Source organism: Nocardia lijiangensis NBRC 108240 (assembly GCF_001613045.1).
Lineage (GTDB): Bacteria > Actinomycetota > Actinomycetes > Mycobacteriales > Mycobacteriaceae > Nocardia > Nocardia lijiangensis.
Map to the genome: position 1 here is coordinate 57,672 of NZ_BDBP01000028.1, position 42,036 is coordinate 99,707.

Genomic DNA, 42,036 nt, shown 5'->3' on the forward strand with positions numbered 1-42,036 from the left:
ACGGCCCACACCCGGGGCAGACGTCCCAGCGCCGAGTGCGCTGTCAGCACGGTGAGCGCGCCGGGTGCGAAACCCCACCCGAGGAGGAACCAACCCGCCGCCAGCGCTTTCACCGCAGCGCTGTCGGCCATTCCCAGAAGCGCACTGTGCCAAGCGATCAGCGTGAGGGCGGCGGCAATGACCGCTGGGGCGAGTGTGGTTCGGAAATCCTCGGTGGACGCGCCCGTCATCGCGATCTCAGGCTCTCGCGAGGTCGAGCAGCCGGGCGCCGCGCCGGGAGTTGAGCAGATAGCCGCCGAGCACTCCGCCCGCCAGCGCCGACGCGTAGCCCTTCACGAGGAAGAGCGCGGGATTGTCGACGGATCCCCAATAGTTCAGTCCGACATTGTGATCCAGAGCCCAGCACAGGGTTTGGCACACACTCAATGCCAGCGCGCCGCATGCCGCGGTGAACGCGAACCCCGCCGGGCTTCCCGGGCGCTGCCCGGCGGTGACGAGGTAGGTGAGTCCGCCGACCGCCGCCCCCATCCCGATGCCGCACAGGCCGAGTGTCCAGACCACCCGCCACAACAGCGTGCCGTGATCGGGGAACAGGACCAGGCCGAGGAGCAGGAAGTTGAATTCTCCGAAGAAGCTCAGGGCGATGAACACCTTGATCGTGCGAGTGGCGCGATCATCGCTGCCCGACGTGTAGGGCACTTCGGATAGATATCTGCTCACCGGTGTTCTCCTCCGCGCTGGAGCAAAAAAGTTCATTGAATGGACTTTCTCGAGTCCGTCATCGGCGTCGTGTTGCTGGAGATATGCCCCGCATGTGCGCCGAACACATCATCAGTCGCGGTTCCATCCGCTGTCAACCTCGGTTCTATGGCATAGTGCATATTTTTTGAAATAGTCCGCTCAATGGACTTTTGATAGGGTCTGCGCGTGGTGGAATTCGAAGAATCGGGGCCGGGGGAGCCCCTCGGCGACGCGTCGAGGACGAGTGTGCTGAACCGGTCCGCGGCGATCCTGGAGGCGGTCGCGCTGCACGGCTCTTGGGGAGCTCGGTTGATCGACGTGACACAGGCGACTGGCTTGACCCGACCCACCGTGCACAGGATCTTGCAGGAACTGATCGAGATCGGGTACATCGAGCAGCGTGCGAAGAAGTACCGCCTGGGGCCCGCCCTCTATGCGCTCGGGCTGAGTGCTCCCTCGCCCATCGGCGACTACGGGGGCATCGAGAGATGCGCGCAGCGGCTCGCCGACAGCACCGGCGATACGGTCTACGTCGCCATTCGCCAGCTGGGTGGACTGCACTACCTGCTTCGCGCCGAAGGGTCGTATCCGATTCGCGCACGAGTCGTCGATGTGGGCGAGACGGTGCCGCTGGGTGTCACCTATGCCGGGATCGCACTCCTGGCATGGCACGCTCCCGAGGACGTCGAAGCGCAGCTGCGCGCCAACGAACCGCGCCGCAAGAGACTGGGATTCGACGTGTCGAACTTCGCCGCGCGCCTCTCCTCGGTCCGGCGGCAGATCATCGATGTTCGGCAACACGGATGGTGCTTCGACACCGACACGGTGCTGTCCGGAGTGACGGGGATGGCGGCGCCGGTACCTTCCCGCACGCGCAGGCCCTATATGGCGATTACCATCTCGGCGATCAACGACAGGCTCCCTCCCGAACGGATTCGAGCGCTGCGAGAGCCGCTACTCGGTGCGGCGCGGGAGATCACGAACTACATCGCGTAGGCCGCCCGCCGTTGTTTGTCCGCATACCGAAACTCATCGGTCTCCGAAAGTGTAGGAGTGGACATCGATTCTGTAGTCGGGCCGAACGCGCGTACCATCCTGCGTCTGGATGGAGAGTCCCAGAAAAGCGGCGGTTTCGCGCTTTCTGGATCGCATTGCTCTCCGGTTCTGCAGGGGACGGTCGGTCGATTCGATGAGTTGGGAGTGGATGTCGATGGCACGCAAAGTGGTTGTCACGGTGATCGATGATTACGACGGATCCTCACCCGCGGTGGAGACCGTCTCGTTCGGTGTCGACGGAGTCGGCTACGAGATCGACTTGTCGGAGGAGAACGCGGCGCGCTTGCGGGAGGTGTTCGCCCAGTGGACGTCGTTCGGGAGGCAGGTCGGCAAAACGGGACGTCGGCGGAGCACGCTCATAGCGCCGGCGGGTGCGCGCGGGCCCGAGGCGGGCGTGGTTCGTCAGTGGGCGCGGGCGAACGGCTTCGCGGTCCCCAGCCGCGGACGGGTGCCGTCCGATGTCGTCGCGGCGTACGAGAAGGCCGCCTCGTAATCGTCGAGCTCGGCGCACGGTGCTGATCTCCCGGCGGGGAGATCGGCACCGAGCCTCGGCTGTCTTGACGAACCGCAGGGCTCTGACGTGGGAATTCGCACCCGAGACCGTGCGGGCGGGACGAGTCGACGGTCGGCGAAACCGGCTCGATCGAGTCGCCGAGCTTGACGCGTGTGCTTGGCTGGACCTGTGCGGAAACGGACCTGGCTGACGACCACCGGCACCGGTCTCGCGCTGCTGCTGCTGTGGGGCGAGTGGGAGAACTGGCGTGCCTCCCGCAGGCTCGTGGGGTCCGTGCCCGGTACCACCGAGGCCGTCGTGGTGCTCGGATATCGCAACGCCGGTACCCGCGCCAACGCCATGAACCGATGGCGCGTGCGCGCGGGTCTGCGATCGATCGACCCGGACGCGGTCGAGAGCAGGCTCGTGCTGTGCGGAGGCGCATGCGCGGGACCGCGCACCGAGGCGTCGCTGATGGCCCGCTACGCCATCCAAACCTGCGGGTACCGCGGCGAGCTCGTTCTGGAGGATCTGAGCCGAACCACCTGGGAGAATATCGCTTTCGCGATCCCATACCTGAAAGACGTGGACCGGATCAAGATCGTCTCACTGCCCTCCCACGCCGCAAAGGCCCGCCACTATCTCGCGCAGCAGTGCCCCGATTTGGCCACCCACCTGGTCCGGGGAGCCGACTACCGATTCGGCGACTGGATGCCACTGAAACCAGCCTTCGCCCTCTACGGTCTCCTAAAGGACCGCCACCACCCGTGATGCGCGGAGCGTAATCCACCCGGCCGGACATCCAAACGACCGGTGGTGCTCGCAAGCATGAAGCGCTGCGGCCGCATTCGGCTACCCGCATGCGAAAGTGATTGTCGGGCAGGAGTCTTCAGGGATGTCGTGCTCCGGATGAATTCGCGGTTCGTTAAGGTGCTTCACAAGCTCTGTTATCGATCATGCGAGGTGTGGAATGGACTCGGCGGGGGTCGCTGCCGCTGCTGGTGTGGCGACGGCATTGATCGCCCTCGTTGCCGCATCACTGGTGGTGTGGCAGGTGACCGAGATGCGGAAGACGACGTACGCCAACGCCTTCAAGGCGGTGTACGACATGCTGCAGGCGGAGGAGATACGCCAGGATCGTCGTTTCGTCATGAGGGAACTGCGCATTCGCGACCTCGACACCTGGACCGAGGGCGAAATCCTGCGCGCCGAACGGGTGTGCCACAGCTACGACTGTGTGGGCATCATGTGCCGCAACGGATTCATCCCCACCGACGTCGTCGCCGACTCCTGGGGTGATTCGCTCCGTACGTGCTGGAGCGTCGTGCGGCCACTGGTCGAGAAGTATCGGTCGGATCGGGGCGCGCCCGAGCTGTGGGACGACTTCGCATGGCTCGCCGGACGAGCGACCGAACTGCACGGACGGCGCCAATCACGCTAGGCGCCGCGCTGGCACGCCTCCACCCATAGCAGGTTGCCCACCGACCGGTCTTCGACGCCGGGCGCCCGGCAGGCTCCGCGGTTTCGTGCAGCGGATCGGCGCGCCGGTATAACTTCTGCCATGCGCATCGGCTTGTCGGCTCCTGTAGTCACCGCGGTCCCCGGGATGGCCTCGGCATGGGAAGCCGCGGCGGGACCGGACGAGCTCGGCGAGGTGGTGTCGTGCGCGGACGAACTCGGTTTCGACCACATCACCTGCTCCGAGCACGTGGCCGTACCGGTCGACGCCGCGGCGACGCGCGGCGGCACCTACTGGGATCCGCTGGCGACGTTGTCCTTCCTGGCCGCCCGCTCACGAAGCATCCGCCTGGTCACCTCGGTGATCGTGCTCCCGTATCACCGTCCGCTGGAGATCGCGAAGCGCTACGGCACCCTCGACCGGCTCAGCCGAGGCCGTGTCGTGCTCGGCGTCGGCGTCGGCTCGTTGCGCGAAGAGTTCGAACTGCTCGGAGCGCCGTGGGAGGACCGCGGTGCGGTCACCGACGCGCGGATGCGCGAGTTGCGCGCGGTCTGGGGTCGTCCGGAAGTCGACGGCATGATCGTGTCGCCTTCCGCGACAAGGGATCACGTACCGCTCTGGGTCGGCGGCCGGACGCGGCGGTCGTTGCGCCGGGCGGTCGAACTGGGTGACGGCTGGATGCCGTTCGGCCTGAGCGCCGAGCAGATCGAGACCATGCTCGGCGATGTCGAGTTGCCCGCGGGACTCGACATCGTGCTCGGCACCGGCCGCCCGCTCGACCCGCTGGGCGATCCCCACACCGCCGAGCGCGTCCTGCACCGGCTCCATGACGCCGGAGCCACCGCTGTGACCTGCGCCATCCGGGCGACCTCCGCTGCACACTACTGCGATCAACTGGCCGCGTTGCGCGCGATCACCGAAAGGAATCAGCACCCATGACGCCGCCGGTGAACCAGTCCGAGAGACAACCGGCCCTCCAGATCGCGTACCGGGCAACCGAATCCGCCACGGATCGCGTGCAACGCGTACGCTACCGTCCGAGGTCGCCGAGCCGAGCGACCGGGATGACGACGCTACCGCTGGATTGATCGTCCGTGGTTGCCCTCTTCCCGGGGACCCCATTCGGCGATCGAAGACATAAGGTGTGACGCAGCGCGACGCGGGTACGGCCGTGATGATGGCCGCCCGCGGCGCGGCTGTGCGAGTGGGTGAGTGAGGATGAGGACGAAGTCGCCGGAGACGGTGAAATGCCGGGGGTGCGAGTGCTGGTGGCCGTTGAGTGCACACAATGTGTGCCATTGCGCCCAGTGCCATCAGACATTCACCGGAGAGCAGGCCGCGACCATGCATTTGGTCGTGGACTATCGACACAGACCGCACGTTGTCTGTCGGACGCCGCAGAGTATCGGCCTCGTCGACGCCGGACGTGAGTACCCCTGCTGGGGATTGCCGGATAAGCACTGACCGCCGCCTGCGCAGCTGTCGTTCCCCCGCCGGACCGACTCGGCCTGGATCGCCACCGACGCTCGGTCCATCCGGGGGCCGCGGCAGCATGAGCAAGGGTTCGATCAGCGCGTGACACCGGCACTTTGGACGCCTGACACGCGAATCAGGCTGCCATCGAACAGCTCTCACCACGCGGGTGAGCGATCACCGAAGCGCTGACGGGTCTCTTCGTCCTCGTCCGAGACCGACCCGGCGTTCGGCCGAGGCAGCCACCGGCACGCCGGGCCCCGGAGGATCTGGACTTCCTGCTCGTCCTCGGCTATACCAGTCCAGCACGGCGGATCATGTATCACCCGATCGTCCATCTCGGCTCGAAAGTCGCGGGCATGCCGCGCGGAAGCACCGCCTCCGCCGCGCTGATCGACCGGTGACGCGAGAGCCTGTGCGGTCGACCGCCGCACCGCTGATCACAACTTGCAGGCGCCTGGGTCCACTGAAAGGAAAACCCTTGCTTCTCGACCAATCACCGCCGCCGGAGAGCCACCGGCCGCGTGCCGCGCACTCCGCCGAATAGCCGGTGCGCCCGTGAACACACCGCGCACCGCACTGGTCGTCGGCGCCGGGATCGCCGGGCTCAGCGTCGCCTATCACCTGGCGCGGCGCGGAGTCGACGTCACCGTTGTGGAGGCCGAGCACGTCGGTGCCGGGGCTTCGCACGGCAACGCCGGGTGGGTCGACCCTCTCCAGACCGGACCGCTGCCCGAACCCGGGTTGCTGCGGGATGGGTTGCGGCACCTGCGCTCTGCCGATGCGGCCATGCGTATCGCGGTCCGGGACTACCCACGTCTGCTGCCCTGGCTCGCGTCCTTCGCGCGCCACGCCACCGCTCACCGCTACCGTGACGGCACGCTGGCCCTTGCCGAACTCGGCACACGCTGCTTCCCGCTGCTGGATCAGCTCGCCGCCGACGGCGTCGACTTCACCCGCAACGACACCGGTTTGCTGGCCGTGGCGCGCGACGTCCGCGCCGTCGAGGCCTTTCTCCGTGTCCGTGAACCCTTCCGCGCCGCGGGGTTCACCCTGTCCCGCACCATCCTGGACGCGGCCGCGCTGCGCGCGCTGGAACCCGCGCTGTCCGAGCGAGTGCGCTACGGCATGGAACTCCACGATCACGTGCAGATCGACCCGGGCGCCTTCGTCGCCGCGCTGGCTGCATACCTGCGGACGACAGGGGTGCGCATCGAGGAAGGCCACCTAGTGACGGGATTGACCGCGCCCGGTCCGCGGGCCGGAGTCGAGACCGGCGGCGGGCGTCGCTACGCCGATGTGGTGATCGTCGCGACCGGTGCGAGCACCGCGCTGATCGGCAAGCGATACCCGGTCATCGGCGGGCGCGGCTACAGCTTCGACGTCCCCGTGCGTACCGCGGTGCGGCGGTCGATACTGCTGTTGGACGCTCACATCGCCTGCGCGCCGATCGGCGGCCGCCTGCGCATCGCGGGAGGCATGGACTTCGGGCCCGCGGCGCGGCTCAGCGACCGGCGCCTGGAACCGCTCGCCCGGAACGCGGCGGTCATGCTCGACGACATCGACTGGACCGATCGGCGACACCCGTGGAGCGGGCAACGACCGGTGACACCCGACGGGCTGCCGATCATCGACCGCCTGCCCGGCCACCCCGGCACCTACCTCACCACGGGGCTGTCCATGCTCGGCATGACCTTGGCCGCGCCCGCCGCCGAAGCGCTGACCGGCTACATCCTCGACGGCGCCCGTCCGCCGGTCCTTGCGCCGTTTCGCGCCGACCGATTCCGCCGACGCTTGCCTCGGGTATCCCGATCCCGGCTTGCGGTGGCGTTATGACCGCTCGCGTGTCGATGGTTCCGGTCACGGTGGGTACGAGCGTCACCGGGAGGCCTTGTCTGTCGCGGCGGTGAACACGGTGGCATCGAGCGCGCGTTTGAGGATCTTGCCCGTAGCGCCCTTGGGTAGCTGGTCGACGAAGGCGAAACGGTGCGGAACCTTGTAGGCGGACAGGCGTTGCTTCGCCCAGGTTCGCAGCTCCTGCGGATCGAGCCGCGCTCCGGGCGCGGCGGCGACGACAGCACCCACTTCCTCGCCGTAGTGATCGTCCGGGATGCCGACGACGGCGACTTCGACGATGTCGGGGTGCTGGTAGAGCACCTCTTCGACTTCGCGCGGGTAGACGTTGTATCCACCGCGGATGATGAGGTCCTTCGCGCGGTCGACGATATAGACGTAGCCGTCGGCGTCGATGCGTCCCAGGTCGCCGGTCTTCAGCCATCCGCAGGACAGTTCGGCGGCGGTGGCATCGGGGCGGTTCCAGTAACCCTTCATGATGCTGGGTCCACGGAGGAAGAGCTCACCGACGGTGTCCGCGGGCAGGACATTGCCCTCCGGATCGCGGACCTCGATCGAGGTGCCGGGCAGCGCGACTCCCACCGATCCGACCCGCTGCTCACGATCCACCGCGTTGTAGGTCGCGGCGCCGGTGGATTCGGTGAGACCGTAACCCTCGAGAATGGTGCAGCCGAACCGATCCGAGAACGTGTGGATGACCTCCGCGGGCAGTGATGCTCCGCCGGACGCCGCCAAGCGCAGGACGGCGAAGTCCCGCGGCCCGTAGTCACCGGCGGTGTGCAGCATGGCATTCCACATCGTGGGTACCCCGGCGACCACGGTGAGGCGGTGGTCTCTGATCGTCTCGATCATTGCGCGCGGTTCGAACGGGGACACCATCGAGAACGAGCATCCCGCGTGCAGCGCCGTGATCAGGCATACCGCTTGGCCGTACACGTGGAACAGCGGCAACCCGGTGCCGAACCGTTCCTCCGGTGTGAGCCGCAGCTGGTCGATGAAGATCCGTGCGGTCTCGATGAGATTCGCGACGGTGAGTTCGACGCCCTTCGGCTTGCCCGTGGTCCCCGAGGTGTACAGCAGGACCGCGGTGTCGTCGGCGCTGCGCCGGACCGGTTCGGCGACCGCCCGCGTCGTCTCGGCGTGCGCGCCGGGTTCGAGCACGAGCAGCGGGATGTCGCGCTCGGCCGCAGCCTGTTGTGCCGCGGCCTGCGCCCCGTGCCAGGCGAGGACGAGCCGGGCACCGGAATCATCGAGCACATAGCCGATTTCGGGTGCGGTCGCCATGGTGTTGACCGGAATGGCAACGGCGCCGAGAAGATGGGCGCCGAGATACGCGATGACGAACTCCGGGACAGACGGCGCGACGAGTAGCACGCGATCACCCGCTCCCACACCGGATTCGGCGATCCGTCCGCCGAACGCGGCGCTGCGCTGCGCGAGGTCACGATAGGTGATGCGCTCGTCCCCGATGCGCAGCGCCGTGGCTTCGGGGCGTTCGGAGGCGTGCTGCCAGAAACGGTCGGCGACATTGGTCATGGCACATCCAGACAGGTATGGAAAGCGTGTGACGGGGATCACGTCAGGATGGCACCTTAACTGAATCTGGTGTCAACTTCAATCATGTTGCGGGCGCATCGGCCTTCGTCGCGGGCATTCCCGTGGTGCGCCGAGCACCGTCGGCGCGGTGATACCGTGAATGCGACAACCGTCCCGTCGACCGATAGTGAGTAGCCAGCGTTGGTGTCCGATCCCGTTGTGAGCGAGGCCGAGCCTCGGAAAGGCGTCCCGCGCACGAAGCGCGGCGAACGCACGCGCACCGCGTTGATCGGCGCGGCGCGCGAGGTATTCGAGCGCGACGGGTATCTCGACGCCAAGATCTCCGATATCTCGAAGGCCGCGGGGACGGCGGCGGGATCGTTCTACACCTATTTCGACAGCAAGGAAGAAATCTTCGCCGCGGTGGTCGAGCAGGTGCAGGAAGAGATGCTGCACCCGCACGTTCGCGAGCGCACGGGTGTCACCGACCCGCGCGAGCTCATCGAGGCGGCCAACCGGGAATACCTCCGCTCCTACAAGCGCAACGCGCGCCTGATGGCGGTGTTCGAGGAGGTTTCCCTGATCAACGAGGACTTCCGCAGGCTGCGCATCGAACGCGGCAAGGCCTTCGCGCAGCGCAACGCGAAGATGATCAGCGAGCTGCAGGAATCCGGCCGGGCCAGCGCGGACCTCGATCCCATGATCACCGCGCACGCCTTGTCGGTGATGGTCAGCCGCATGGCCTATCTGGTCTTCGTTCAGAATCAGCGCATCGCGTTCGAGAAGCTCGTCACCACCTTGACGCAGCTGTGGGTCAACGCTTTGCAGCTCGACTCGGACTGATTCGCGCTTTCGGAGCTCTGCTTCCTCGCGGATACCAGGACCGCGTCCCAGCCTCCTTCCCCGTCGCCGGCCACGCGTCCTCGAACTTGAATTTGACGTGGGATTCAAGTTTGTTGGATGCTCGGCCCGGCGTGGTCACCCGGGAATCGCTCCCCGGGGAATCTCGGAAGGAGATATTCGTGAAGGTCGCTGGAAGAACGGCAATTGTCACAGGAGGCGCCGGCGGAATCGGCGGCGCGATCGCGGAGCGCTTGGTGCGCGAGGGTGCGCGGGTCGTGATCGCCGATCTGGACGCCGACGCGGCAGAGTCCCTCGTTCGGTCCATCCCGGCGGATGCCCCCGGCTCGGCGGTGGCCGTCGGGGCCGACGTGTCCGATGCGGCGCAGATCGGCGGGTTGATCGCGCGCGCGGAGGACGAGTTCGGCCCGGTCGATCTGTACTTCGCGAACGCGGGCGTCGGCGGGCCGGTCGGGCTCGGCGACGACGCGGGCTGGGATACCGCGATCGATGTGAATCTCACTGCGCACGTGCGGGCGGCCCGGCTGCTGGTCCCCGGCTGGCTCGAACGGGGCGAGGGGTACTTCGTCAGCACCGCCTCGGCCGCGGGGCTGCTGACTCAGATCGGTTCGGCCGCGTACGCGGTGACCAAGCACGCGGCGGTCGGGTTCGCCGAGTGGCTGTCGGTCACGTACGGCGACAGCGGGGTTCGGGTGAGCTGCCTGTGTCCGATGGGTGTCGAGACGAAGCTGCTGCGCGCGGGCGCCGAGTCGGGAGACGCGCTCGGTGCGGCGGCGACCAGGGCGGTCACCTCCGCAGGCGCGGTGTTGAGCCCGGATGCGGTCGCGACGGTCGTGCTGGACGCCATCGACGAGGAGCGTTTCCTGATCTTGCCGCATCCGGAGGTGCTCGACATGTACCGCGGCAAAGGGGCGGACTACGACAGGTGGCTGGGCGGCATGCGCCGCTACCAGGCCGTGCTGTTGCAGACCGCGGAGTGAATCGGCGACCGGGCGGGTGGTTGTCCCGGTCGTGAAACTTGAGGATGAAATCAGGTTCGATTAGCGTTCGACCTGGGTGCGCGAGGGGGCGAGCGGCGAAAGCGAGGGCAGTGATGGCCAGGACCACCAGAGGTGACGTCGCGGCCGGGGACATCCCCGCGCTTGCCGACACGTCGGTTCTGCGTGAGCTGCCGATCACGGCGCGCGGTGCGCGAACGCGCGCCGCGCTCGTCGCCGCGGCGCGGGCGGTCTTCGAACGCGACGGCTACCTCGACGCGAGGTTGTCCGACATCGCCTCCGAAGCGAAGTGCTCGACCGGGTCCTTCTACACCTATTTCGCCGGCAAGGAGGAGATCCTGCAGGCGGTCCTCGACCTCGCTCGGGACGAGATGCTGCATCCCGGCATGCCTCGGCTCGAGCCGGACGAGGCGTCCCCCGCGGCGGTCGTCGAAGCGAGCAATCGGGCCTACTTCGAGGCGTACCAACGCAACGCGAAGCTGATGGGCATCCTCGATCAGGTGGCCGCCATCGATCCGAAGTTTCGTGAGGTCCGCCGACGGCGCAGTCGCGCCTTCTGGGAGCGCAATGCCCGGTCGATCGTGGAGCTGCAGGAGCGGGGGCTGGCGGATCCCGAGCTCGATCCGCACCAGGCGGCGCGAGCGCTGTCGGGCATGGTGGGCCGGATGGCGTACTACGCGTTCGTCCTGGGGGAGGGGGCGGGCATCGACGAGCTGGTGCAGACCGCCACTCGTTTGTGGGTGAACGCGCTGCGGATCGGGCCCGCGGCCGACTGAGCGCAATCACGCCCGACACCGGCCGAATCTGAATCCGAGTTCGAGATCGTATTGATTTCCATGACGTGACCTGGACTTTCGTTCGGGGGGTGAGGCATGTCACAGGCGGTTTTCGGGGTGGCCGGTATTGACGCGGCGGCACCCTTCCCGCAAGGTGGCGGGAGAAAATAAGCGCTTAGTAAGTTCCCGCGGGGAGGTTGGGCCCCATGCCCGAAGCCGTCGTCGGTCATCCCTGCGGCGTGAACACAGGCAACAACCGAAAGGACCGACACGTGAACAGATTCGAAGGCAAGACCGCCATCGTGACCGGCGCCAGCCGTGGCATCGGCCTCGGCATCGCCCAGCGTCTGGTCGACGAGGGCGCGAAGGTCGTCATCACCGCCCGCAATCAGAAGACTCTCGACGAGGCCGTCGAGACGCTGGGCGGTCCGGACCGAGCGCTGGCCGTCGCCGGGCGATCCGACGATGTCGCCCACCAGGCCGAGACCGTCGAGCGGGCGATCGACACCTTCGGCAGCGCGGATCTCCTCGTCAACAACACCGGCATCAACCCGGTCTTCGGTCCGATGGTGGAGTTGCCGTTGGAGGCCGCCCGCAAGATCGTCGAGGTCAACTGCCTCGCCGCGCTCTCGTGGGTCCAGCAGGCGTACCAGGGATGGATGAAGGCGCACGGCGGCGCGATCGTGAACGTCTCCTCGGTGGCCGGGCTGAAGCCCGCGCCCGGCATCGGTTTCTATGGCTCCAGCAAGGCGATGCTGACCCACATCACCCAGGAACTCGCCGTCGAACTCGGCCCGGACCTGCGGGTCAACGCCGTCGCCCCTGCCGTCGTGAAGACCAAGTTCGCCAGCGCCCTCTACGAGGGCCGCGAGGATGAGGTCGCCGCGGCCTACCCGCTCAAGCGGCTCGGCGTGCCCGAGGACATCGGCAGCGTCGTCGCCTTCCTGCTCTCCGAGGACGCCGCCTGGCTCACCGGGCAGCTGCTCGTCGTCGACGGCGGTATCACCCTCACCGGCGGTGTCTGAGGTGACGGACATGAAGGCGTGGCGGGTCCACGATCTCGGGGAGCCGGGCACGGTGCTGCGGCTCGACACCGTGGCGCGGCCCGAGCCAGGTCCGCGACAGGTCCTCGTGCGCGTCACCGGCGCCGCGGCGAACTTTCCCGACGTGCTGATGTGTCGCGGGCTGTACCAGGTGCGCCCGCCGCTGCCGTTCACGCCGGGCGTCGAAGTGTGCGGCGAGGTCGTTGCCGTGGGCGCCGACGTAGCCGGGATCGCGATCGGCGATCGCGTGATCGGCGGAACCGCATTGCCGCACGGCGGTTTCGCGGAATTCGCCCTGATGGACGCCGCGCAGACGTTTCCCGCACCGCCCGCGCTGGACGACGCCGAAGCGGCCGCGCTGTACATCGGATACCAGACCGGATGGTTCGGATTGCATCGCCGCGCCGGTCTGAAAGCGGGGGAGACCTTGCTCGTGCACGCCGCGGCCGGTGGCGTGGGCAGCGCCGCCATCCAGCTCGGCAAGGCCGCGGGCGCCAGGGTGATCGGGGTCGTCGGCGGTCCCGAGAAGGCGGCCTACGCTGCGAAACTGGGCGCCGACATCGTGATCGACCGGCGCACACAGGATTTCGTCGAGGTCGTCAAGGACGTGACGAACAACCGGGGCGCCGACGTCGTCTACGACCCCGTCGGCGGCGACGTCTATGCGCGGTCGACGAAGTGCATCGCCTTCGAAGGCCGGATCCTGGTCGTGGGATTCGCCGGTGGGGACATCCAAAAGGCCGCACTGAATCATGCGCTGGTCAAGAACTATTCGATCGTCGGCCTGCACTGGGGTCTGTACAACGCGTACGAACCGGCGGCGGTCGCCGAATGCCATCGCACGTTGACCAGGCTCGCCGGGGAGGGCGCGGTCAAGCCCCTGGTCAGCGAACGCCTGTCGCTGGAGGGCATTGCCGAGGGTGTGCAGCGCCTCGCCGACGGCAAGACCGTCGGCCGGGTCGTCTACGCACCATGAGCGGCGCGACCGCTCGCGCGGGCAGCCATCGAACACACACCACAGAGGAGAACACCATGAGCAACGGGACTCCGCGCATCGCCGTCGTCACCGGCGCGGCGCGCGGCATCGGGGCCGCCGTCGCGCGACGGCTCGCCGCGGACGGTATGGCGGTAGCGGTACTCGATCTGGACGAGGCCGCGGCCAAGCCGGTGGTCGAGGACATCGAAGCCGCAGGCGGCCGCGGACTCGCGGTCGGCGCGGATGTGGCCGACGAAGCCGCGGTGACCGCGGCTGTGGAGCGCGTCGTCGCCGAACTCGGTCCGCCGACGGTGCTCGTCAACAACGCGGGCATCCTGCGCGACAACCTGCTGTTCAAGATGACCGCCGACGATTGGGACGCCGTCATGGACGTGCACCTGCGCGGCGCGTTTCTGTGCACCCGCGCGGTGCAGCGCCACATGCTCGACGAGGGGTGGGGGCGCATCGTCAGCCTCTCCAGCACCTCGGCGCTCGGCAACCGCGGCCAGGCCAACTACGCCGCTGCCAAGGCCGGTCTCCAGGGCTTCACCAAGACTCTCGCGCTCGAACTCGGCAAGTTCGGTGTCACCGCCAACGCTGTTGCGCCAGGATTCATCGAGACGGACATGACCGCGGCCACGGCCGAACGCATGGGCGTGTCCTTCGAGGATTTCAAGAAGGTGGTTATCGCACAGATCCCGGTCGCTCGCGCTGGAACGCCCGAGGACATCGCGCACACCGTGTCGTTCCTGGCCAGCGAGGGCGCGGGATTCGTGTCCGGCCAGGTCGTCTACGTGGCCGGCGGACCTCGGGACTAGGACGGAAGGAACAGCGACCGATGAAGATATTCCAGGGCTTGGCCGACATGGAGAAGGCCATCGGAACTCACCTCGGATACAGCGACTGGCACACGGTGACCCAGGATCAGATCGACCGATTCGCCGACGCGACGGGCGATCACCAGTGGATTCACGTGGATCCGGTGAAAGCGGCGACGGGACCGTTCGGCACGACCGTCGCCCACGGGTTCCTCACCCTCGCACTGATTCCGATGCTGACCCAGCAGATCTACCGCGTCGATGGCCTGTCGATGGGCGTCAACTACGGCGCCAACAAGGTCAGGTTCCCCGCCCCGGTTCCCGTGGGGTCGCGGCTGCGCGCGGGCGTCGAGTTGCTCTCGCTCGCGCCGGCGAGCCTGGGATTCCAGGCGGTCAGCCGAGTCACCGTCGACATCGATGGCGCCGCCAAGCCCGCGTGCGTGGCCGAGACCGTTGCGGTGCTGGTGCCTTGATGAACAGTCGAGACGGTAAGGATCTGCCCGGCCTCGACCTGGACCGCCTGGCGGCATGGCTCGCCGATACCAGGCCGGATCTGCTCGCCGGGCCGCTCACCGCCCGCCTGATCGCCGGCGGGAGATCCAATCTGACCTACGAGATCAGCGACGGCAGCTCGGCATGGATCGTGCGGCGGCCCCCGCTCGGTCACGTGCTGGCGACCGCGCACGACATGTCCAGGGAATACCGGGTCATGACCGCGCTGGCCGATACCGACGTCCCCGTTCCCGCCACCTACGCACTGTGCGAGGATCCCGAAATCCTCGGAGCGCCTTTCTATCTGATGGAGCGGGTGATCGGGACTCCCTACCGCACGGCGGCCGAACTCACGGCGGTCGGCGCGGACCGCACGCGAACCATCTCGGCCGGAATGGTCGATGCCCTGGCCGACCTCCACACCGTCGATCCCGCGGAGGTCGGTCTCGCGGATTTCGGACGCCCGAGCGGATTCCTCGCGCGACAGGTGCACCGCTGGAAGAAGCAATTGGACGCTTCCTACTCCCGGGACCTGCCGGGTGCGCACGAGCTGTACGAAAGGCTCGCGGCCCACCAGCCCCCACAGTCTCCGGATGGAATAGTCCACGGCGACTACCGGCTCGACAACGTCCTGGTGGACTCCTCCGATCGGGTGGTCGCCGTCATCGATTGGGAGATGGCCACCGTGGGTGATCCGCTCACCGACGTGGCGCTCCTGCTGCTGTACCAGCGCCTCGGAGAACTCGGTGTCACCGGCGTCGGCGATGTGGCGTTAGCGCCCGGATTCCTCACCGAATCCGAACTGCTCGACCGGTACGCCGAACGCAGCGGCCGCGACCTCGCGCATTTCGGCTTCTACCTGGGGCTCGCCGCGTTCAAACTCGTGGCGATCCTCGAGGGTATCCACTACCGCTACCTGCACGGACAAACCGTGGGATCCGGGTTCGACAGTGTGGGAGCCGGGGTCGAACCGCTCCTGCGCACCGGAATCGCAGCCCTCCAGGAGAACAATCGATGACCGACACGGTTCTCACGATCTACGGCTGAGAGAGGTCTGAATCATGGAATCGACACAGATCCGGCTCGCCGCCCGGCCCGAGGGCGAGCCCAAGGACACCGACTTCGCCGTCGCCACGGTCGAGCTGCCGGAACTCGGCGATGGCCAAGTGCTGCTGCGTGTCCGCTACCTGTCGCTGGATCCGTATATGCGGGGCAGGATGAGCGCGGCCAAGTCCTACGCCGCGCCCGTGGAATTGGGCAGTGTGATGGTCGGCGGCACGGTCTGCGAGGTGGTCGAGTCCCGAGCGGATTCGCTGGCTCCCGGTGACGTGGTGCTGTCGTTCTCGGGCTGGCAGACCCATGCGGTCGCCGACGCCCGCCACGTACGGAAGCTGGATCCGGAGGCCGCGCCGATCTCGACCGCGCTCGGCGTGCTCGGTATGCCCGGGTTCACCGCCTATGGCGGGCTGCTCGAAATCGGCCGCCCGCAGCCCGGTGAGACCGTCGTGGTCGCGGCCGCCACCGGGCCGGTCGGCTCGGCCGTCGGACAGATCGCCCGAATCAAAGGCGCCCGCGCCGTGGGCATCGCGGGCGGGCCGGACAAGTGCCGCGCCCTGCTCGACGAATTCGGCTTCGACGCGGCGGTCGACCACCGCGCGCCCGACTTCGAGGAACGACTGGCCGAGGCGGTTCCGGATGGCATCGACGTCTATTTCGAGAACGTCGGGGGACGGGTAGCCGACGCCGTCACGCCCCTGCTGAATCGCTTCGCGCGGATACCGGTGTGCGGCCTCGTTTCGCTCTACAACGCCACCGGGCTACCCGCGGGCCCCGACCGGCTGCCGGGATTCATGCGGCAGATCCTGACGTTGAGCCTGACGGTGCGCGGTTTCATCCAGGACGAGTTCATCCCCACTCGGCACGCGGACTTCCTGCGTGACATGCCGGGGTGGATCGGCGACGGCTCGGTCCGATACCGGGAGGACGTCGTGGCCGGGCTCGAGAACGCGCCAGAGGCCTTCCGCGCCATGCTGTCCGGGCGCAATTTCGGCAAGGTGCTCGTCCGGGTCGGCGATTGAGTCCGCCGGGCGATCCGATCGCGAACGGTGCCGTGACGTGACCCGTCACGGCACCGTTCGTGTGTGTGCCGAGGCCGCACCGTCGCGGCAAAGTTGAACCCGATGTCGAATTCAAGTACGGTGCGAAGGAAGCCAACAGTCAGGACGAGGAGTTGCCATGTTCGAGTTCTCGGAGCGAGCGCGCCGATACCAGGAGGACTTGCTCGCCTTCATGGACGAGCACGTCTATCCCGCGGAGTCGATCTACCACGCGCAGATGACGGAGTCCGGTGATCCGCATTTCCACCCGCCGATCATCGAGGAACTCAAGACCGAGGCGCGCAAGCGCGGCCTGTGGAATCTGTTCCACCCGCACTCGGAGTGGGGCCCCGGCCTGACCAACCTGGAATACGCACCGCTCGCCGAGATCATGGGCCGCAGTGCGCATTTGGCGCCGGAAGCCACCAACTGCAACGCCCCCGACACCGGGAACATGGAAGTGCTGACGCTGTTCGGCACGCCCGAGCACAAGCAGGACTGGCTGCAGCCCCTGCTGGACGGCGAGATCGCTTCGGCGTTCGCGATGACCGAGCCCGCGGTCGCCAGTTCCGATGCCACCAATATCGAGCTGCGCATGCAGCCCGACGGCGACGAGTACATTCTCAACGGCCGGAAGTGGTGGACCTCCAACGCCTTGCACAAGAACTGCAAGGTCCTCATCGTCATGGGCAAGACGGATCCGGACGCGCCCGTGCATCGTCAGCAGAGCATGATGGTCGTCCCGATCGACACCCCGGGTGTGACGGTCCTGCGCAACCTGGCCGTCTTCGGGTATCAGGACCGGGAAGGGCACGCGGAGGTGGTGTTCGAGAACGTCCGGGTGCCGCGCACCGCGCTGCTCGCCGGTGAGGGCGACGGGTTCATGATCGGCCAGGCCCGCCTCGGGCCGGGGCGGATCCACCACTGCATGCGCGCGATCGGCATGGCCGAGCGGGCGCTGGACCTGATGATCGATCGGGCGCAGGCGCGGACGACGTTCGGCGCGCCGGTGGCCGACCGCGCCAATATCCAGGATTGGATCGCCGAGTCCCGCATCGAGATCGAGATGGCGCGGTTGCTGACGCTCAAAGCCGCCCATCTGATGGACACCGTCGGAAACCGCAACGCGCGCGTCGAGATCGCCGCGATCAAGGTGGCCGCGCCCCAGGTCGCGCTGAAGGTGGTCGACCGGGCCATTCAGGTGCACGGCGGTGGCGGCGTCTCCGACGATTTCCCGCTGGCGAGCATGTACGCGCACCTGCGGACGTTGCGCCTGGCGGACGGGCCGGACGAGGTGCACAAGCGCACGATCGCCCAGATGGAGCTGCGCCGCCGCGACCCCGCGTGGGGCAAGCGACCGTAACCGGACGGAAGTACCGACACAACCCACTCCCAGAGGAGGAACCGATGGCCGAACCCTGCGTGGTGGTGGCGACCATGGTCGCGAAGCCGGGCCAGGAAGAGCTGGTGGAGACGACCCTGCGCGCGGCGGCATCCGCCGTGCACGCCGAGCCGGGCTGTCTGCTGTACGCACTGCACCGAAAGGCCGGAGAACCCGGTCGTTTCGTGATGATCGAGAAATGGGCTTCGAAGGAAGCGCTGCGCGCCCACGGGCAAGGTGCGGCGCTGCGTCAGGTCGGCGCGGCCTTGGGCGAGGCACTCGCCGGTGCGCCCGAGGTGTCGGTCTTCGAGCCGTTGCCCGCGGGCGATCCCGAACTGGGAGCGCTCTGATATCAGGACTCGCTGGTCGGGCGGACCGGCTCGACAGCGTGGGACGCCGTGCCACGGGGCAGCTCGCGGCACGGCGGTACGAACGAGAAGAGATCTCATGACGAAAACACAGCAGGTGCGGCTCGCGCAGCGCCCGTCCGGATTGACCGACGCCGACACCTGGAACGTGACGACCGAGGAACTCCCCGCGCTCTCCGCGGGACAGATTCTGGTCAAGGTCGACTTCATCTCCCTCGATCCCGCGATGCGCGGCTGGCTCAACGACGTTCGCTCGTACGTGCCGCCGGTCGGGATCGGCGAGGTGATGCGGTCGCTGGACATCGCCACGGTCGTCGAATCGACGCACCCGGACTTCGCCGTCGGCGACACCGTCAGCGGAACGTTCGGGGTCACCGAATTCGCGATCAGCGACGGGAACGGCGTCCAGAAGGTCGACTCCAGCGTCGCGCCGGGCCCCACGTGGCTCGGCGCGCTCGGAATGCCCGGCATGACGGCCTATTTCGGTCTGCTCGAGGTCGGGAAGCTCAGCGCGGGGGAGACCGTCGTCGTGTCGGCCGCGGCCGGAGCCGTCGGCAGCGTGGTGGGGCAGATCGCGAAAGCCAAGGGCGCCACCGTGATCGGCATCGCCGGTGGAGCGGAGAAGTGCCGCTGGCTCACTGAGGAACTCGGTTTCGACGCGGCCGTCGACTATCGGAACGAGGACGTGCTGCGGCGGTTGCGCGAAGTGGCCCCCAAGGGGATCGACATCTATTTCGACAATGTGGGCGGCGACATTCTCGACGCCGCGCTCGCCAATCTCCGCCGTGGCGCCCGTGTCGTGCTGTGCGGGGCGATCTCCGCCTACAACGACGAGACGCTGTCGACAGGGCCGTCGCGCTACATGTCGCTGTTGGTGTTTCGCGCGTCCATGACCGGATTCGTGGTCTTCGACTATGCCGACCGCTACGGCGAGGCCATCGCAGAGATCTCGCAATGGCTGGCCGACGGGACGCTGAAGAGCCGTGAGCACGTCGTCGAGGGCGGTATCGGACGGTTCGGCGAAACGCTGAACATGCTGTTCACCGGTGCGAATGTCGGAAAGCTCGTGCTGGCGCTCTGAACTCGACGCTCGGGGCCCGGTGCGACACCGCGCGGGGCCCCGACATGTGTGCGGCCACGGTCGGAGGTCCGGCTCCCGCGCCGCGACGATGGTCGGCAGCGCGAGAGCCGGGCGGTCGGCTCGCCGCCGTGTTCCTTTCCTGTTCTCCGGCAGGTGCTTCCGAGCAGGGATCCGTGGATCGCTGGGCTCACGACCGTCCGAGCGCGGCCCACAGCGATTCGGTGGTGCCCGCCGCGTCGCGGTGCAGGACGCCGGTGAGCCCCGCGCGCTCGGCCGCGACGATGTTCTGCGGCAGGTCGTCCACCATCACGGTCGCTCCGGGCTCGACATCCAGACGGGCGCAGGCGATGTCGTATGCGCGCCGCGCGGGCTTGCGCACTCCGATCTCGCCGGAGATGGTGACGGCGTCGAACATCGAAGCGAGATCGAATCCGGCGTAGCAGTCGTCGCCGAGTGAGTTCGACAGCAGCCCGACGCGGAACCCGGCGTCTCTGACTTCGGCCACCAGCGCGATCATGGCGGAGTCGGCGCGCAGGCTGGACTGGATACGGCGAACGAGGCCGTCCCCGTCTACCTCGACACCGTGCGCGCGCAGGCGCGCGGCGAATCCCTGTTCGAACTCGCTCTCGCCGATCCGGCCCTCCTCGTGCGCGACCAGTAGCGCCCGCGCCTCCGCGTCGTCGCCGAACAGGCGCAGCGGTAAGCGGGGGTCGCAGCCGAGCGACTCGCCGAGCGCTTCGAACGCGCCGAGGACGCTGGAGGTCAGCACACCCCCGAAGTCGAACAGAACGGCGGTCGCCTGGACACGGTGCTCGGTCGGGGCCGGTTGCGGGGTGGTCATGGGGATTCCCTTTCCGCTCGGTGTTGCCGGACGAGGCGTCACGGTGTCGAGTGCGCGCGGCTGCCGAGGCGCAGCCGCGCGCCGGGTGCGAGTGTCCGGCAGGTCGAGTGTCGTTTCTCGCACCGAGCTTAGTTGAATATGAGTTCATGTTCAATGTTGACTGCGGCCCGTGAGCGGGCGTTTTGTTCGGCGGCGTGACCCGGCGAGCGGTACCGGTCCGCTGGCATTGGACGGATGGATGGGAGACTGTGCCGGTGACCGGATCAGAAGACCGCTCGCGCGCGGACGAGACGCGAGCACGGCTGTTGGATGCCGCCGTTGCCGCCTTCGCGGAGCGTGGCTTCCACGGCTCGACGACCCGCGATATCACCTCGATCGCGGGCCTCAGCACCGCGGCCATCTACGTTCATCACCGTTCCAAGGAGGAGTTGCTCTACCAGGTCTCGCGGATCGGTCATCAGGACATCCTGGACAGGGTCCGGGCGGCCATCGCCTCCGCGAACGATCCGGTCGACCAGTTGATCGCGGTGATCCGTGAATTCGCGATCCATCACGCACGCGCGCACACCGTGGCGAGGGTCATCAACTACGAGCTGACCGCGCTCAGCCCGGAACACCAGCGCGAGATCAAGGAGATCCGGCGCGTCATCGACAGCGAGGTGCGGAGCCTGATCGAGCGCGGCGTCGCGGCGGGTGACTTCGACAACCCGAATCCGCGTATGGCGGCGATCGCGCTGCTCTCGCTCGGCATCGACCTCGCACGGTGGTATCGGGAGGACGGACCGTGGGCACCCGAGGAGATCGGCGACTACTACGTCGACCTCGCCCTGCGGATCGTGGGCGCGCGGAGCGCCTGACCTGTCGCGGCGGTGGCCGCCGCTGTCATTCTTGGATTCAGTTCAGGCCGCGGGCGAAGTCGATCAGGGCCGCGTTCACTTCGGCCGCGCGTTCCTGTTGAATCCAGTGCCCCGCACCGTCCAGCACCAGCGAACCGCGCAGGTCGGACAGCACGGCGGTCATCTTGGTGGTCGGGGTGAACCGGATGACCGGGTCCTCCGATCCGGCGATGAACAGGGCGGGCTGGTCGATCTTCGCGCCGGCCGAGTGCGCGGTGAGCTCCCAGTTCCGGTCGAGGTTGCGGTAGTAGTTGAGCCCGCCGGTGAAACCGGTGGCGGTGAAAGTGTCGACGTAATAGCCCAGTTCGGCTTCGCTCGACCAGGCCGGGGCCGCCTGCTCCGAGCCGTCGCTGTCCAGCCAATCGCGGGCGCTGATGACATCGTCCAGCAGCAGGGTGCGACGCACGTTCGACGCCAGGGTCGCGTCGGCCACGCCAGGCTCCTGGAACCAGCACATGTAGAAGTCGTCGCCCAGCCTGGATCTCAGTATGGACATCGGTGGCGCCGAGGCGCGTGGAGTGACCGGAACGCTCAGGCCCGCGACCGCACGCACCCGGCTCGGATGTTGAATGGCCAGCTGCCAGACGACCGACGCACCCCAGTCGTGGCCGACGAAGATCGCGTCATCGATGCCCGACTCGTCGAGGACGCCGACCAGGTCCGCGCAGAGGGTGGTGGTGTCGTAGTCCTCGATGCGGTCCGGACGCGAGCTGCCGCCGTACCCGCGCATATCCGGCGTCAGCGTGCGGAAGCCCGCTTCGGCGAGCGCGAAAACCTGGTGGCGCCAGGAAAATCCCAGCTCGGGAAAGCCGTGGCAGAAGACCACCGCGGGGCCTTCGCCGTGGTCGACGACGCGCAACTCGATCCCGTTGGTCGCGACCTGGCGGCTGCCGAGCCGCAGCCACCGGTCCAGCAGATTGCGTGTTTCCATCCTGGAGCCACCTCGCGTTCGGAAGCTGTGTCGCTCACAGACGATATTCAATTCTGACGTCGAATTCAACTATTTGTCGAGTTCGGAGGGTTGACCGATCGAGCGTTTCGAAATTCTTCTCGGAGAAGGTGATTCGTGCTGCACGACCCACTCGTGCGCGAGGTGTAGCAGCAACCTGCCGGTGTCGACGCGAACGTGTCTCCCCGTAAACGGGCCGGGCAGGACCGACACGGTGTGTGTCGGCCCTGCCCGGCCGTGTGGTGCCGCCCCGTGTCCTCGTACCAGTGCGAGGGCGGGGACTTGTGTCAGTTGTAGTTGTAGAAACCGCGGCCGGTCTTGCGGCCGAGGCGGCCCGCGTCGACCATGCGGCGCAGCAGCGCGGGCGGGGCGTAATGCGGCTCGGCGAACTCCCCGTACAGCGACTCGGCGGCGGCGAGGGCGATGTCGAGGCCGACGGTGTCGAGCAAGGTCAGCGGGCCCATGGGGTAGCCGCAGCCGCCCTTCATGGCCGCGTCGATGTCCTCGGCGGTGGCGTACCCCGACTCCAGCATCCGCACCGCCTGGCACAGGTAGGGGATGAGCAGCGCGTTCACGATGAAGCCCGACCGGTCGCCCGCCTGCACGGTGGTCTTGCCGAGGGTGTTCTTGGCGTAGTCGGTGACGGCCGCGGCGGTCTCGGGCGCAGTCACGAGGGTCGAGATGATCTCGACCAGCGGCATCACGGGCACCGGGTTGAAGAAGTGCACGCCGACGACCCGCTCCGGGCGCTGGGTGGCGCCCGCGACCTTGATCACCGGGATCGAGGACGTGTTCGTGGCCAGAATGCCGGAGGGCTTGACGATCTTGTCGAGCTTGCCGAAGATGTCGTACTTCAGCGCCTCGATCTCCGGGGCGGCCTCGATGACCAGGTCGCGGTCCGCGAAATCGTCGATGTCGAGTGTGACGCGCACGCGGGCGATCGCCGCGTCCGCCTCCTCCTGGGTGATCTTGCCCCGGGCGACGCCGCGGGAGATCGACGTGGCGATGCGCTGCTGTGCGGCCTCCGCGAACTCCGGCGTGGTCTCGAGCACCAGCACCGAGCTCCCGGCCTTGGCGCACACCTCCGCGATGCCCGCGCCCATCGTGCCGCCACCGATTACTCCGACCAGCTCCACTGTCTTCTCTCCCAACTCGAATCCGTCATCACGCAACGGGGCCATTCCAGAACTCCCCGGTAGCCTACTTTCCGCCGGTCGCCGGGTTCTCCGGAGGATAGGAGGGAATCGCGTCCTCCGAGGTGTGGGCGTCACCTCCGGTGGACTGCCACGACTCCCTGACGTCGGTGTCAGCTCCCGCTGCTGTGGGGGAGCCGGGCGGTGCGAGTCAGCATGAACGGGGGAGCGAGGTTGAACCGGCGGCAGTCGGCGCATTTCCGCGACACCGAGGCGGGGGTGCCGGTGTGGTGGAGAACCGCCTGAGGCGGCCAGGATTCGCCGTAGGTGCGGACTACTCGATGCCGAGGGTGACCTCGGTGGCCTTGATCAGTACCTTGACCGCCGTGCCTTCGGCGAGGTCGAGGTCGTCGGCGGCGTCGCGGGTGATCGACGAGGTGATCTCGTCACCTCCGGTGAGCCGGACGCGGACGACGGCCATGGCTTCACCGCGGGTGACCGAGACCACTGTTCCGTCGAGTTGGTTGCGGGTGCTCAGGCGCATGGCACGACGATACGCGCGGCCGTTTCGTCCGGCCGGTAGCGCCGAGCGGGTCGGCGAGTTCAGTAGACGTCGCGCACGTAGCGTTTGTCGGCTTGGAGGTGAATCGCGGTTCGTTCCGCACCTACGGCAATATGCTTCCCGTGGTGACGAATTTGCGGATCAGCTATGCGGCGTGTCGATGTCGCTGCCGAGTCCTGAATCGTCGGCGAACTCGGCCTCGAGGTCGGCAGCGCCGCTGTCGCCACGGTGACCTCGACCCATGGCGTGGTCGAAATACCAGAAAGTTGATGAGGATGAAGACATTGCGCACACTGAGCGTCGCTGCGACCGCGCTCGCCGTCACCGCGGGGCTGGCCGGGTGTGGTTCCGACGAGAAGACCACCACGGAAGGTGCGGGCCAGATCTCCGGCACGGTCACGGTATTCGCGGCGGCGTCGCTGACCGAAACCTTCACCGCGCTGGGTGAGGAGTTCGAAGCCGCCCACCCCGGGGTGAAGGTCGTGTACAGCTTCGGCGCCAGTTCGGCGCTGGCCGAGCAGATCAAGCAGGGCGCACCCGCCGACGTGTTCGCTTCCGCGGCGCCTGCCTCCATGCAGCAAGTCGTCGACGCCGGTGAGATCACCGCCCAGCCCGCGACATTCGTCAGCAACCGGTTGGAGATCGCGGTGCCCAAGGGCAATCCGGGCAAGATCACCGGGCTGGCCGATTTCGGCAAGACCGAGCCGCGCCTCGCGCTGTGCGCCGAGCAGGTGCCCTGTGGCTCCGCCGCCAAGAAGGTCTTCGAGATCGCCGGGATCACCCCGCAACCCGACACTCGTGAGCAGGACGTGAAGGCCGTGCTCACCAAGGTGACGCTGGACGAGGTCGATGCCGCGCTGGTGTACCGCACCGACGTGCAGGCCGCCGGTGACAAGATCGAGGGAATCGACTTCCCGGAATCGGCCAAGGCGATCAACGCCTACCCGATCGCGCCGCTGGCCGAGGCGCCCAACACCGCCGCGGCGACGGCCTTCGTCGACTTCATCCGGTCCGCAAGGGCGAAGGAGGTCTTCACCGCAGCTGGCTTCGAAACTCCCTGAGCGCGTTGATCATTCGTGCTGAGTTTGTCCGGTGATCAGAACCTCGGCATGGCGGTAAAGCGCCGTGCCGAGGGCGGCCGCGATCACCAAGGCTGTCTCGACGCGTCGCTTGTTCGGTGGCTGTGTGTATCAACCACACAGCGCCAGTTGGGTGAGAGCCTGAAGTGCGTCGTCGATGGGATGGGGCTGTGGTTTCCCCGAGGAGTCGAGGTGGTTCCATCGCTGCAGGTTGACCGCGATGGACAGTTGCCGTCTGCCGTCAGCGCTGGTCATGGACGTCGCGCCGCCGCCCCAGACCGAACCCTCATGGCCCCAGTAGGTGCCGTGACCGGGCACCGTCATCTTCTGCAGGCCCAGACCGTAGTCGAGCGTCTTTCCCTCGAAGGAGATGACCGGAACGGTACGTTGCATCTGCGCCAGCGACGCTCGACTGATGATTTCGCCGGCCAGCAGCAGGCCGAAGAAGCGGTTCAGGTCCGCGACGGTCGATATCAGCGAAGCCGCCGGCCCCACCCACGACATGTCGTAGACGCTGTAGTCGCGCGGCGGGTCGATCATGCCGAACCACGCCTCGTAGTGCAGTGAGTGCGGTCCGTTGATATGCGGTCCGGCCGGGAGCTCGGTGTCCCGCAGCCCGGCCCGCTCGATGATGTTGCGGGTGATGCGTTTCTCCGCCGAGCTACCGGTAATCGACTCCAGGAGTTGGCACATGAGCAGGTAATTGGTGTTCGAGTACACCCCCGGTGTGCCACCCGGGGTCCCGGTAGCGGGCGCCGAGACCCCCATCTCGATCAGCTCGGTCGCGTGAAACCTGGTGAACCGGCTGTCATCCAGGCTGGCCGGTGTTGTTTTCGCCAGGGCGGGGAAGGCCGCGAGTGACGGGTAGGCATGCGGGAGGTATTCGGCGAGGCCGCTGGTGTGGTTGATCAACATCCGGACCGTGATCGCCGCACCGCGTTCGCCGGGAACCAGCCGCGGCAGGTAGTGGCCGATGGGTGTGTCGAGTTCGATTTCGCCCTCGTCGACCAGATGCAACACAGCGGCGGCGGTGAACGGCTTGGTGATGCTGCCGACACGGTGTCGCATCGCGGCCGTGACGGGGCGGGCGGTGGCGACATCGGCGAATCCGGCGGCGCCGCGCCAGATTTGGTCGTCGTCGCGCACCTCGGCGAAAACTCCGGGCATGCCCGCGCGATGGACGGTCTCCAGGGCGGTCTGTAGCTTCTCGGGATCGAATGTGTTGGTCACGCCACCACTATCGACCGACCGCTCACGCCCGGTCTTGGAAAAATCTTCCCCAGGCCCGGTACCGGTGCCGAGCGATGGTGGGCAGATAGTGCGCCCTCAGTGCTCCCGGCGTGCGGTCGGCGAATATCGACACGTCTCGGCACAGATGCGCCTGATCGGCGTACCCGCAGTCCACCGCGACGTCGGCAGCGGGCCGGCCCGCCAGCAGACCGTCGACCGCGTACCGGAACCGGACCAGCATCGCCGCCCGCTTGGGTGTCAGGCCGATCTGGGACTCGAACCGCGCCCACAGCCGCTTGCGGCTCCATCCGAGGGATTCGGCGAGCTCACCGATCTTCACCTGGCCACCGGAGGTGAGTATGCGATTCCAGCTGGCGAGCACCTCCGGGTCAGGAGTCCGCATCGGCCTGTCGCACTGTGCCAGAAACGATTTCGTCAACGCGAAACGTTCGTCCCAGGTGCCGGTGGACGCGAGTTGCTCACGCAGTCGCCGAGCCCGCAATCCCCACAGGTCCTCCAGATCGACCACACCCCGGCCCAAATCAGTGGGGGAAACACCCAACAGCGAATACGCCTGTATCGGCGACAAGCGAACCTCGATGCACTCTGCCCGCTCGCCACGTACACGCATGGCCTCGGCGGGAAGCCCGACAACGAAGCCGCCGAGGGTCCGCCGCCCGACAGCATCGTCGACGATCAGCCCGCGATCCCCGAGTTCGATCACCATGGTGATCGCCGCTGTCCCGGCAGTCCGAAGATCCAACCCCGCGCCACCCGTATCGCGGTAGCCGATGATCGCGGCACCCGGCGGCACGGCATCGGCCGGACCTGCGAAATCCCACCCCACATCAGGGTCGCGGCCGAAGTCTGCGGTTCTCACCCGTCCAGGCTACGGAAAGGTGAGGACACCGCCATCGCCCACGCAGGCCCGTCCGCGGCAAGCCGCAAGTCCGGGCGGGTCGATGCCGCGAATAGCGCAACTCGGGTTGTTTACTTGGCGTGCTACTCGTTCACGGCGCCTGGTCGAATGCGCAGGCGGCACGGTGAATGCGGCTGTCGGCTGTGCCGGCATGGATGCGGGCCGGAATCGACTGTGAGGAGGGCTAGTGACGAACAACGTGGTTCGCCGGGCTGTCGGAGCGGGCGCCAAGCTGGGTGTCGTCGGTGGGGTGGTCGGTGCGTTGGTGCTGGGACAAGACACCGTCGCTCGCGCCGGGGAGACGACCACGTTCCAGCTTCCGCTCATGAAACTGACCCAAACATGGGGTGTGCCATCACACTTCATGGTCTACCTGACGGCGACCGTCGGCGATGCACCCGGAGTCACCACCTTCGGTGTCGCCAACCCCAGCCCCTTCAGCGGTGGCAGCTTTTTCGACTCCCATGCCCGGATTCACTGGTCGAACGTGACGACCGGAGCGGTCGGTGTGGTGGACGTGGCGGACCGAGAGACGGCGTTCCGGCCCTGCGACTGTGCGCCGGCGCCGGTGCCGGTGTTCACCGGAGCCGGCGAGATCGTCGCGGTCGCGACCGCAGGCGGCTTCGCCATCAATGTGTCCTCGGGGCTCGGTTCCTTCACGGCCCGGTGAGCCCGGCCCGCCTGCGAAGTCCGGTGCTTCAAAGCCTTGCGGCGCGGGCGCCGCGGCGCCGTGGGCGCAGCTGGTAGAGGCGGTACCAGGCCAGCGCGAGGAAGACGGCGCCGAGTGCGGCGACGACTCCCATGTCGGCCAGCCACGTGCCGATGGTGTGCTTCCACAGGGGATCGGGTGCGCCCTCATGTGGCGAGAGGGTGTCGAGGTCGAGGGTGGCGGCTCCCGCGCCGAAACCCCAGCGGGATGGCGATATGTAGGACAGTTGTTCCAGGAATGGTGTGCCGGGGAGCCGCACCAGTCCGCCCGTGAGCACCAGTTGGGCCATCGACAGCACGATCAGTAGCGGCAGCGTCTTCTCCGAGGTGTTCACCGAGACCGACACCAGCAAGCCCAATGCCAGCGATGTGATGCCGAGCAACGCCATCGCCAGCATCAGCTCCACCAAGACCGAGGTGAACAGCCCCTTGGGCGGCATATCCACGCCAATGGTGCCGATCAAGACCAACACCACCGCCTGAAGGGTGGTGATCACCCCCAGCACCAGCATTTTCGACATCAGGTAGACTCCAGCCGAGAGGCCTGCCGCGCGTTCTCTGCCGTAGATCGTCTGCTCCTTGACGATCTCGCGAATCGAGTTGCCGGTGCCGACGAAGCACGCGGCGAACGCCAGAATCATGAGCTTGGTCGGTGCGTCGACGTTGGTTCCCGGCTCTCCCGCGAATCCCTGACCCGGCGGCACCGCGGCGATCAAGCCACCCAGCAGCACCGGCATCACGCCGAGCAGCGCCAAATAGCTTCGGTCCGAGGCGATTACCGCGAGGTATCGCCGGCACAACGTACTGAGCTGGCTGAGTTTGGACTGCGGCGCGGGCGGCGGCTCCGGCGGGTGCACTTCCTCCGGGCCGACATCGTCGGTCAGTCCGGCCGCGACGTAGTTCTGGAAGCGAGGCGAATCCCGGAACTCGCCCGCCCAGTCGCGGTCGGCGTCGCGGTCGAATTCCTGGAATACCTCGGCCCAGCTGCGCTGCCCGAAGTGCTGCAACCCTTCAGAGGGTGGACCGTAGTAGGCCAGCCGACCGCCGGGCACCAGGACCAGCAGCCGGTCGCAGGAATCGAGATTCGCCACGCTGTGCGTGACCACGATGACGGTGCGCCCGTCGTGCGCCAGCTCGGACAGCATTTCCATGACCGTCTTGTCCAAGCCCGGGTCGAGGCCGGAGGTCGGTTCATCGAGGAACAACAGGGACGGCTTGGTCAGCAACTCCAGCGCGACGTTCACACGTTTGCGCTGCCCGCCCGAGAGCTTATCGATGCGGGTGTCGGCATGCTGCGCCAAACCGAGTTCCTCGAGGACCTCGTCGACCCGCTGTTCACGCTCCTCGCTGCGTGTGTCGCCGGGGAAGCGCAGTTCGGCCGCATAGAGCAGGGCGCGCCGGGTCTGAAGCTGGTTGTGCAGGATGTCCTCCTGCGGGACCAGCCCGATCCGGTGCCGGAGTTCGTCGTAGTTGGAGTACAGATCGCGTCCGTCGTAGCGGACCGTTCCCTCCGTCGCGGGCCGCAATCCGGTGACCGCGCCGAGCAGCGTCGACTTCCCCGCTCCACTGGGACCGATGACGCCGACGAGCGAGCGATGCGGGATGGGGAAGCTCACCCCGTCGAGAATTACCTTGCCTTCCGGTGTCCGGACGATGAGGGTCTGCACCGAGACCGACACGTCACCGGTGTCGACGAACTCGCGCAGTTCGTCGCCGACGAGCCGGGCCGTGGTATGCCCCAGGCCGATCAGATCGAATTCGGAGAGGTCCGCGGCGTCGACCCGGGAGCCGTTGACGTAGGTGCCGTTGTGGCTGTCGAGGTCGACGATCCGGTACCTGCCTTCGCCGATCACCTGCAGTTCGGCGTGATAGCGGGAGACCATGAGATCGTGCACGACGATGTCGTTGTCGGCGGCGCGGCCGATCCGAAGCGGGCTCGAGGTGATCCGGACTACCGAGCCGGGGTCTGCCTCCGGCGCCGGTGATCGCGAAACCTGCCGGTCGTGGCCCGGACGGAATTTCGTGACGGTTGCTTCCTCGTCGAGCTCGTAGCCGGGATCGGGGACGATCATGGTGTCGCCACCGGCATCGTCATCGGGCTCGTGGCCGGGTGGCGCTTCCACCGAGCAGGTCAGCTTCTCGCCATCCCTGGCATGTCCGAGCTGGAATGTCGCGTCTCGGTCGATCGCCCTCCGCTCGACGCGTTTACCGTCGAAAAAGGTGCCGTTGAGGCTGCCTGCGTCCTCGATTTCCCAGCCGTCCGAACCCCGCTCCAGAACGGCGTGCAACGAAGATACGCGCGGATCGGTCACAACAATGTCGGCCGTCGGATCGCGACCGACATTATATACGCCCCCGGCGCGTAGCCGATAGACGCGTTCTCTCGTCTGCACCACCAAAACCGGTGCGTCGGGGAATTCGATAGAGGACGGTTCATCCGCCATGAAGGGAGTATACGACCGCCCCGTACTGCCCCCGCAAGAGTCGACCACCCACGATCCCGCGGCCTGCAGCGTCGCGCGCCGTAATCCGACTACTCGAATGAAACCTGTGCTGAACAGCGTAAACGGTCGAACGGTAGCCACAGTCGGGTCGGCGAACCCGGCATCCGACACCCTTTACGGGCCGCCCGATTATGTCGGCCGGAGGAATTCGCGGTGTACTTCGCAATTCGAATCCGATCACATCGACACGGCTCTGTTATCGACTTTTGCGGTCCGATGTGCTCCATTTGTCGGTACCGGCGACATCCTCCTCGTATGAGGCGTCACCTGGTGGCTTTTGTGCAGATGATTCAGGTGTAAACAATTCGAACAGAGGAAATCCTCGACGAAATCCGGCATCGAGAGCCGCCGGATCGGCGAAATGGAATCCACATTTGCTCGTGCCGCTGACATCGCGCTCGCCCCGTCGCACAAGGGATTCAACGATCGCTTGCCCTACCTCCGGCCATGGTCACGGCTTCGTGTTCCATCACTTCGCTCGCCGCGCGCTCGCCCGAGCGAATGGCTCCGTCGACCCAGCCGCACATGACAGCAGAGCTCTCGGTTCCGGCCCAGTGGATACGGCCGCACGGTTCGCGCAGGGCATGACCGAACTGTGTCAGCACGCCGGTCGGCGCGTGGCTCAGCATCCCGCCACCGGAGTAGCGCTCCACACTCCAGTTCTGCTCGACGTAGTCGAGGGGGACGCCGGCTTTGTCGCCGAACCGCTCGACGAGCGCCGCGAGTACCGTTCTCCTCCGCTCGGCTTCGTCGAGTCGTCCAAGATGCCGCGCGTCGGGCCCCTCGGTGATGACACACAAGATCCCGGGTCGCCCGGTGTCCGTGCAGGCATCGATGGTGATGGTCGCCGGTGATCCCGGTGCGGCCGACTGTCCGGTCAATCCGTCGGCGCGCCAGAACGGTTCGTCGTACACGGCGGCGATCTTGACGATCGAGCCGCTCGGCATCCGCTGATGCAGGAACGAACGATCGACCGGCAGCATCGGTTCGTACAGAATTTGGCTTGCGATCGCCAGGGGAACCGCCACGATCGCGCGGCGGGCCCGCACGGTCGAATCGTCGGAGCGGACCGTCACGCCGTCGGCGTCCTGATGGATGCGCCGGACCGGCTGTGACAGGTGGATCCAATCGCCGATCTCGGCCGCCATCGGACGGGAGATGGCGCCCATGCCTCCGACCGGCCGAGCATCTTGCGCGCCGTCCTTGATCCCCAAGACGAAGCCGGGTCCACCTCCCGACGCCATCTGATACAGCACGAAGAGCAATGACACCTCCGAGGCGGCGGAGGTGTACATGCCGGCGATCGCGGTCTCGAGGAGTTCGTGGGCGGGCTTGGACAGAACGTTGTCATTCAGCCACTGCGCCAGGCTGATTCGATCCCACTTGCCGGCATTCTTCGCGGCCCACGGCGCCTCGAGGGGAATCGACTTGCACATACGACCCAGCTCGAGAAGTACCGCGCCGAGGTTCATCGCGGCCCAAGGGCTCATCGTCCACGGAATCGTGCCCTCGTAGCGATGCTGCTTGCCGTCGACCACCATCATGGCCTCGCCGTCGGTGTACTGCTTGTAGCTCGATACCCCGAACTCGTTCATCAACGCGGAGATCCGGTCCTGCCCCGGCCCTATCCAGGCGCCGCCACGATCGATCCACGACCCGTCCGCGCGCACCTCGGTGAACGTGCGCCCGCCGAGCCGGTCGCGCGCTTCCAGCAGCGCCACCGACCGACCCGCCTGTTTCAGCCGCAGGGCGGCGGTCAATCCGGCAAATCCCCCACCAACTACGCAGTAGTCGACGTCTGTCATGGCGCGCCGCCTTCGTGTCGAAGTTCTGTGCGAGGCCGCGTGCGGCCGGGCGCACTACTTGCCGCACCCGTGACGCGACGGGTGCACATCGCCTTCGATCAGGCTCGAGCGTCGAATATTCAGCAATTCTATAGCAAACGTGAAGTCGAATCCGGGGGCGGCGAACTCCTCCAGCGTCAGCGCGGTTCGCCGGCGAGCGCAGCGGTCGTAGTGGTTGTGAAGTCGATTTGGCGACGCGCGTTGGACAGCGTGGTCACCACGCAGGTGCCGACGGGGCCGGTGCGGTCGTAGAGGGTGGCGCTGCCGATGGAAATGCCGCCGGCGGCGATGGTGTTGTCGGCACGTAGCCCGAGTTCGTAGCCGACCGGGAGCCGGGAGAGGGTCACGGTGACGTCGGCGTTGATGTAGCCGGCACCTTCCGATCCCCAGTGGCACACGTGGTTGGTGGCGTCGCCGAGGATCGCGGCGCGCTGGAACGGGGTGATCGGCTCACCGTCCACCAGCGGCGGCAGGCTGTGCCAGGAGACCTTGCGTTCGGCGTTCTGATTCGCCGCATAATCGGAAGTCCAGTCGCGCTCACCGCTTTTGAACAGCGGCGGCGACCCGTCCGGGGACACGCATCCTTCCGGAGGAGCCGGCAGATCTTCGACCGGGCTCCACACCTGCCCTGGAGGCTCGGCGCCGGTGGTCAGGAAGACCGCCGACGCCCGGGCACGTTCCTGGCCGTCTTGGACCAGGGCGGCATCGACGACGGCGATTCGCGAGCCCTGGCGGACGACCTTGCTGCGCATGTCGAACGCTTCGTTGGCCACCGGCTGGTACAGGTCCACCGTCAGCCGAGCCGGGACGAACCCGTCGGGGCAGTGGGCCTCGAGCTCGCGAGCCAGCAGACCGCATATGCCTGTTCCGCTCTGCTTGTCCGGTGCCCATGGACTGACCGCCAGCTTCTCGGCCACGAGCTGGTCGCCCTGTCCGACGAAGAAACTCACCATTGTGTTGATTCCCCTGACCGTCTGCTCTACCCCAGAAGTGGAACACGTTACAGGTGAAAGGCTGGCGCGGTACGCCGGTCCGCGGCGTCGGCCGGATCGGCGTACCGCCGGTTCGGGGAACGCGGGAATCGCGGTGGCGTAGCGGTCTTGGAGTTCGTCGAATGCGTCTTCGGCATGGCGATGGCCGCGATGCCACGGACGGGCTCGACGGAGGCGGCGGGGTGGCTCGCTTGCGGGTCGCCGACAGGCCCGGCCGACCGCGAATCGGCGGCATGGCGGAGACTTGCGCCAAGCCGGGAATTGGCACCATTGGCATTGGCGGCGCGGGAAGCTGCGGCAGCGCCGGAATCACGGGCAGCGCAGGCTGGCGATCTGACGACCCTTACTGGGCGGTGCGAATTAGCTTGTCGTCAGGGAATGTTCGTCTGTCGCGTGGGCAGTGGATTGGCCCGAGCGGAGAGTGCCTGACGGGCGTTGCGGCGTCGGGTGGCATACGGCAGCGCGAACATGTAGAGCCCGGAGAACAGGAGGGCGGCGAGCGGGAGCAGCGGAAGGTAGGACACCCAGACGATCGGCTCCGCTTGCGCCAAGGCGACGACAGTGGCGAGAACGGTCGAGACAAAGGCAATGGCCGACCACCGGTGCAGCTGCCGGACCCGCTGGGTCGCCGGGCGACTTCCGGCGGTAACGACCTGCCGAGGCGGGACATCCGCGGCTCGTCGGCCGCGCCACCTGGTGGTGTACGACACCATGAGTATGTAGAGGCCGGAAAGGAGCAGCAAGGCGAGCGGGGGCAGTGGAAAGTAGGACACCCAAACCGGACTCTGCAACGCCAAGGCGACGACGGTGATGACGAGGGTCACCGTGAAGGTAATGGCCAGCCACCGGTGCATCTGCCGAACCTGCTTGTTCCAGCGCATGGAGTCCTCCTCCGACTTCGGGCGACCCGTGGCCCGGCGATCTGCCGGGTGGACGTCGATGAAAAAGACGTTAGCTACGGCTTGGTGATCAGCGCTTCTCGATTCCTGATCGTTCTGAGGTACCTGTTCCATGCCGGTGGCACGTGCGGTGTCGCGCACAAAGGACCCGGGGTTCTTCAGGATAGCTACGACGTGGCAACACTTGGCGTCACCAGCGGTCCACGGTCGGGTGTCGGGATCTGCTGGGCGCGCATCACTACGAACGTCACTTCGCCGAGGGCACGCACACTGCTACCGACCCGGGCCAAGGTAGCGCTGAAGCCGTGACACGATCCCGCCGCTGAAGCGCTTCGCCTCCGGGGCAGGAACCGGACTGGTACGGCGATCTGCCCTGCCGCCTCGGCCAGGGACTCGTGGTCTCTCTACACCGAAGACTGCCGCGATGATCCGAGGCTCGGTAGTCAGCCGCTCGACTCGAGGGCATCGTCGAGCACCGCGTCGCGGTCACGTCGTGCGCCATCCGGCGCTGCGTCGCGCTCGCTCCGCGCACCACGGGCCCGCCAGCTCCGATATCCGCGATGGACGGTGAAGGCTCCGATGATCGCGGTGGCGCACCACACCGCGATCGCGCTATAGGCCAGCGGCGCCGACAGTTCACCGATCGACGCGCCGAACGCGGTGTAGACGAACGCGCGCGGTGCCGATCCGATGAACGCACCGATGGCCATCTGCCACAACGGAATTCCGAAAGCGCCGAACACGTACGACGCCAGCGCATCCGAGATACCCGGGACGAATCGCTGCCCGACGACGGCCCAGAGACCGCGCCGCTCGATCTGCGCGTCGATGCGCGCGGCACGTTCCGCGCCGAGCAACTCCCGTGCACTCTCACGGCCCGCTCGCTGCCCGAGGAAGCTGGTGATGATCGCTGTGCCGGTCGCCGAGCCGATGGTCACGAACGTCCCGACCAACGGCCCGAAGAGCAGACCGCTCCCCGCGGCCAGAAGCGGGCCGGGAACGAAGATGGCGCCGAGAACGGCCGACACACCGACGTAGACCAACGGCGCCGCAGGGCCCGTCGCCGCGACCATACTGCGCACGCCCTCGATATCGATCACCCGCGCAACGGCGACGAGATAGAATATCCCGAGCAGGAACGCGACGCACAACGCGAGCCGCACGATGTGCCGCCGTCGGCTGATAGGGGAGAAGGTGCTGTTGTCGGGCATGGTGAGTGCAATCCTGCCGCACGCCGACCCAGCTCTCGAATCGACCCGGACGCGGTGCGCCCGCCAGTACCCGGGCAGGCTATTCGGTGACCTCGGCGATCGAGGGCGCGGCGCAGGTGGGCGCGTGCAGGCGAAGATCTCAGCGGCGGCTGAAACCGGCCCGATAAGCGCTGGGCGTCAGGCCGTTCCGGCGGACCATGTGCTGGCGCAGCGACTCGGCGCTGCCGAGTCCGGAGCGACGAGCGACCTCGTTCATCGGCAGATCGGTGACTTCGAGTAGCTCCCTGGCCCGATCGACGCGCTGGTGCAGCAGCCATTGCCGCGGGCTCAGCCCGGTTTCGGCACGGAATCGCCTGGTCAAGGTTCGGGTGCTCAGGTGCGCGTAGGCCGCGAGCTCGCGCAGTGTCAGCGGTTCGTCGAGTCGCTGCACCGCCCACTCCCGGGTGGCCGCCAGCGACTCCCCGTTCTCGGGCGGCAGGGGAGTCTCGATGAACTGTGCCTGACCACCCGCCCGGACCGGCGCCACCACCGCGAGCCGGGCGACCGCATTGGCGACCGCCGCACCGTAATCACTGCGCACCAAGTGCAGGCACAGGTCGATTCCCGCGGCCAGGCCTGCCGAGGTCAGCACCTGGCCGTCGTCGACGAACAGCACGTCCGGGCACAGCCGCACCGCGGGGAACCGCTCGCGCATCTCCTGTGAATAGAGCCAGTAGGTGGTCGCCGGGCGATCGTCGAGCAATCCGGCCTGCGCCAGCACGAACGCGCCCGTGCAGATGGACGCGATCCGGGTACCCGACGCGGCGCGGTCGCGCAGCGCGTCGAGCACACGGGGATCGCCCTCCGCGCGGCTTCCGGTACCGGTCACGACGATCGTGTCGGCGGTCGTGAGCGCATCGAGGCCGTGCTCGATCACCACCGACATGCCGAGCAGGCTGGGCACCGTTCCTGGATCGGGTGTGCACAGCACCACCTGGTACCCGGGCATGCCGTCCACCCGCACGGCGGGGAAGAGCATCTCGGGAATCGACAGGTCGAAAGTGGTCACCGGAGGGATGGCGAGAACCGCGATGGTGTGCATGGCTCGATCCTTGGGATGTATGGCATTTCAGCCACTACTGTAATCGGCCCGTGCTCGGCAAGGTTGTCGATGCGGCCGACGTCCGAGGGCCGCTTCCGAGGAGGAGAACACATGTCTGTGCATGTCGTCGCGGGTGCGGGTAGCACCGGCAGCCGGGCCGCCCTGCTGCTCGCCGAGGCCGGTGAGCAGGTGCGCTTGGTCAGCCGTCGCGGACTCGGTCCCGACCATCCACGCATCGAGAAGGTCACCGGAGACACCACCGATGCCGACCGGCTCACCGAACTGACCGAGGGCGCAACCACTCTCATCAACACCACCTGGCCCCCGTACAACCGCTGGCCCGCCGGCTTCCCACCCATCGCCGAGGCGGTGCTGACCGCGGCCGAACGCACCGGCGCAAGCTACGTGTCGCTGAGCAACAGCTACGGATACGGCCACGTCGACGGCCCGATGGCCGAGAACTCCGCCCTGGCCCCGGTGTCGGTGAAAGGCGCTGTGCGAGCGCAGATATGGCTGGACGCGCTGGCGGCACACGAGGCGGGGCGAGTCCGCGTCACCGAGGTGCGTGCCTCGACCTACCTCGGCGCCGGGGCTCAGTCGGCCTACACGATCCTGGCCGCGCCGCGGATACTCGCGGGCGAACCCGCCGCCTTCCCAGGCGATCTCGATGTACCGAAGACCTGGTCGTCCGTCGATGACGTCGCACGCACCCTGGTCACCGTCGCCCTCGACGATCGGTCGTGGGGCCGCGCCTGGCATGTGCCGTCGTCACAGCTGTCGGTGCGCGAGCTGAGCGAGCGCATCGCCGCGGCTGCGGGCGCTCCCGCACCACGCCTGAGCCCGCTGTCCTTGGTGGACGTCGCGTGGGCTGGGCGGACCGATCCGATCGTGGCCGAGCTCGTCGAGATGTTCTATGCGCTAGAACATCCCGACGTGCTGGATGCGACTCTCACCGAACAGACCTTCGGCCTGTCCGCGACCTCAGTCGACACCGTGATCGCCGACACTATCGGCGGCCTCGTCGCCGTGTGAGCGCACGGCCGGGCCGAACTACGACCCCGCCTCTGCGCGAACTCGAACCTTCTCGACAATCGAACGCGAGCGGCGGGGCGCCCACCAATTCCACGTTCCGGCGACACGCATGAGGGCGGGGACCAGAATCATGCGGATCAAGGTGGCATCGACCAGCACCGCTAGGATCAGCCCGAATCCCAGCATGCGCATGAGAGACACGCCGCTGGTGGCGATACCGGCGAACACCAAAGCCATGAGCGCAGCGGCGGCGGTCACCACCCGGCCGGATCTGGCCAGTCCGATCGCCACGGCGGCGTCGCTGTCGGCTCGGGTCCGTCCGGAGTTGCGCCATTCCTCGGTGAACCGGGTGAGCAGAAAGACTTCGTAGTCCATGGACAAACCGAAGGCGATGCAGAACACCAATACCGGCACCGAGGGCCCGGTGTATCCGGTGGTGGTCGTCCCGAGGCCGCCCAGATGCCCGTCCTGGAATATCCAGACCGTTGCGCCGAATGTCGCCGCCAGCGACAAGACGTTCAGCGCCAAGGCTTTCAGGGGAAGCAGCACACTGCCGGTCAACAGGAACAACAGAACGAATGTCGTGATCGCGATCCAGGCCAACGTCTTCGGGAAGCCCGACACGATCCCCGTCGCCGCATCGTCGGTCTGCTGCGCCAGCCCGCCGAACAGGGAGTCTGCCGGGGCGTCGACGTTCCGCAAGGTCTCGAGTTGTTTCCTGGCTTCCGGGGAGTACGGGTCGAGCGGTGTCATCACGGTGAGGTGCGCCGTGTAATGCGTTGCGGCCCGGGGGTCTCCAGGACCGACCGATTGCCCACCCGCGAATACGCCCGCCGAGCTGACCACCGCTCGGACGTCCGGGACGAGGGACAGTGCGGTGGCGTAGGAGCCGATGCTGCTGTTGTCGTTCGCGCCGGGACCGGAAAGGACGATGTGCACGGTGCCGGTGGCGTTCTGATCGAATCGCTCCCGAAGGAGGTCGCCCACCCGATGGGCCTCGGCGGACTCGGGCAGAACGCGATCGTCCGACAAGCCGATCTGCAGCCCCGCGATCGGGGCACCGGCGAGCAGCAAGACCGCGAGGACCGGTAACGCGAAGAGCGCGGGACGCCGTTGCACCGCAACCGCCACGCGGTAGAGCGGCGTCGACTCCGCGGCCGTGCTCTCCTGCAACGGCTTGCGATTGATCCGTGAGCCGAATACCGCCAGCAGTGCCGGAACACAGGTGATCGCCAGGACGATCGAGAGCGCGACGACCGCGGCTCCCGCGAACCCGATGGACTTCAACAGCATCATCGGGAACAGCGACATGCCGAGCAACGCGATCGTGACGGTGATCCCGGAGTAAAGGATCGCACGGCCGCCGTTGCGCATTGCGATCGCGATGGCGGTCGTCTGATCACGACCGCGACCCACCTCTTCGCGGTAGCGGCCGATGATCAGCAGCGAGTAGTCGATCGCGAGAGCGAGTCCGAGGGCCGTGGCGACGTTGAGCGCGAACACCGACAATTCGGTGATCAAGGTGAGTAGGAACAGAACGGCCGTGGTGCCGACGATCGCGAAGATCCCGACGACAACCGGTATCGCGGCGGCGACAGCACTTCTCAGGAACCAGACCAGAAGCAGGAAGGTCAGCGGCACGACGATCGCCTCTGCCAGGAGGATGTCCCGCTGGGCCTGGGCGCTGATCTCGAACAGCGCCATGGCTTGGCCACCGGCGGTTACCGTGACGCCGTCGATGTCGCGAACGTGACGGGCGGCGATCTCCTCGGCGGTGTGTTGCACTTCGTTGTCGTTTCCCGACAACGTCGCGACCACCAAGCCGATTCGTCCGTCGCGGCTGAGCAACTGCGCCGTTATCTGGGCGTCCGACCACGGAGCGACCACCGATTCGACGCGCGGGTCGGCCTTCAGGTCGTCGATTATCTCGCCTGCCACGACTGTGGCACGCGATTCCATCGCCCCGGAGGCGGATTCGATCGCGAAGATCAACTGCATGCTCGAGAGCCCGAAGTCGGCGGCCAGTATCTCGCCCGCCTGCGCCGACTCGGCGGCCGGGTCGAGATAGCCGCCCGCGGATAATCGTTCGGAGGCGGACGAACCGATCACTCCGAAAAGTACGAAGGCCAGTGCCGCCAACGCCAGCACGGTCTTGGGCGCGCGGATCGCGAATTCCGTCAGACGTGTGATCATTGCGGCGACCGCCGTTCGCGACTGCCGACAGATGCCGCGACTGCCGGTGCGATGTGCATTCCGGTCGAGATCGCACGGCTCATACTCATGACGCAGGTCAACGAGATCCCCCCTGGCAAGGTTCTGGACGAACGAGAAGATCGTAGCCGGTTGGTTCGGCGTGATCCCCGAGTTTCGCCGAATGGTTCCGTGGTGGCGGAGAATGTTTGAATTCCGGTCGGCACGGGTATGTTCGCCCCCGTGATGCCCGCCGCGCGGACCGGTTCGACTCATCGCTACCCGAACAGCCCGCGCTGTGGGATGATCATCGCCGAGCTACGAAGATCGTGAAACGACGCGGCCGGGATGGCCGCCACAGGGAGGGATCAGGCAGTATGCCAAGCGCTCGAACGTTCGAATCATCCGGTGGCGCCAAGGATCCTTCGGCGGGGATGTTGTATCCCGGTGAATCTCCGCGCGTTTACCGAGCGCTCTTCAACATCTTTCCTCCCTATTTGTTCGGGGGTGTGCGGGTGAAACACATCGCCGACGACTGGACCTCGGTGCGTGTGACGTATACCGTTCGCCCCTGGAATCGCAACAATCCCAATCGCGCCGCCTTCGGCGGAACGCTGTACTCGATGACGGATCCATTCTTCGGAATAATGGCATACGGTCAACTCGGGCGCGGCTATCGAGTCTGGAACACGGTCGGAAATATCGAATTCATCGCTCCGGGGCGGGGCACGGTCACGGCCACCATGGAGCTCCCACCTCAGCAGGTCGACGCCATTCGAGAAGCGACGCGAGACGGCAGCAAATCGATCACCGATCACTCCGCGGATATCGTCGACGCGGACGGCAATCTCGTGGCCCGCGCGAGCCAGAAGCTGTACGCGCGCCGCCTCCAGTCGTAGGGCCGCATCCATAGGAGTCGCGGCGGCTCGCGCGTGAAACGCCACCTGCCCGGTCTCGATCACGGGCTGCTCGCAGGCTTTCACGGGACGGTTGCGCGTCTCGTATCGACGCCCGGTCACGCTGGCGTGCAAGGGATCTCGTGTCCCGGCGCGAACGTGCCGTTGTAGCCCGCCGCGATGGCGGCCGTAGGTTCAGGTTGCCGGAAGTCCTCGCGTCGGGCATGCTCGGTGTGGCTGAGGGTCCGTCACACGGACCACGTCGATATTTCGACCGGGGAGGGATCGGATGAGGGGCATCCGTAGAAAACGGCCAATGGCCGCAATAGATTTGGCCCGGGGTGGGATGCGCAACATACCTTGCGAGCGCCGGCCGTCGGCTCGTACGCCGGCGATCTAGTCAGACGCGACAAAAAGCGCGCGCCGCGTTCGTTCGGCTGCCTTTCGGCGAGCCGGTCTGTGCGACGAATGCGCTCGAACGCGTCGGTGCCACGACCCATGGCCGGTCGTCGAGCTCTCACATGATCTGACGTTCGTTTCCGGACCTTTCGGGGGCGGCTCCGCGACGAACGACCCGAGCGGTAGCAAGCTCCCCACCGCCAACCGCCTTCGAACACAACCCGCGCCGAGGCAGATCCACCGTTCCACGGCGCATCAGTAGAGCAGATGGTGACGCAGATGACCGAGGACCAGAAACTGGTGAGCGCACTCCGGGCTTCCTTGAAAGAAGGCGAACGTCTTCGCAGGCACAACGCACAGTTATCGGCGGAGATCGAAAGCGTGACCTCTGAGCCGGTGGCGGTTGTGGGTGTGGGGTGTCGTTTTCCGGGTGGTGTGGTGTGTGTGGAGGATTTGTGGGGGTTGGTGTCGGGGGGTCGGGATGTGGTGGGGGATTTTCCGGTTGATCGTGGGTGGGATGTGGGGTTGTTCGATCCTGATCCGGAGGTTCGGGGGCGGTCGTATACGTGTCGGGGTGGGTTTTTGGCGGGTGCGGCGGATTTCGATGCGGAGTTTTTTGGTTTGAGTCCGCGTGAGGCGTTGGCGATGGATCCGCAGCAGCGGTTGTTGTTGGAGGTGTCGTGGGAGGCGTTGGAGGGGATGGGGGTTGATCCGAGGTCGTTGCGGGGCAGCAGAACCGGCGTCTTCATGGGGGCGATGTACGGCGATTACGGGATGCGGATCCTCGGGACGAGCGGAGGCGCGGAGCTCGAAGGATACTTGGCCAACGGTAGTGCGTCGAGTGTGTTGTCGGGGCGGATATCGTACACATTGGGTTTGGAAGGCCCTGCGGTCAGTGTGGATACGGCGTGTTCGTCGTCGTTGGTGTCGTTGCATCTGGCGGTGCAGTCCCTGCGGTCGCGGGAGTCCGACCTGGCGCTGGCCGGTGGTGTGGCCGTGATGGCGAGTCCCGCTGTGTTCGTGGAGTTCTCCCGGCAGCGGGGGCTGTCGGTGGATGGTCGGTGCAAGTCCTTCGCCGAGGCCGCGGACGGGTTCGGGATCTCCGAGGGCGTGGGTGTGGTTGCGCTCGAACGGCTTTCGGACGCGATACGCAACGGCCGCCAAGTTTT

At 66.9% G+C, this 42,036-nt stretch carries 41 protein-coding genes (1 of these 41 cut by a window edge); 25 read left to right on the plus strand and 16 right to left on the minus strand.

Features of this window, described 5'->3' with window-relative positions:
- Nucleotides 1–131, minus strand: the beginning of a protein-coding gene (locus NL1_RS11240) for a hypothetical protein (protein WP_156094802.1). Its footprint begins 271 nt before the window's first position; the window shows 131 of its 402 coding nt (coding positions 1–131); the start codon lies at nt 129–131; the stop codon falls past the left edge of the window.
- A gap of 106 nt (nt 132–237) precedes the next feature.
- Entirely contained in the window at nt 238–720 is a 483-nt protein-coding gene (locus tag NL1_RS11245) for a hypothetical protein (RefSeq protein ID WP_067837578.1), read from the minus strand.
- Nucleotides 721–927: 207 nt separating this feature from the next.
- On the opposite strand from NL1_RS11245, the gene NL1_RS11250 reads away from it, so the two are divergent.
- The 7 genes from NL1_RS11250 to NL1_RS11275 all read left to right on the plus strand — a co-directional run bounded on the left by NL1_RS11250 (nt 928) and on the right by NL1_RS11275 (nt 7,058).
- Entirely contained in the window at nt 928–1,737 is an 810-nt protein-coding gene (locus NL1_RS11250) for an IclR family transcriptional regulator (RefSeq protein ID WP_067837585.1), read from the plus strand.
- Between the two features lie 214 nt (nt 1,738–1,951).
- On the plus strand, nt 1,952–2,290 hold the full coding sequence (locus tag NL1_RS11255; RefSeq protein WP_067837677.1) for a histone-like nucleoid-structuring protein Lsr2: 339 nt from the start codon (nt 1,952–1,954) through the stop codon (nt 2,288–2,290).
- 189 nt (nt 2,291–2,479) lie between these two features.
- Nucleotides 2,480–3,061 (plus strand): YdcF family protein, encoded by a 582-nt coding sequence (locus NL1_RS11260; RefSeq protein ID WP_067837586.1) that lies wholly within the window; start codon nt 2,480–2,482, stop codon nt 3,059–3,061.
- 199 nt (nt 3,062–3,260) lie between these two features.
- Complete coding sequence (locus NL1_RS11265) at nt 3,261–3,731, plus strand: DUF4760 domain-containing protein (protein ID WP_067837588.1); 471 nt, start codon at nt 3,261–3,263, stop codon at nt 3,729–3,731.
- Nucleotides 3,732–3,851: 120 nt separating this feature from the next.
- Entirely contained in the window at nt 3,852–4,688 is an 837-nt protein-coding gene (locus tag NL1_RS11270) for a TIGR03619 family F420-dependent LLM class oxidoreductase (RefSeq protein ID WP_067837590.1), read from the plus strand.
- Nucleotides 4,689–4,967: 279 nt separating this feature from the next.
- Entirely contained in the window at nt 4,968–5,213 is a 246-nt protein-coding gene (locus NL1_RS40395; protein WP_422615830.1) for an FDXHR family putative zinc-binding protein, read from the plus strand.
- Between the two features lie 567 nt (nt 5,214–5,780).
- On the plus strand, nt 5,781–7,058 hold the full coding sequence (locus tag NL1_RS11275) for an NAD(P)/FAD-dependent oxidoreductase (protein ID WP_067837592.1): 1,278 nt from the start codon (nt 5,781–5,783) through the stop codon (nt 7,056–7,058).
- Nucleotides 7,059–7,100: 42 nt separating this feature from the next.
- Here NL1_RS11275 and NL1_RS11280 read toward each other — a convergent pair whose 3' ends face one another.
- Complete coding sequence (locus tag NL1_RS11280) at nt 7,101–8,612, minus strand: AMP-binding protein (RefSeq protein WP_067837596.1); 1,512 nt, start codon at nt 8,610–8,612, stop codon at nt 7,101–7,103.
- A gap of 204 nt (nt 8,613–8,816) precedes the next feature.
- Here NL1_RS11280 and NL1_RS11285 point away from each other — a divergent pair, with 204 nt between their 5' ends.
- The 12 genes from NL1_RS11285 to NL1_RS11340 all read left to right on the plus strand — a co-directional run bounded on the left by NL1_RS11285 (nt 8,817) and on the right by NL1_RS11340 (nt 19,502).
- Nucleotides 8,817–9,455: a TetR/AcrR family transcriptional regulator gene (locus tag NL1_RS11285; RefSeq protein WP_245673186.1), complete on the plus strand. Its 639-nt coding sequence runs from the start codon at nt 8,817–8,819 to the stop codon at nt 9,453–9,455.
- A gap of 179 nt (nt 9,456–9,634) precedes the next feature.
- Nucleotides 9,635–10,453 carry an SDR family oxidoreductase gene (locus NL1_RS11290; RefSeq protein ID WP_067837681.1) on the plus strand — a complete coding sequence of 273 codons (819 nt, stop codon included), beginning with the start codon at nt 9,635–9,637 and terminating at the stop codon, nt 10,451–10,453.
- 113 nt (nt 10,454–10,566) lie between these two features.
- Nucleotides 10,567–11,247 (plus strand): TetR/AcrR family transcriptional regulator, encoded by a 681-nt coding sequence (locus tag NL1_RS11295; protein WP_067837598.1) that lies wholly within the window; start codon nt 10,567–10,569, stop codon nt 11,245–11,247.
- Between the two features lie 272 nt (nt 11,248–11,519).
- A complete protein-coding gene (locus tag NL1_RS11300; protein WP_067837685.1) occupies nt 11,520–12,272 on the plus strand; it encodes an SDR family oxidoreductase in 753 nt (250 codons plus the stop codon).
- 10 nt (nt 12,273–12,282) lie between these two features.
- Nucleotides 12,283–13,266 (plus strand): NADPH:quinone oxidoreductase family protein, encoded by a 984-nt coding sequence (locus NL1_RS11305; RefSeq protein ID WP_067837686.1) that lies wholly within the window; start codon nt 12,283–12,285, stop codon nt 13,264–13,266.
- 56 nt (nt 13,267–13,322) lie between these two features.
- A complete protein-coding gene (fabG, locus tag NL1_RS11310) occupies nt 13,323–14,084 on the plus strand; it encodes a 3-oxoacyl-ACP reductase FabG (RefSeq protein WP_067837601.1) in 762 nt (253 codons plus the stop codon).
- 20 nt (nt 14,085–14,104) lie between these two features.
- Nucleotides 14,105–14,557, plus strand: coding sequence for a MaoC family dehydratase (locus NL1_RS11315; RefSeq protein ID WP_067837604.1), 453 nt, complete (start codon nt 14,105–14,107; stop codon nt 14,555–14,557).
- Complete coding sequence (locus tag NL1_RS11320) at nt 14,557–15,594, plus strand: phosphotransferase family protein (RefSeq protein ID WP_067837606.1); 1,038 nt, start codon at nt 14,557–14,559, stop codon at nt 15,592–15,594. The genes NL1_RS11315 and NL1_RS11320 overlap by 1 nt, the downstream gene beginning before the upstream one ends.
- 43 nt (nt 15,595–15,637) lie before the next feature.
- Entirely contained in the window at nt 15,638–16,654 is a 1,017-nt protein-coding gene (gene curA / locus NL1_RS11325; RefSeq protein WP_067837611.1) for an NADPH-dependent curcumin/dihydrocurcumin reductase, read from the plus strand.
- Between the two features lie 157 nt (nt 16,655–16,811).
- Entirely contained in the window at nt 16,812–18,035 is a 1,224-nt protein-coding gene (locus NL1_RS11330) for an acyl-CoA dehydrogenase family protein (protein WP_067837614.1), read from the plus strand.
- 44 nt (nt 18,036–18,079) lie between these two features.
- On the plus strand, nt 18,080–18,403 hold the full coding sequence (locus NL1_RS11335; protein WP_067837617.1) for a putative quinol monooxygenase: 324 nt from the start codon (nt 18,080–18,082) through the stop codon (nt 18,401–18,403).
- A 97-nt stretch (nt 18,404–18,500) separates the two neighbouring features.
- On the plus strand, nt 18,501–19,502 hold the full coding sequence (locus NL1_RS11340; protein ID WP_067837619.1) for an NADP-dependent oxidoreductase: 1,002 nt from the start codon (nt 18,501–18,503) through the stop codon (nt 19,500–19,502).
- Between the two features lie 187 nt (nt 19,503–19,689).
- On the opposite strand, the gene NL1_RS11345 is transcribed toward NL1_RS11340, so the two are convergent.
- Nucleotides 19,690–20,343, minus strand: a complete 654-nt coding sequence (locus tag NL1_RS11345; protein ID WP_067837622.1) for an HAD family hydrolase — start codon at nt 20,341–20,343, stop codon at nt 19,690–19,692.
- A 254-nt stretch (nt 20,344–20,597) separates the two neighbouring features.
- Between NL1_RS11345 and NL1_RS11350 the strand changes: the two genes are divergently transcribed.
- On the plus strand, nt 20,598–21,200 hold the full coding sequence (locus NL1_RS11350; RefSeq protein ID WP_067837690.1) for a TetR/AcrR family transcriptional regulator: 603 nt from the start codon (nt 20,598–20,600) through the stop codon (nt 21,198–21,200).
- Nucleotides 21,201–21,237: 37 nt separating this feature from the next.
- Here NL1_RS11350 and NL1_RS11355 read toward each other — a convergent pair whose 3' ends face one another.
- The 3 genes from NL1_RS11355 to NL1_RS11365 form a co-directional block, all read right to left on the minus strand.
- On the minus strand, nt 21,238–22,170 hold the full coding sequence (locus NL1_RS11355) for an alpha/beta fold hydrolase (RefSeq protein WP_067837625.1): 933 nt from the start codon (nt 22,168–22,170) through the stop codon (nt 21,238–21,240).
- A gap of 305 nt (nt 22,171–22,475) precedes the next feature.
- The gene (locus tag NL1_RS11360; RefSeq protein ID WP_067837628.1) at nt 22,476–23,324 is read right to left on the minus strand and encodes a 3-hydroxybutyryl-CoA dehydrogenase; all 849 of its coding nucleotides are present in this window, start codon (nt 23,322–23,324) and stop codon (nt 22,476–22,478) included.
- A gap of 331 nt (nt 23,325–23,655) precedes the next feature.
- A complete protein-coding gene (locus tag NL1_RS11365) occupies nt 23,656–23,865 on the minus strand; it encodes a TOBE domain-containing protein (RefSeq protein ID WP_067837631.1) in 210 nt (69 codons plus the stop codon).
- Between the two features lie 287 nt (nt 23,866–24,152).
- On the opposite strand from NL1_RS11365, the gene modA reads away from it, so the two are divergent.
- Nucleotides 24,153–24,944 carry a molybdate ABC transporter substrate-binding protein gene (modA, locus tag NL1_RS11370; protein WP_067837634.1) on the plus strand — a complete coding sequence of 264 codons (792 nt, stop codon included), beginning with the start codon at nt 24,153–24,155 and terminating at the stop codon, nt 24,942–24,944.
- Between the two features lie 129 nt (nt 24,945–25,073).
- Here modA and NL1_RS11375 read toward each other — a convergent pair whose 3' ends face one another.
- Both NL1_RS11375 and NL1_RS11380 read right to left on the minus strand, forming a co-directional pair.
- Nucleotides 25,074–26,192 (minus strand): serine hydrolase domain-containing protein, encoded by a 1,119-nt coding sequence (locus NL1_RS11375; protein ID WP_245673187.1) that lies wholly within the window; start codon nt 26,190–26,192, stop codon nt 25,074–25,076.
- Between the two features lie 22 nt (nt 26,193–26,214).
- The gene (locus NL1_RS11380; RefSeq protein WP_067837637.1) at nt 26,215–27,072 is read right to left on the minus strand and encodes a helix-turn-helix domain-containing protein; all 858 of its coding nucleotides are present in this window, start codon (nt 27,070–27,072) and stop codon (nt 26,215–26,217) included.
- Between the two features lie 226 nt (nt 27,073–27,298).
- Between NL1_RS11380 and NL1_RS11385 the strand changes: the two genes are divergently transcribed.
- Nucleotides 27,299–27,781 (plus strand): hypothetical protein, encoded by a 483-nt coding sequence (locus tag NL1_RS11385; RefSeq protein ID WP_067837641.1) that lies wholly within the window; start codon nt 27,299–27,301, stop codon nt 27,779–27,781.
- A 28-nt stretch (nt 27,782–27,809) separates the two neighbouring features.
- Here the strand turns inward: NL1_RS11385 and NL1_RS11390 are convergent, their stop codons facing one another.
- The 6 genes from NL1_RS11390 to NL1_RS11415 all read right to left on the minus strand — a co-directional run bounded on the left by NL1_RS11390 (nt 27,810) and on the right by NL1_RS11415 (nt 36,350).
- Nucleotides 27,810–30,263: an FHA domain-containing protein gene (locus NL1_RS11390; protein ID WP_067837644.1), complete on the minus strand. Its 2,454-nt coding sequence runs from the start codon at nt 30,261–30,263 to the stop codon at nt 27,810–27,812.
- Nucleotides 30,264–30,742: 479 nt separating this feature from the next.
- The gene (locus NL1_RS11395; protein ID WP_067837647.1) at nt 30,743–32,128 is read right to left on the minus strand and encodes a flavin monoamine oxidase family protein; all 1,386 of its coding nucleotides are present in this window, start codon (nt 32,126–32,128) and stop codon (nt 30,743–30,745) included.
- Between the two features lie 176 nt (nt 32,129–32,304).
- Nucleotides 32,305–33,120 carry a thioesterase family protein gene (locus NL1_RS11400; protein ID WP_067837651.1) on the minus strand — a complete coding sequence of 272 codons (816 nt, stop codon included), beginning with the start codon at nt 33,118–33,120 and terminating at the stop codon, nt 32,305–32,307.
- A 410-nt stretch (nt 33,121–33,530) separates the two neighbouring features.
- Nucleotides 33,531–34,040, minus strand: a complete 510-nt coding sequence (locus NL1_RS38740) for a hypothetical protein (protein ID WP_174553408.1) — start codon at nt 34,038–34,040, stop codon at nt 33,531–33,533.
- Nucleotides 34,041–34,501: 461 nt separating this feature from the next.
- Nucleotides 34,502–35,269 (minus strand): TVP38/TMEM64 family protein, encoded by a 768-nt coding sequence (locus tag NL1_RS11410; RefSeq protein ID WP_084510493.1) that lies wholly within the window; start codon nt 35,267–35,269, stop codon nt 34,502–34,504.
- A gap of 139 nt (nt 35,270–35,408) precedes the next feature.
- The gene (locus tag NL1_RS11415; protein WP_067837657.1) at nt 35,409–36,350 is read right to left on the minus strand and encodes a GlxA family transcriptional regulator; all 942 of its coding nucleotides are present in this window, start codon (nt 36,348–36,350) and stop codon (nt 35,409–35,411) included.
- Nucleotides 36,351–36,461: 111 nt separating this feature from the next.
- On the opposite strand from NL1_RS11415, the gene NL1_RS11420 reads away from it, so the two are divergent.
- On the plus strand, nt 36,462–37,382 hold the full coding sequence (locus NL1_RS11420) for an NAD-dependent epimerase/dehydratase family protein (RefSeq protein ID WP_067837660.1): 921 nt from the start codon (nt 36,462–36,464) through the stop codon (nt 37,380–37,382).
- An 18-nt stretch (nt 37,383–37,400) separates the two neighbouring features.
- Here the strand turns inward: NL1_RS11420 and NL1_RS11425 are convergent, their stop codons facing one another.
- Nucleotides 37,401–39,575: an MMPL family transporter gene (locus NL1_RS11425; protein ID WP_067837663.1), complete on the minus strand. Its 2,175-nt coding sequence runs from the start codon at nt 39,573–39,575 to the stop codon at nt 37,401–37,403.
- 431 nt (nt 39,576–40,006) lie between these two features.
- Here NL1_RS11425 and NL1_RS11430 point away from each other — a divergent pair, with 431 nt between their 5' ends.
- Entirely contained in the window at nt 40,007–40,471 is a 465-nt protein-coding gene (locus NL1_RS11430) for a DUF4442 domain-containing protein (protein WP_067837666.1), read from the plus strand.
- Nucleotides 40,472–41,146: 675 nt separating this feature from the next.
- Nucleotides 41,147–42,036 (plus strand): beta-ketoacyl synthase N-terminal-like domain-containing protein (locus NL1_RS11435; protein ID WP_162272717.1); only part of this gene is annotated, 890 nt, incomplete at its 3' end.

Bases quoted from the DNA above. Each gene is read 5' to 3' on its own strand.
- NL1_RS11365 (WP_067837631.1), bottom strand. From the start codon at position 23,865: ATGCGCCTGAGCACCCGCAACCAACTCGACGGAACAGTGGTCTCGGTC.
- modA (WP_067837634.1), top strand. From the start codon at position 24,153: ATGAGGATGAAGACATTGCGCACACTGAGCGTCGCTGCGACCGCGCTC.
- NL1_RS11270 (WP_067837590.1), top strand. From the start codon at position 3,852: ATGCGCATCGGCTTGTCGGCTCCTGTAGTCACCGCGGTCCCCGGGATG.
- NL1_RS11305 (WP_067837686.1), top strand. From the start codon at position 12,283: ATGAAGGCGTGGCGGGTCCACGATCTCGGGGAGCCGGGCACGGTGCTG.
- NL1_RS11390 (WP_067837644.1), bottom strand. From the start codon at position 30,263: ATGGCGGATGAACCGTCCTCTATCGAATTCCCCGACGCACCGGTTTTG.
- NL1_RS38740 (WP_174553408.1), bottom strand. From the start codon at position 34,040: ATGCGCTGGAACAAGCAGGTTCGGCAGATGCACCGGTGGCTGGCCATT.
- NL1_RS11410 (WP_084510493.1), bottom strand. From the start codon at position 35,269: ATGCCCGACAACAGCACCTTCTCCCCTATCAGCCGACGGCGGCACATC.
- NL1_RS11340 (WP_067837619.1), top strand. From the start codon at position 18,501: ATGACGAAAACACAGCAGGTGCGGCTCGCGCAGCGCCCGTCCGGATTG.
- NL1_RS11280 (WP_067837596.1), bottom strand. From the start codon at position 8,612: ATGACCAATGTCGCCGACCGTTTCTGGCAGCACGCCTCCGAACGCCCC.
- fabG (WP_067837601.1), top strand. From the start codon at position 13,323: ATGAGCAACGGGACTCCGCGCATCGCCGTCGTCACCGGCGCGGCGCGC.
- NL1_RS11395 (WP_067837647.1), bottom strand. From the start codon at position 32,128: ATGACAGACGTCGACTACTGCGTAGTTGGTGGGGGATTTGCCGGATTG.
- NL1_RS11355 (WP_067837625.1), bottom strand. From the start codon at position 22,170: ATGGAAACACGCAATCTGCTGGACCGGTGGCTGCGGCTCGGCAGCCGC.
- NL1_RS11265 (WP_067837588.1), top strand. From the start codon at position 3,261: ATGGACTCGGCGGGGGTCGCTGCCGCTGCTGGTGTGGCGACGGCATTG.
- curA (WP_067837611.1), top strand. From the start codon at position 15,638: ATGGAATCGACACAGATCCGGCTCGCCGCCCGGCCCGAGGGCGAGCCC.
- NL1_RS11345 (WP_067837622.1), bottom strand. From the start codon at position 20,343: ATGACCACCCCGCAACCGGCCCCGACCGAGCACCGTGTCCAGGCGACC.
- NL1_RS11255 (WP_067837677.1), top strand. From the start codon at position 1,952: ATGGCACGCAAAGTGGTTGTCACGGTGATCGATGATTACGACGGATCC.
- NL1_RS11330 (WP_067837614.1), top strand. From the start codon at position 16,812: ATGTTCGAGTTCTCGGAGCGAGCGCGCCGATACCAGGAGGACTTGCTC.
- NL1_RS11420 (WP_067837660.1), top strand. From the start codon at position 36,462: ATGTCTGTGCATGTCGTCGCGGGTGCGGGTAGCACCGGCAGCCGGGCC.
- NL1_RS11315 (WP_067837604.1), top strand. From the start codon at position 14,105: ATGAAGATATTCCAGGGCTTGGCCGACATGGAGAAGGCCATCGGAACT.
- NL1_RS11430 (WP_067837666.1), top strand. From the start codon at position 40,007: ATGTTGTATCCCGGTGAATCTCCGCGCGTTTACCGAGCGCTCTTCAAC.
- NL1_RS11415 (WP_067837657.1), bottom strand. From the start codon at position 36,350: ATGCACACCATCGCGGTTCTCGCCATCCCTCCGGTGACCACTTTCGAC.
- NL1_RS11335 (WP_067837617.1), top strand. From the start codon at position 18,080: ATGGCCGAACCCTGCGTGGTGGTGGCGACCATGGTCGCGAAGCCGGGC.
- NL1_RS11400 (WP_067837651.1), bottom strand. From the start codon at position 33,120: ATGGTGAGTTTCTTCGTCGGACAGGGCGACCAGCTCGTGGCCGAGAAG.
- NL1_RS11320 (WP_067837606.1), top strand. From the start codon at position 14,557: ATGAACAGTCGAGACGGTAAGGATCTGCCCGGCCTCGACCTGGACCGC.
- NL1_RS11425 (WP_067837663.1), bottom strand. From the start codon at position 39,575: ATGATCACACGTCTGACGGAATTCGCGATCCGCGCGCCCAAGACCGTG.
- NL1_RS40395 (WP_422615830.1), top strand. From the start codon at position 4,968: ATGAGGACGAAGTCGCCGGAGACGGTGAAATGCCGGGGGTGCGAGTGC.
- NL1_RS11295 (WP_067837598.1), top strand. From the start codon at position 10,567: ATGGCCAGGACCACCAGAGGTGACGTCGCGGCCGGGGACATCCCCGCG.